This window comes from Streptomyces sp. NPDC055099, from assembly GCF_053607685.1.
On record NZ_JBSGUA010000005.1, the window covers coordinates 451,189 to 507,241 of the forward strand.

Consider the following 56,053-nt stretch of genomic DNA (forward strand, 5'->3'; position numbering starts at 1 on the left):
GGTGCAGGACCGGATCGCCGAGGCCGAGGCGGCGGGCGGTGTGGACGAGGAGTCGAAGGCGCTCAACGACCTGCTCCTGCCGATCGTCAAGGGCTACAGCTCGGAGCGCGCCTGCGAGCAGCTGGGCCACGCCCTGCAGATCTTCGGCGGCGCCGGCTACCTCAAGGACTTCCCGCTGGAGCAGTACATCCGCGACACCAAGATCGACACGCTGTACGAGGGCACCACGGCGATCCAGGGCCTCGACTTCTTCTTCCGCAAGGTGGCCAAGGACCAGGGCGCCGCGCTCGGCGCGCTCCTGACCGAGGTGGAGAAGACCGCCCGCGCCGAGACGGGAACGGAACTCGACTCGGCGCACGCCCAGTTGGCCGAGGCGGTCACGCAACTGCGGGCCATCGCCGACGTCATGGGCGGGCACCTGCTGCGCTCCTTCGAGGAATCCACGGCGATGTACCAGGTGGGACGGAACACGACCAGGCTCCTGATGGCGGCCGGCGACGTGCTCATCGGCTGGCTCCTGCTCCGGCAGGCCACGGTGGCCGAGTCGAAGCTGGCCCAGGCCCCGGATGGCCTGAACGCCCCCGACGCGGCCTTCTGCCGAGGCAAGATCGCAACAGCCAGGTTCTTCGCCCAGGAGGTGCTTCCGCTGCTGACCGCAGAGCGACGTATCGCGGAGCACACGGACACGGTGCTCATGGCCGTACCGGACGAGGCCTGGTGAACCCGAAGCACCCGGCGCGCGCACACCCGTACCGCCCGCCGTTGACCTGTAAGGAGCGACATTCATGACCGAGTCCATCGCCCACTTGCCCTCGGGCCACCAGACGATGCTGCTGGCCCACCGTGCCATGGTGCGCGACCTCGACCGCGTGGCCCGCAGCGCCGAGCAGCTGGCCCGTACACCCGACGCCGCACAGGCCGCCGCCCTCCGCGACTACGTGGACAAGCTGTTCCAGGTGATCGAGCACCACCACGAGGGCGAGGACGACTTCCTCTGGCCGCGCCTGCGTGAACTGGGCGCCGACCAGGAGGCGCTGGCCCTGATGACCGCCGAGCACGAAGAGCTGGCGAAGGTCCTGCACACCTGGCACGAGACGAGCAAACGCCTCGGCACCGAACCCGCGGCCGCGACGGAACTGGCCAAACGCACGGAGGAGGTGCGCGAACAGCTTGCCGGACACGCCGGGGACGAGGAGCGCGAACTGCTCGGCCGCCTCGCCCCGGCCCTCGGCAAGCAGATCTGGAAGGGCTTCGCGACCCATATGCGCAAGACCGCGCCCGGCTGGACGCTGCGCTTCATGCCGGCCTGGCTGCTGTCCGTGGCCGGACCGGGGGAGCAGGGCGGCGTCGCCGCCGCGCCGATCGGCAAGCTGTTCAGCGGCTGGCTGGAGAAGCGGCAGCGCGCCGCCTTCGGCGACAACTACTGAGACCCACCGGACCGCCGCGCGTCACCGGACGAGCACCGCCCTGAGATGAGTTGACGGCCAAGACCCACACCTGCCCGAGCTGAACCGCTGAGTCGCCTCGCGACCTCAACACCCCTCTGCGTCACGCGAGTCCGGGTGGCGGTTCAGTGCGTCCTGAATCACGGAGGGAACCCTCATGAGTCCGTCGGTATCGGCCGTCACTCCCCAGTACGGGAGGGCGGACACACCAGACCGCTCGGCCGCATCGCCCCTGGAACGGGGGCGGCAGTGGATAGAAGAGTTCATCATGCGTCCGCACGAGCGTATCAACCGGGAGGGCGCCGTCTGCCCGTTCGTCGAATCCTCGATGAAGGCGCAGAGCTTCCGCATCGAGGAGTGGCAGGTCGACCCGGGCGTCGACGCCGAAGGCATGGTGGACCTCGTGCGCCGCATGGCCGAGGCCTTCGAGACCACCCGCTGGGAGGGCCGCAACCGCGTCCTGCACACCCTGGTCCTGGTCCTGACAGGGCTGCCCGAGGGCAGCAACCGGCTGCTCGACGAGGCACACACGCTCGCCAAGCCCGAACTGGTGGGCCGCGGCCTGATGCTGGCGCAGTTCCACCCCGACTGTGACGAACGCGCGGCGCGCAACCCGGAGTTCGAGGTCTCGCGCTCGCCCGTGCCCATGCTGGCCATGCGCTGGATGGCCTTCCACGACGTCCTGTTCCTCGACTCGGACCCCGAGTGGTTCGCCGCCTACGAGGAGCGGTACGGGGGCAGGCACGAGCGGGGCTCGGTGGCCGACCCGCTGTTCGCCGAGGCCTTCGCCGAGGCACGGGACAAGTGGGGCACCACGTGAGCCCGGCACTGAGCACGTCCCAGGGGGCACGCTACGCACGGATCATGGGCGTGGGCACGTACCGCCCGCAACGGATCGTCGACAACGAAGAGGCCTGCAGCCTGATCGACTCGTCGGACGAGTGGATCCGCTCCCGCACGGGCATCCGCACCCGGCGCTGGGCGGGGCCCGACGAGACCCTGGGGGTGATGGCCGAGGAGGCCGCCGCAAAGGCCATCGCGGCGGCGGGCATCACGCCGGCCGACATCACCTGCGTCATCGCGGCGACCTTCACCTACCTCAAGCAGACCCCGGCCGTCGCGACGGAGATCGCGCACCGCGTCGGGGCGCGGGGCGCGGCGGCCTTCGACCTGTCGGCGGGCTGCGCCGGGTTCGTGCACGGCGTGGTGCTCGCGGCCGACGCGGTGTGCAGCCGCGGCGGCCATGTCCTGGTCGTCGGCGTGGAGCGGATGACCGACCTGCTGAACCTCAGGGACCGCTCGACCGCGTTCATCTTCGGTGACGGGGCGGGCGCCGTGGTGATCGGTCCGTCCGAGACCCCCGCCATCGGCCCCGCGGTCTGGGGAGCGGACGGCTCACAGGCGGACGCGATCGAGCAGACCGCCCCGTGGGACGTGCTCAGGGACTCGCCGGGCCAGGAGTTCCCCTGGATGCGGCAGGAGGGCCAGCGGGTCTTCCGCTGGGCCGTCTACGAGATGGCCGAGGTCGCGGGACAGGCCCTGGAGGCCGCGGGCATCACACCCGCCGACCTCGACGTCTTCATCCCGCACCAGGCCAACGTCCGCATCATCGACGCGATGGCCAAGCGCATCGGCCTGCCGGAGCGTGTGCGGGTGGCCAAGGACATCGTGACCTCGGGCAACACGTCGGGCGCCTCCATCCCGCTCGCCATGGACGCGGTGCTCGCGTCGGGCGAGGCGAAGCCCGGCGACACGGCCCTGCTGCTCGGCTACGGCGCGGGCCTCTCCTACGCGTCGGTCGTGGCCACCATGCCGTGAGGCGGGGCCGGGCCCGCAAGGACCCGACCCCGCCTCCCTTCGCGCGTGACCGGTACTAGGCGTAGAGCAGACCCGTGACGGGTGCGGCCAGGTCGGTCACCTGGTGGAGCTGCTGCAGCTCGTACAGGTTGTTGAGGCCGCTGAGCTGCTCGGTGACGGTGGGCATCTCGGCGCGCTGCTCCTCGGGGATCTGGGACGAGGCGAGCGAGTTGACCAAGCCGGTGGGGTTGATGGCTTCGGCGCTCGCGGCGGGCGCGGCCAGGGCGGAGGCGCCGGCGGCGAGAGCGAGGACGGCGGCCATGCGTCGTGTTGAGATCATGTGATGCGCAACGGCTCGACGGAGCCCTGGACACGGGCACCCAGCCGATTTCACCAATGATGTACCGATCAGTGCCGTTACCTGCGGTCGATGACGCCGTTGAAGGGACAGTACGGCCGCGTGCATGCGGCCGTACTCGTCAACTCAAAGGAGAACGTGATGTCTCGCATCGCGAAGGCAGCCGCTGTTGCCGTCGGCACCGGCGCCGTGGTGCTCAGTGGCACCGGAATGGCCATGGCCGACGCCGGCGCCCAGGGTGCGGCCGTCGGCTCGCCCGGCGTCCTCTCGGGCAACCTCATCCAGGTCCCGGTCCACGTCCCGGTCAACGTGTGCGGCAACACGGTCGACGTCATCGGGCTGCTGAACCCGGCGTTCGGCAACACCTGCGTCAACAGCGACGGCCACAAGGGCGGCCACGGCGGCTACGGCGGCTGAACCCCCCGTGTATGAGCCCCCGGCGGTCCGAGACCGCCGGGGGCTTTTCCCTGCCCGCCCCTCACGCGGCCCGCCCCTCACGCGTACCGGTAGATGCCCCGGTGGCTGATCAGCTCGTCCGGCTTCACGTCCCACGGCGGCATCCGCTCGAAGCGGGCGCAGATACGGCCGTGCAGCGGGCCTTTGCCGGGCCCCGGCGGCTTCTCGGGCAGGTAGGGCGCGGAGCGGGGGTGCCGGGCCTGCCAGCGGTCCCACAGCAGGTCCACGAAGGCGTGGTTCAGCCAGAAGACGGGGTCGTTGACCGACGCGCCGCCGAGCATGTGTCCGCCGACCCAGCGGTGCACGCGGTTGTGGTTGCGCCACCTGCTGTTGCCGGCGGCGGACGTCCACCCCTCCAGCTTGTTGCGGAAGCCGCCGTCCGACGTGGAGTCCCAGGGCGCGCGGTCGTACACCGGGTCGCGCATGGCCCAGTCCAGCGTCGCCTCGGTGGGCAGTTCGATGGGGTTGTGCGGCCGGCCGAAGTCGCGCATGAGGAAGTCGCCGTCCGTCTCCCCTTCCGTGATGATCCAGGTCCCGTTCGACCGGGCGAACGGCCCGGTCATGACCTGTCGGTCGGAGCGCCGTCCGTTGCCGCCCATGAGCCCGCTGCCCCAGAGCGAGGCGCCCGGTGACCTGTCCGCCGTCCAGTCCCAGTACGGGACGGTCACCGAGGAGTCGAGGCGCTGCAGGGCCCGCTCGAACTCCAGGAGGAACCTGCGGTGCCAGGGCAGGAACGAGGGCGTCATGTGGGCCACCCGCAGGCCGTCCTCACCGTCGGACACGTAGTGCTCGACGTGGATGCGCACGAACTCGTCGTACTCGCCCCGGCGTTTGAGCTCGAGCACCGCGTTGACGAACCGCCGCTTCTCGGCGCTGGTCAGCCGGGCCTGGTTCTTGCGCGTGTGGACCACTTCGGTTCGCTCCTCCGATCCGGGTGTGCGCGGCGGTGATCAGACCGTCCCGCGCAGTTGCCGACCACGGCCGAGTTCGTCCACCGCTCTGCGGGTGGCGATGAGCGGCGTCGGATACGACTGGTAGTGGTCGACCATGCTCAGATAGCCGCCGTCGGCGCGCCGCATGAGGTGGAGCGGACGCCCGTCGACGGTGATGTCCCAATGACCGTCCGGGTGTTGAGCCCCCGCGGCCACGCGCGTCCCGCGGATGTGGCGGCCCTCGTAGACCTCGTCGAACGAGCCGTCACCGAGGTCGTCGGACGGCGGGTCCTGAGCCACCTCCCGCGTCCGCCACTGGAGGGCCGCCTGTCCCGTCACCGCGGCGAGCGCGACTCCGATGAGGCCGCCCGTCGTGGCCCGGCGGCTCAGCCACCCCGCGCCTCGCCCGTCGGCCGCTGGTCCTCTGGCCATGCTGATGCCTCCTTGCGCGTGCCGTGTGCTGCCGAGCGGGGGTCTCAGCTGGTCCAGAAGTCCCACCAGCGCGTGAGGATCAGCATGCCGACGCTGCCGATGTGCAGCACCGGAAGCACCCAGGTGAACTCGCCGAGGAACGTGCGCAGTCCGGCGGGCGCGGGCAGCAGGCCGTTGCGTACGTTGAACGAGGTCACGTACCAGAACATGGTGATCGTGGCGGCCCAGGCGAGGCAGCACCACAGGCACAGCGAGTTGATCTCGTAGAGGGACTGGTACTGCAGCCAGGTGCAGAAGGCGACGCCGAAGAGCGTGCCCGCGTTGAGCGTCAGGTAGTACCAGCGCGGGAACCGCGCGCCGCCCAGCAGGCTCACGCCGACGCAGATCACGACGGCGTAGGCGGCAAGACCCAGCATCGGGTTCGGGAACCCGAATACCGACGCCTGCTCGCTGGTCATGATGTTGCCGCAGGAGACGACCGGGTTGAGGCTGCACCCCGGGGTGTAGTCCGGGTCTTCGAGGAGCTTGAACTTGTCCAGCGTGATGACCCAGGCCGCGAGCAGCCCCGCGGCGCCCGTGATCACCAGGAGCAGCGCGAACGCACGGCTCCCGCCGGTGCCGGGGGACGGCGGCTCCACGTGGCCCGCGGAAGCTTCGGGCCTACGGGCCGCGGGGAGGGGCGTCTTGGTGTGCATCGCGGTGTCCTCACTGGTCCCGGGGGCCGCCGGTCTGTCCCGACCGGCGGACTCCCGTCGTGTACGGGCCCTGGCGGCGGTGCCTAGCCGCGCAGGCTCTTCGCGGTGACCAGGCAGTGCGCGGAGCTGGTCATGGTCTCCTCGGAGCCCGCGAACGCCGCGAGGGCCTCCTCGGTGAGGGGGACGCCCGGCTTGGCCTCGGGCCAGGGACGCGTGGTGAACATGAAGTAGGCGTGGCCGCGCTCGCCCACCGCGGCCAGCCACTCCGGCGGCACCACGCACTGGGCGTTGAGGTGCGGCATGGTCAGCACGGCCTGGCCGGCCTCGACGAGGAGGGTGACCGGCAGGCTCGGGTTGCGGGAGGTCTCGATGACCGGGCCGCCGACGGGGAGTCCGGTGTTCTGCAGAAGGAGCTCGATGGCTTCGGTCGAGCCCTCGGGGCCGCCCTCGCCGTCACCGAGCGAATAGGCGAGCAGGAAAGGCATGTCCTTCTCGTCGTCCGGGTGTTCACCACTCCAGGCGACCACGGTGAGAGTGCCCAGATCGGCGGCTCGGAAAGTGCGGGTTTCGCTCGATGTCGAGGTCATCCGGGAACGGTATCGATGTGTTCCCGAGGTCCGGGACCGTATTTCACTGAACTGGGTGAGTACGGACGAGCGATCACACGATCGGGGCATGCGCCGGTCGAACTCCGGGGCCCCGCAGTCGAACTGGGTCCAGGGGAATGCGGAATGGGCCGGAAAGAGTCCGCAAAACCCGAGGGCCGGTTCCGCGGAATGCGTCCGCTGAACCGGCCCTGGTGGAGAAGCAGAGGAGAGCTCTACTTGGCGACGGGAAGTCCGCCGAGGAGCTTGCCGGCGCCGCCGCCCGCGTGCAGGCTTTCCGCGGCACCTGACACGGCGTTGACGACCGAGTCCTTGTTCTCGGTGTCAAGGGCGTTGGTGGCCAGCGGGGCCGCGTCGAGGGACGACGTCGAGCCGGCGATCGTGTCGACTGCACCATTCAGGCTGGTGGGCGTGAGGTCGGCGGCGAAGGCGGGTGCGGCGGCACCAGCGATGACCAGGGATCCGGCAACGACAGCGGCAGCCTTCAGGGGCTTCATCGTGTTCCTTTCTGCGGCGACGGACGGTCGCCAGAGGGGATTTTCACTTCGCCATGGGTAACGAGCGCTGACTACGCCGGAAACTCTGTGCGGCGGAAATTCACGGAACCCACCCGAACGAAGGCGGTGTCTCATTCTCGTATGAGATGGACGGCCGCATGGACGTGAAAAACCCGTCGCGCCGGTCTTCAGGACCAACGCGACGGGTGCGGCTGACTGTGCCTCAGGAGTCTGCGGGCGTCTGGGGTGCCTGGGCCGCGGGCAGCTCCGGGGCCTTCGGCAGGGACGGGAGCCCCGCCAGGTCGGGAGCGGGGAGGCCGCCGCCGACCAGGGTGGCGGCGACGAGGTTGACGAGTCCGGTCACGACGGTCGGGGCCGCTCCGGCGACCGCCTTGGAGTCACCCCCGGTGGCCGCCTTGACCAGCGCGTCGACCGAGGTCCGCAGCGCCTTGAGGGCGTCGGCCCTCGGGTCGGCGGACGCGGTCTCGTCATCCGGCAGGGCCTTGGAGAGCGCCAGGGGCTGCGGGAGCGTCTGGGCCTCGGGGACCGCCGGGGTCTGGGGGAGTTCCGGGGCCTTGGAGGGCTGGGCCTCGGCCTTCGTGATGGCGTCCTTCACCGGGGCGGCGAGCTTCGTGGCGTCCGCGGCCGGCAGCTGCCCCTTGTCGGCCTTGAGCACGGCGGTGAGCAGATCGGTGACGGGGGTGAGCACACCACCCGCGTCGCCCAGAACCTTGACCTGGGCGAGCAGCTTGTCCGCGTCGGGCACCGGTTCGCGGGCCGTTCCCTGGGTGCTGCCATGCGACGTGTCGCTCTCGGCGGCGATGACGGGGCCTGCCGTCCCGACGAGGAGAGAGGCGCAGAGGACGGTGGTCGCGATACGCCGTACGGGCAGAGCGCGCATGGATGTTCCCTTCGGTGATGCGTCGGATCTTGTGTTCACCGTGAAAGCGGTGCGGACCGACCGCAACCGAGCGACTGCCATTCGGGGGCATGGCGGCCGTGCGGGACAGGGCAGGGAAACGCACGACGGCCGTCCTCCTCGGGGGAGAACGGCCGTCGCTCAGTGCGTCTTGCCGAAGCGTCAGCTGTTGACGCAGGTGTTGCCGAACGCCGGGTTCAGCAGGCCGATCACGTTCACGGTGTTGCCGCAGACGTTGACCGGGATGTGGACCGGGACCTGGGCCATGTTGCCCGAGAGGACGCCGGGCGAGCCGACGGCCGCACCCTCGGCGCCGGCGTCGGCGGCGGCGATGCCGGCGCTGCCGGCCATGGCGGCCACGACAACGGTGGAGAGGGCGAGGGCCTTCGCGGTACGCGACATGCGGGGTTGCTCCTTGGTCAGTTGATGCTCGGCAGGGCGGGGTGCCCGGCCCATGGATCAACGGATGTCGCCCGCAGGAGTTGTGGGCCCAAAAGGGTGATCTGCTGGCGCCGGGTTAACGCGAGGGGCCCTTCGGGCCGTGCTCCCGGCAGGTTCCGGGCGTTACGCACTTCACGTTTCCGACACACTTGTCAGCCTTCCTGGATTAATGCGGAAAGCGGCTAGTGTTGCTCTCCTCCTGAAGCCATTTGTAAGAACAAGTGCGGGAAGTTACGAGTCCGGTGTGACTTTCGCATTTCAATTCTCCCTCCTGGTTCAGACCTTTCCCGGAAGGGCAAAGCCGAGGCGCCGTGCATGCAACTGTCATCAATTGACCACCGGCTGAGCGTCCTTCACGTCGCCCAGCCCGTCGACGGCGGTGTGGCCCGCGTGGTCACCGACCTGGTGAGGTCCCAGCTCGCCGGCGGGATGCGGGTCGACGTGGCGTGTCCGGCAAAGGGCCTTCTGCCGGACGCCGTGCGCGGCCTGGGAAGCGGCACGCACGCGTGGGCGGCGGCCCGCTCCCCGGGGCCCGGACTCCCGGACGAGGTGCGGCGCCTCGCCCGCGTCGTCGACCAGCTGCGGCCCGACGTCGTGCACGCGCACAGCGCCAAGGCCGGGCTCGCCGCCCGGCTCGCCCTGCGCGGCAGGGTGCCCACGGTCTTCCAGCCGCACGCCTGGTCCTTCGAGGCCGTCGGCGGCGTGACCGCGCGGCTCGCCCGGCACTGGGAGCGCTTCGGGGCGCGCTGGGCCACGCACATGGTCTGCGTCAGCGAGGCGGAGCGGCTCACCGGGCAGCGCTCCGGCATCGACGCGCCCTGGTCCGTGATCCCCAACGGGGTGGACGTGGACCGCTTCCGGCCGGTGGCCGCGCAGGCGGCACGCACCGGCCTCGGGCTCTCCCGGCAGGAGCTTCTGGTCGTGTGCGTGGGGCGGCTGTGCCGGCAGAAGGGGCAGGACGTCCTGCTACGGGCCTGGGCTTCGGTCGCCGAGCGGCTGCCGCTCGCCCGGCTCGTGCTCGTCGGGGACGGACCCGACGCGGCCGGTCTGCGCGAGCGGGCGCCCGCCTCCGTGCGGTTCGCCGGAGACGTCCGGGACGCCACCCCCTGGTACCAGGCGGCCGACCTCGTGGTCCTGCCGTCCCGCTGGGAGGGCATGGCACTCGTACCCCTGGAGGCGATGGCCTGCGCGCGGCCCGTGGTGGTCACCGACGTGGACGGCGCGCGCGAGAGCCTGCCGCCCGCGCTGGTGTCCCACGGTCTGGTCCCCGCCGAGGACCCCGAGGCACTGGCACGCGCCCTCCTCCGTCTCCTCGGCGATCCGCCCCTGCGTGAATCCCTCGGCCGGGCGGCGCACCGCCACGTCCTGAACACCCACGACGTGCGGCACACCGCGGACGCTGTCGCGGCCGTGTACCGCGAGCTACTGGGCGTGGGACCCATCAAGTGCAGGGAGTCCAGCAACCCGTGAGTGCGGAACGAACCGTCGCCCCTGCCGCGCAGCCACGGGCGGCCGACCACGCCATCGCCACCGCCTCGGTCATCCCTCCCCGCGGGGCCGGGGGCCGCCGCAGGACGAGCATCGCCTGGGGGGCCTCGGCGCGCCGCTCATCGGCGCTCCCCCTGTTCGCCGTCGACTGCAGCGCCGCCCTCCTGGGCACCCTGCTGCTCACCGATCCGCAGCGCCACCCCCTGCTCATGGTCCTGCTGCTCGCCGCGGTGACCGGCCTGAACGCACGCGCCGGGCTCTACCGCCCGCTCGCCGTGCCCTGTGCCCTCGACGAACTGCCCTCGCTCGCCTGGCAGGCGCTCCTGAGCTGGTGCGCCGTGGGACTCCTCGCCGCGAGCTTCCCCGCCCTGGACCCGCTCTCCCTCACCACCCTGTGCACGGCGGCGGCGCTCCAGAGCGTGCTGTGCTGCGCGGGCCGCGGCGCCCTGTACGGGTGGGCGCGCAGGGCGGCGCTCCGGCAGCCACGCCCGGCCCTGGTGGTCGGCCCGGGAACCGTCGCGCGGCGCGTGGCGGAGGCGGTCCTGCGCCATCCGCGGGCCGGGGTGCGGCCCGTGGGCCTGGTGGGGGACGCGCCCGCCGAGCGCCCGGAGTCGGAGGGCGCCGAACTGCCGGTGCTGTCCACGACCGAGGAGCTGCGCCGCGCGGTCATCCAGAACGACGTACGCACCGTCCTGGTCGTGGGACCGACCCCGGGCCCGGAGCAGATCGGATGGCTGCGGACGCTGAGCGGCTCGGGCTGTGACGTATGGGCCCTCGACGCGACGCAGCCGCCGGGCTATGACGCGCCCGGGCGTCAGGCCAGATCCGGGCGGCTCGCGGGGTTCCCCTGCCGTCAGCTCGTGCCCGTGCGGCGCAGGCACTTCAGCGTCAGCAAGCGCGCCCTCGACCTCGTCACCTCGGGAATCCTGCTGCTGCTCATCAGCCCCGTGCTCCTCACCTGCGCCGCCGTCCTGCGGGCCACCGACGGCCCCGGGGTGATCTTCCGGCAGGAGCGCATCGGCAGGGGCGGGCGGCCGTTCACCCTGCTGAAGTTCCGCACGCACCGGCCCGCCGACCCGCACGAGGCCGCGACCCGCTGGACCGTCGCGGGCGAACAGCAGATGAGCCCGTTCTGCCAGTTCCTGCGCCGTTCGTCGCTCGACGAGCTTCCCCAGCTCTGGAACGTACTGCGGGGCGACATGAGCCTGGTCGGCCCGCGGCCCGAACGCCCCTATTTCGTCGGCAAGTTCAGCCAGACCTACCCCGGATACGCCGAGCGGCACCGGATGCCGACCGGCATCACCGGGCTCGCCCAGATCCAGGGGCTGCGGGGCGACACCTCGATCGAGGACCGGTGCCGGTTCGACAACGCCTACATCGACAGCTGGTCGTTCTGGCAGGACCTCTGCATCCTGCTGCGCACCGCCGTCTCCCTCGTACGCCCGACGGGGAGCTGACCTCGTTGAACGGCGCCCCGATCACGCTCGCCCCGCCCGGCTCACCGGCCGCCGCGATCTCCTCGGCGCTGAGGAGCGCCGGCCCGGTGCTGCCCGTCATGGCCGTGGTCGCCCTGCTCGCGCTGCCCGTCCCGCCGAGCGACGGCGGCACCGGCGGCGGCACGGTCGCCGACGCGGCCTCCGCCCTGGTGGTCCTCTGGTGCGTGGTCCGCACCGTGCGCGGAGCGCGCCGTCCGCTGACCCGCACCGCGGCCGTCGTGCTCGGCATGCCGGTGCTCGGCATCGCGGTCGCGGCGGTCGGCGCGAGCACCGCCACCGCCGGGATGACCGGCCTCGCGCGCTATCTGCAGGTTTTCGTCCTCGTGCCGGCCGCGGTCCTGCTGCTCGTCCGCGACCGCCGCGATTTCCGCCTGGTGGCCTGGTCCCTCATCGGCCTCGCCCTGTTCCAGGGCTCGATCGGTGTCTACCAGTACGTCACGGGCACGGGCGCCAGCTACATGGGTGCGGACGTCCGGGCCGTGGGGACCTTCGGCGCGAGCGACGTCATGGGGATGTCGACGGTGGTGTCGTACGGGGTGGTGTGCGCGGTCGCTCTCGCGCTCGGCCCGTCCTCCCCGAGGCAGCGTCAGCTGGCGCTGGCGTGCGCGCTGCTCCTGACCGTTCCGCTCGCGCTCTCCTTCAGCCGCGGCGCCTGGATCGCCACCGTCGTGGCCTGCGGAGCCCAACTGGGGCTCGCGGGCGTACGGAACGCGCTGCGGGCCCTCGCGGTGCTGGCCGCCGCGGCCGTGGTCCTCGTGGGCGGCCTCGGCATCGGCACACAGATGCTCCAGGAGCGCGTCACCAGCATCACGCAGGTCTCCGACGCCCCCGACCAGTCGGTCACCGACCGGTACACGATGTGGGCCGCCGCGGTGGACATGTGGCGTGCCGAGCCGGTGACGGGCGTGGGGCTCAAGGCCTTCCCCGACCACCGCGACAGCCACGCCTCGCTGGCCCTCTCCTCGGCCAGCGACACCGCGGGCGCGGGCGCCGGGTTCAGCCGCCAGCCGCTGCTCTCCCCGCACAACATGTACTTGCTCGTCCTCGGCGAGCAGGGGCTGCTCGGCCTGTGCGCCCTGGTGGGCAGCTGGGCGGCCTTCCTGCTCCTTGGCCTGCGGCGGCTGGTCCGGGTGCGCGGGGGCGCGGGCGCGGACTGCGCGCTCGTCGCGTGCGGGCTGCTGACGTGGCAGCTCGTGGACTTCTCCTACGCCGACATCGGCGGCCCCTCGACGGTGCTCATGGCCGTGGTCCTCGGACTCGTCGCCTGGTGGGCGCTGTCCGGCCGCGCACTGTCCGCCCCGATGCCGGGGGAGGTGCCGCGATGACCTCCACCACCCACTCCGTGGACGCGGGGCCCGCGGGCAAGGTGCCCGCTCCGGCCACCGAGGCCGGGCCCGCCAAGGGCTCCGACCCCTCCAACGGCTTCCTCGCCAAGGCCGCCCTGATCACCGCGGCCCTCACGGTGGCCGGATCGGTGCTCGGTCTCGTACGCGACCAGGCGCTCGCCCACTTCTTCGGGGCGGGCCCCGAGACCGACGCCTTCCTCGTCGCGTGGACCGTCCCCGAGGTGGCCACCACCCTGCTCATCGAGGACGGTCTGGCCTTCGCCCTCGTCCCCGCCTTCAGCATGGCGCTCGCCCGCCGGGGCCAGGGCGCGCGCCGCGATCCGGTCCGCGCGCTCGTCGCCGCGTCGCTGCCCCGCCTGATGCTGGCCTCCGGGGCGGTCGCGCTGCTCCTGATGGCCGGGGCGCCGGTCCTGGTGGACGTTCTCGCGCCCGGGCTGCCCGATCCGCGCCTCGCCGTGGACTGCACGCTGCTCACCGCCACCTGCGTCTTCACCTTCGGCCTCGCCGGGTACTGCAGCGCGGCCCTGCGCGCCCACCGCCGGTTCGTGGCACCCGCGGGCATCTACGTCTTCTACAACGTCGGCATCATCACGGCCGTGTTCGTCCTGGCTCCCCGCTACGGCGTCCGGGCGGCGGCCATGGGCGTCGCGGCCGGCGGCGTACTCATGGTGCTGGTCCAGGCCCCCTCGCTCTGGCGTCAGCTCACCCGCGACACGGCGGACACGCCCGACGAGAGGGCCGCGGGCCCCTCGGCCCCCGCGCTGATGAGCGGCACGATCGTCGCGACCGTGCTGCTGTTCGCGCTGTGCCGGCAGTCGCAGGTGCTCATCGAACGCTTCCTGGCGTCCTCGCTGCCCTCCGGGGCCATCTCGCACCTCAACTACGCGCAAAAAGTGGCGCAGGTGCCGATGATCCTCTCCCTGATGCTGTGCACGGTCACGCTCCCCGTCGTCGCGCGGGCCCTGGCCGAAGGCGACGTCAAACGCGCGAGAGCACGCGTCGAACGGGACCTGGGCCTGGCCGGCTGCGTGGTGCTCCTCGGCACCGCCGTGGTGATCGCCTGCGCGCCCCAGCTCATCCAACTCCTTTTCCAGCGCGGCGCGTTCACCGCGGGCGACACCGTCGCCACGGCCGCCGTGATGCGCGTGTATGCCCTGGGGCTCCTCGGCCACACGCTGGTGGGAGCGCTCGCCCGCTCCTACTTCTCCGGCGGCCGGGCCACGTGGTTCCCGCTGGGCGCGATGGCGGCCGGGGTCGCCGCGACCGCCGGGGCCGGCGGCTGGGCGGTGGACGTGTGGGGCGTACGCGGCATCGCGCTCGCCAACGCGGCGGGCATCACCGTCGCGGCCTGCGTGCTGCTGTGCGGGATGGGGCCGCGCAATGTGCCGATCCGGGTCCGCGGGGTGCTCGGCGAACTGGCCAAGCCCGTGGCCGCGGCGGTGTGCGCCACCGGGGCGGGCGCCGCCGTCGCGAGCTGCCCCGACTCCCCGTGGGCCGCCTTCGCCGCCGGCGCCTCGGCCGTCGCCGCCGTGTTCGTCCTGGTGCTCTGGGCCCTCAGGACCAAGGCCGTCGAACCCGTCCTCCGCTCCGTCACATCCGCCACACGAAAGCTCACGCATGTCCGTTGACACAGCACTCGGTGAGACCCCCCGTTCACGGCGCAAGCGGCACTGGCGGCCCCGGGCGCCGATGTGGGTGGCGATGTACCATTCCGTGGACACCTGCGCGGACGACCCCTACAAGATCACCGTCTCGCCCGAACGCCTCGCGGCCCAACTGCGCTGGCTGCGGCGCCAGGGCCTGCGCGGGGTGAGCATGTCGCGGCTCCTGACGGCACGCGCCCGCGGCGAGGGACGCGACCTGGTCGGCCTCACCTTCGATGACGGATACACCGACTTCGTAGCGGGCGCCCTGCCACTCCTGCACCACTACGACTTCGACGCCACCGTCTTCGTGCTCCCGGGCCGCCTCGCGGGCGACAACGCGTGGGACCCGCTCGGCCCCCGCAAACCGCTGCTCGACGCGGAAGGCATCCGCGTCGCCGCCGCCGAGGGCATGGAGGTCGCCTCGCACGGCCTGACGCACGTCGACCTCACCCAGGCGGACGACCGGCTGCTGTGGCAGGAGACCAGCGGCAGCCGGGTCGCCCTGTCCGACATCATCGGCCGCGAGGTGGAGGGCTTCTGCTACCCGTACGGCACCGTCGACCAGCGCGTGATCGACACCGTGCGGGCGGCCGGCTACCGCTACGCCTGCGCGATCTCCCCCGGCCCCCTGACCGGGATGCACGCCCTGCCCCGCGTCCACATCGGGCAGGAGGACACCGCCCTGCGGCTCCAGCTGAAGCTGCGGCTGAACCGGCTGCGCCGCCGTACGGTCCGCGAACCGGCGGTGAGCGAATGAGGGCCCTGCACATCATCACCGGCCTGGGAGTCGGCGGCGCCGAGCAGCAACTGCGGCTGCTCCTACGCCACTTGCCCGCCCAGTGCGACGTCGTGACCCTCACCAACCCCGGCCCGGTCGCCGATGGCCTCACGGCCGACGGGGTGCGCGTCGTCCACCTGGGCATGTCCGGCAACCGCGACCTGGGCGCCGTACCGCGCCTGGTGCAACTCATCCGCGGCGGCGGATACGACCTCGTGCACACCCACCTGTTCCGCGCCTGCCTCTACGGGCGGATCGCCGCCCGCCTCGCGGGGACGCGCGCCGTGGTGGCCACCGAGCACTCCCTCGGCGACACGCAGATGGAGGGCAGGCCGCTGACCGCGGGCGTCCGCGCGCTGTACCTGACCGGTGAGCGCCTGGGGAGGGCCACGGTGGCGGTCTCCCCGTCCGTCGCCGAGCGGCTCAGCCGGTGGGGGGTGCCCCGGCAGCGCATCCACGTCGTGCCGAACGGCATCGACGTCGGGCGGTTCCGCTTCGACCCCCGTGCCAGAGTCGCCGTACGCCGCCGACTGGGCCTTCCGGATGAGGCGTTCGTCGTCGGCGGCGTCGGCCGCCTCGCTCCCGGAAAGCGCTTCGACGTCCTGCTGCGTGCCCTGGCCGCGCTGCCCCAGGACGTTCGCGTCCTGCTGGTCGGCGGCGGTCCCGAGGAGGCCGGGCTGCGGGCCATGGCGGCACGACTGGGCGTCGCGGACCGCGTGGTGTTCGCGGGGGAGCAGCCCTACCTGCCTGAGGGGACGACCGGGCTCCCGGCATACCTCGCCGCCATGGACGTCCTCGCCTCACCGTCCCCCGAGGAGGCCTTCGGCCTTGCCGTCGTGGAGGGCCTCGCCGCCGGTCTGCCGGTGGTCTACGTCCGGTGCCCCGCCGTCGAGGATCTCCCGCCGGGCGCCGCGCCCGGCGCCGAGCGCGTGCCGGGCGACGCGGATTCCTTCGCGGGGGCGCTGCTGCGGGCCAGACCGGCGGGGCCACGGCCGCGCCTCGCCCCTCAGGCCGCGCAGCACTACAGCATCACCCGCAGCGCCGCACGGCTGATGCACGTCTACGAGGCAGCCGCCTCCGGCTCGACCCCGAGAGTGAGTTCCTGATGACCGATACCCTCAGCAGGCGGTACCGCCCGGCCGACCCGGCCCTGATGCTGGCCCGCGTGAAGCGACTGCCCGCGTGGTGGATCCTCCCCGCCGGTGCCGCGCTCGGCGCCCTCACCGGCGGCGTGTACGGCGCGGTCGCGACACCCGAGTACACCGCGACCAGCTATGTGATCGCCGTCCCGCAGAAGGACTCCGACCCCACCGCCGCGCTGGGCTTCGCCACCGCCTACGGCCGGGTCGCCACCCAGCTCGCGGTGCTCGGCGACGCCCAGGTGGAGTCGGGCGTCTCGCCCCAGACGCTGCGTGAGAGCGTGCGGGCCGCCACCTCGCCCGACGCCCCGATGATCTCCATCTCGGCGACGGCGGCCAAGCCGGGCAAGGCACGCGACATCGCCAACGCGGTCTCGCGCTCCCTGACCAACAACGCGAACCACACCAAGGACAGCACGCGGGTACGCCTCCTGCAGCTCTCCCGGGCGGTGAAGCCCGAGGCCCCCGCTTCGGCGTCGGCGCCCATGACCGCCCTGGTGGGCGCCTGTGCGGGAGGCCTGCTCGGCGGGCTCACCCTCCTCGTGCGGCCCCGCCGCGGCGAGGACGCCCCGTCCGCCGCGGTACCGGGCCCCGCGCAGTCCGCCGACATCGACCGGGAGAGGTGACGGGGGTGGCGGGCAACGCCCTGACGGCCGAACTCTGCACGGACGAGGCGGAGTTCGGGAGCCTCGCGTCGGCGTGGGCCCGGCTGCACCGCACGTGCCGGACGGCCACGCCGTTCCAGAGCCATGCGTGGCTGCACTCGTGGTGGCTCTCCTACGGCACGCGCGGACGGCTGCGCGTGGTCCTCGTGCGCAAGGACGGCGAGCTCGTCGCCGCGGCGCCGCTGATGCGCGCGTACCTCCCGCTCCCCGCGCTCGTGCCGCTGGGCGGCGCGATCTCCGACTTCACCGACGTGCTGATCGACGACACGTGCGCCGACGAGGCCGCGGACGCGCTGGCCGACGGCCTGGCGAAGCTGGCCCGCGGCGCCCTGATCGACTTCCGCGAGGTCCGCTCCGGAGCCGCGGTGGAGCGCATCTACGAACGCTGGCGCGGGCCCAAGCTCCGCCTCGCGGACTCCCTCTGCCTGGAGCTGCCCGCCACGTCCATGGAGGAGCTGCTCGGGCGGCTGCCCGCTCCGCGGGCCCAGCGGGCGCGCGCCAAGATCCGGAAGCTGGACGCGCTCGGCGTCGAGCGACGGGTCGTACGACACGACGAGGTGGACGCGTCGGTGCGCACGCTCCTGCACCTGCACCAACTCCAGTGGCAGGGCCGCAAGGTGACGTCCGAGCATCTCCAGCCGCGGTTCTCCGAGCACCTCATCAGGTCGGTGGGGCTCATGGTCCGGTCGGGCGACGCGGTGGTCACCGAGTTCCGGCTCGACGACGACGTGGTGGCCGCCGACCTGACCCTCCTCTCGCCCCACCTCGTCGGCGGCTATCTGTACGGGGCGCACCCGCGGCTTCGCGAGCGGAAGGTGGACGTGGCGACGATGCTCCTGAACGCCTGCACGCAGCACGTCGAGGGCGAGCGGAGCCGGGTGCTGAGCCTCCTGCGCGGCAACGAACCGTACAAGCACCACTGGCGCCCCGAGGAAGCCGCCAACCACCGGCTGCTCCTCGCCCGCCGACGCACCGCCCCCGTGCTGCGGGCCGCCGCGTGGGAGGCAGCGGCCCGCAGCTGGGGCAAGGAGTTCCTGCGCGAGCGCAGGGAACGGCGGGAACACCGGGAGCGCCCGGAGAAATCCTGAGCGCTCCCGGGCGGCCTGGCCTACGACCGCTTGTACCAGTCCAGGCGCATGCACAGCTTCCCGCCCAGCCAGTGCTCGACCCAGTCACCCAGGTTCAGCGGGGAACAGTTCGGCGGCTGCGTGGGCTGCGTGGGCTCCGGCGTGGTCGGCCCGGTGTCCGTGCGGCCGAAGAGCAGGGAGCGGTAGGCCTTGGACGACTTGGGATTGTCCTCGCACTGCCACACGCCGTGCGGGCAGTAGTCGGTGACGGTGTTGTACAGCGGTTTGTGCTCGTCCATCCAGGCGAGCATCTTCCGCATGTACTCCTCGTTGTCGCCGTTACGGAAAAGGCCCCACTCCGGGTAGGAGATCTCCTTGCCGTGGGCCTTCGCGAATTCCACATGCTGCTTCAGGCCGTACGGCTCGCTGACCTGCTCGGCGAAATCGGTGCCCGTCGGCTGGTCGTACGAGTCCATTCCGACGATGTCCACGACGTCGTCGCCCGGATAACACTGCGTCCAGGGAATGGCGTCCCGGCCCCTGTTCGGCGTGAAGTCGAACTTGAATTTCTGGCCCGGCACCGACCGCATCGTCGTGACGATGCGCTTCCAGTACTTCTTCCAGGATTCCGGGTCGGGGCCGCACCGATGGGTGTACGTCGTGCCGTTCATCTCCCAGCCGAGCACCACCACGGTGTCCGGCACATCGAGCTTCACCAGCCGCTCGGCGAGGGTGCGGTAGTGCTCGTCGAACTCGCCCGCGGCGCCCCGGCGCAGCAGCGAACGGACCTCCCAGTCGCCGACGCGGTCCTCGTTGCGCTCCATCATCGGGACGTTGAGCACGAAGAGCCGGTCGTCCTTCGCGCGCCGCCACTCGGCCCAGCTCTCCAGGAAGTTCGGCGCCCCCTCGATGTTGCTCCACCGGTCGCCCGGCAGATAGGTGTGCCCGACGCTGAGCTCGGCGCCGCCCAGCCATTCGCTGAGCTCGGCCATGCGCTCCACGCCCTGCGGCCCGTAGGTGAGGTAGGCACCGAACGCGGGCTTCGAGCCCGGCTGGGAGCCCGGTGGCTCGGCGTCCTGGCCCGCGCCCCACGCGTGCCCGGATCCCACGGCGAGCGCTGCCGACACGACGATTCCGGTGGCGGTGAACGCGAGTCGTCTACTGGGGGTGCGGCGTCTTAGCAAGGCCATGGTCGCTCCTCATGCTGCTCCTCATCCACTGACACTCAGTCATATGTATTTCTATTGCGCCAATCGAGCCCCTAATCCTCTGGGCGTGCCCATCGCCCGCATGGGGGACAGAATTGAGAGAATTTGGCCGTGCTAACTCTCGATACCCGGGTACCCGCTGTTCTGCTGCGGATCGACCGGAACCCTTTTCATCACGGCACACTCGGAGCCGTCCGTTCATTGGGCCGGGCAGGAGTGGAGGTGCACGTGGCGGCCGCGGATTCCGCGGAAAGCCCGGTGCGCAGATCCCGCTATCTGCACCAGACGCACCCTCCGCCGCCCCCGGGCGCGTCACTCCGGGACATCGCCGTCGTACTGCGCCGCATCTCCCACCGGGTCGCCAGACCGTCCGTGCTGATCCCGATGGACGACGCGGGCGCCCTCGCGATCGGGCGACTGCAGAGAGAACTGGCCGAGACCTACCTGCTGCCCGACCAGGCCCGCGGACTCGCGGAACGGGTGGCCGACAAGGCGACGCTGATCGAGGTGTGTGCCGCGGCGGGCATCCCGCACCCGGTGACCCTCCTGCCGGAGTCCCCGGCCCAGGCAGCCGCCGCCGTACGGCAGTTGGGGCTGCCCTTGGTGGCGAAGTGGAGCCGCCCGTGGCTGGTCCCCACCGGGACGGACCTGCGCAGCACGGTCCTGGTGCGGTCCGCGGGGCAGGCCCAGGAGCTCTACGGGCGCAGCGAGGAGGCGGGCAGCAGCCTGCTGCTCCAGGCCTTCCTGCCGGACGCCCCCGGCCGCGACTGGTTCGTCCACGGATACGTCGACCGCGCGGGGGCCGTGCGCGGCGGCGGCTCCGGCCGCAAGCACCGCTCCTGGCCGCGCGGTGCGGGGCTGACGGCGATGGGCGAGTGGACGCCCGACCCGGGCCTGCGGACCGACGTGGAGAGACTGGTCGCCACCCTGGGCTACCGGGGCATCTTCGACCTCGACTTCCGGGTGGACCCCGCGACCGGCGAGCACTGCCTGCTCGACTTCAACCCGCGGCCCGGCGCCCAGTTCCGGCTCTTCGCCGACGGCACCGACCTGGACGTGGTGCGCGCCCAGCACCTGGACATGACCCACCGGCCGCTGCCTGCCGCCGCCGCCCTCCCCGGCCGCTCCTTCGTCGTGGAGAACTACTCCCCGCTGGCCGCCCTGCGCCTGATGACGGCGGCGGGCCCCGCCGCCACCGCGGCACACCGCCGCGAGTTCGCCTGGCACGCCCAGGACGACATGGCCCCCGCCCGCGCCATGTGGGTGCTGTGGAGCCGGCACGTGACGCGACGGGTCCTGGGCCGCGTGCGACGGACGGTGCGCCCGACGGCCCCGGCCGCGCCACCTACGCCCCTGCCGACGACGAGAGAGCGAGCAGTCGCTGATGCATGACCTGTTGGTTGTCGGAGCCGGCCCCTACGGCCTCTCCATCGCGTCACACGCCGCCGACGCCGGACTCGACGTACGCGTCTTCGGCAGACCCATGGCGTCCTGGCGCGACCACATGCCGCGGGGCATGTTCCTGAAGTCGGAGCCCTGGGCGTCCAACCTGTCCGACCCGCGGCGCCGCTACGGCCTGGCCGCGTACTGCGAGCGCAACGGGACGCCGGCCCGGCACGGCGAACCCCTCTCCGTGGAGACGTTCGCCTCGTACGGCCTGTGGTTCGCCCAGCACGCCGTGCCAGACGTCGACGAACGCATGGTGGCGAGGGTCGGCGCCTGCCCCGGGGGCTTTGAGGTGGTCACCGACGACGGCCAGACCATCCGGAGCCGCACGGTGGCCCTCGCCGTCGGCGTGATCCCCTTCGTCGAGATCCCCGCCGCGCTGCACGGGCTCGGCGCGCGGCACGTCTCGCACAGCAGCCACCACCGGGACCTGGACCGCTTCCGCGACCAGGACGTCACCGTGATCGGCGGCGGCCAGGCCGCCCTGGAGACCGCGGCGCTCCTCGCCGAGCAGGGCACACGCGTACGGGTGCTGGCCAGGTCGCACCAGGTGAACTGGAACACCGTGCCCCCTGCCTGGAAGCGCCCGTGGCGGGAGTCCGCCCGCGCCCCGCACAGCGGCCTTGGCTGCGGATGGCGCAACTGGTTCTACGCCGAGGTGCCGGGCGGCTTCCGGCGGCTCCCCGAGGCCACCCGCGCCCGCGTCTCGGCGTCGGCGCTCGGCCCGGCGGGGGCCTGGTGGGTGCGCGACCGGGTGGAGTCACGCGTCGAGGTGCGGCTCGGCCACGAGGTCGCCACGGCAGCGGTCGCGTCGGGCCGGGTGCGCCTGACGACCGTCGTGAGCCATGGCGGAGGCCCGGACCTCGACACGGACCACGTCATCGCGGCCACCGGCTTCAGGGCGACCAGTGCTCGCCTGGGCCTGCTGGACCCCGGCCTGCGCGCGGGCCTGGCAGTGAACGCCGCCGAAGAGCCGTACGCCTCCGTGGAGTTCGAGTCCTCGTACCCCGGTCTGTTCCTGGCGGGTCTGGTCACGGCGTCCAGCTTCGGCCCGGCCATGCGCTTCGTGCACGGCGCCTCTTTCACGGCGGGACGACTTGTGCGAGGCGTTCAACGCAGCCTGCGCCGCGCTCCGTTGAGCCCCACCGTCCCGGCGCCGGGCGGCGGCCGGGGCCGCCGTGCGCTCCTGGGTGCCGTCAAGCGCTGAGCAGGAACCACGGCTCCTGGGGACCCGATCAGGTGATGCCCTCGGCGAACGGGTGAATCGGTTCTTCGTCCCGGGCGATCAGGTGGTGGACTCTGTCGTATGGGACGGGCCTGGTTGCCCTCCGCCAGCCGTCGGCTCCATGCCGTGGGTAGGCAACACCCCCTTCGCGGGCCGGCCCCCCTCCCGTTCTGGCGGGGAAGAGACCCTCGGGTGTCTCTTCCCCGCCAGCGGCTTGTCCGGGCCGGCTAGCGGCGCGTCGAGGCGAATCCACGGCGGTACAGAATCCCTCCGCCGACCAGCAGCGCGGCGCTCGCGGCGGCTGCGGCGAGCAGGTCCTCGTCACTTCCGGTCTCGGCGAGCCGGGCGACGGCGTGCGGCGCCTCCTGCGCGGCCGACTGCGACTGCCGGGCGGTCGAGGACGCGACATGCTGCGGCGGCCGGCCTGTCTCCGTGGGCGGCAGGGCGCGGTCGACGGGCGGCTCGGCGGCCCGGGGAGGCGTCTCGGGGGAGGACGGCGACTCGGGCGACTCGGGCGAGGTGGGCGTCTCGTGGCCCGGGGACGTCGGCGCGGGCGCTCCGTTGGCGCAGCCGTTGCCGGCGGCCGGGTTGAGCAGGCCCACCACGTCGACGGTGTTGCCGCAGGCGTTGACCGGCACGTCCGCGGGCGTCTGCACGTTGTTGCCCGCCAGGACGCCGGGCGAGTGGCTGGCGTTGCCCTGGGCCGTCGACTGGGTGCCCGCGTGCGTACCCGAGTGCGTTCCCGAGTGGGACCCGCCGTCCGAGTCGTCGCCGTACCCGTACCCGTGCCCGCTTCCGTGCCCGCCGTCCGTCCTGGTGTCCGCGCGCTCCTGCGACGGTGCTCGGTGCGGGGCGTCGGCGTGATGCTGCGGGGCGCCGGTGTTCGCGCAGCTGTTGCCCATGGCGGGGTTGCCCACGCCGACCGCGTTCGCGCTGTTGCCGCAGGCGTTCACCGGTACTTCCACGGGGGCCTGCACGCTGTTGCCGGACAAGATCCCGGGCGAACCCGTCGCGCCACCGTCCGCGCCCGCGGCGTACGCGTTCGAGCCGGACAGGGAGAGGATGCTGGTCGCGGCCGCGGTCGCGAGCATTCCTTTACCAATGACCTGTCGCATCTAGTTGTCTTCCTCTGAGCAAGTGGAAAGCCGGCCTTGGAGTCGTAGCGACGTCCAAGGCCGGCCATGAGATTCACAGCCAGGTGGCTGGGTGCTACCTCAGGTGTTGGCGCAGGTGTTGCCGAACGTCGGGTTCAGCAGAGCGATGATGTCGACGGTGTTGCCGCACAGGTTGACCGGGACGTGGACCGGGACCTGGATGAGGTTGCCGGAGAGGACGCCCGGGGAACCGACGGCCGCACCCTCGGCGCCGGCGTCGGCGAACGCGGGAGCCGCCATGCTCATGGCCATCACGACACCAGCGATGATCGTTGCGCTCTTCTTGTGCTTCACAGATGTTCCCTTCTCTGTGGTCATGCCGATCTGGCAGTCGAAACCGAGCGAGAACCACGTTGTGTCCCGCTCCATGACCCGCAGTCTGCAAACGAGTTGACGGTCCGGAGGAAACCGGCGGTTTTCGACCCATCAGGAAATTCACCCGAATTAACGCACGCAAAAATGAGGAAGCCCGGGCTGCCAGGCCTTGGAGCAGGCAGGCAGCCCGGGCGTTCTCACGCCGGCAGATCAGCCGTTGAGCTCTCCGTTCCCGGACAGGACCGGGATGTCGTTCAGGATGTGCGACAGCGGCTCGTCGCCCTTGGCCTGCGTGGAGTTCTCGGTGCACTGCTGGTTCTGCGGCGCCGACAGGATCGGGATGTCCTGGACTCCGACGTTCACGAGCGCGACGAGCGACTGGAGGTTCGCCTTGACCGGGAGGCCGACACAGGGCTTGTTCAGCGAACCCTGGACGAGGGAGAGCTGGGGGCTCATGTCGCCGTGCGTCGCGGAGTTGCCGTACGCCTGCTTGGCACCGTTGCCGCTCAGGGAGGTGGTGCCGTGGTCGTCACCGATGGCCAGTGCCGAAGGAGCCGCGGCAGCGGACATGCCGACGACGGAAACGGCAACTGCCGCCGTGGCCATAGCCTTCTTCATCATTTTTTGTGTTCCTTTTCTGGCAGAAGCTCGAGTCACTGCACGCTGACCAACAGGGCCGCACGAGTTTGAGTTTCGGGGCTTCACTCGGTTGGGTTCCCCGGCGGCCCCCCGTTGGGCCATCAGAGTGAAACGGAGCAACTATGCGCAGGCCGCGGAGTTAATCAGAGCGCTCCGGCGAACGGGGTTTCTCCAGAAGGGAATTACTTGTGATTAAGAAGGGTATGGCTGCAGCCGCGGTTGCTGTCTCCGTCGTCGGCATGTCGGCTGCCGCAGCTCCGTCGGCCATGGCGATCGGTGACGACCACGGCACCACGTCGCTCAGCGGCAACGGCGCACAGCAGGCGTACGGCAACTCCGCCACGTACGGCAACATGAGCCCGCAGATGGCGCTGATCCAGGGTTCGCTGAACAAGCCCTGCATCGGTCTCCCGGTCAAGGCGAACCTCCAGTCGCTCGTCGCGCTCGTGAACGTCGGAGTCCAGGACATCCCGATCCTGTCGGCGCCGCAGAACCAGCAGTGCACCGAGAACTCCACGCAGGCCAAGGGCGACGAGCCGCTGTCGCACATCCTGTCCGACATCCCGGTGCTCTCGGGCAACGGCAAGGGCAACAGCTGATCCCCCACGCATCGCACAGCGGGCCGCCGTTCACCGGCGGCCCGCTGCCGCGTTCCGTTCTCTCCGCGGCCTCTGCCGCCGTCAGCCCCTGGGCCAGTGATCGCGTGACATCAGGGCTTGCCATTCCTGGTCCGGGCGGCCCGGAACGGTCTTGCCCTTCCGTTCCCAGGAAGCCTGCAACGACTTGAAGATCGGATCATCGACGCGGCTTTCCGGAGAATTCCTGCTCACCGGGATGAGGCCCTGCCGCTTCCATTGACGCTTGAAGTCAGCCATGTTCCCTCGCCATCGACGGGCGTGTGTCGGACCATCTGTTCCAGGTGTGGAATCCAGGGAAACCGAACAGCTTAGGGCGAACGAGTTGTTGTTCCTGCGTGCCGGGAACTCTCCTGCTCCGCAGTGGCGTAGAGCGGTTTACCGTTTCGTCGTCCCGGTTCCCCCGCAGCGGAGTCCAGCTTGCGCACTCACTTGCACTCACCGACCGGATCCCGGCGCGCGCGAAAACTGCGGGTCGCCGTTCCTGGGGCTCTTCTGATCGGCGTCACCATTGCGATGGGGAATGCCACGGCGCTGCCGCTCCCTGTTCAACGCGTCGATGTCTTCGGCGACATGAAGAATCGACCGAACGAGGGAAGCGGTACGAATATCCTCCTGATGGGGACGGACGGCCGCGACACCATCACGCGCAAGGAGAAGCGGGATTACCGCGCGGGCGGTGTCGCCTGCGACTGCACGGACACGCTCATGCTGGTCCACGTCTCCGAGGCGGGGGACCGCGTCAGCGTCGTCAGCCTCCCCAGGGACTCCTACGCGGACATCCCGGCGCACCGCGACAAGACCACCGGGCGGATGCGCCCGGCGCACCCGGGGAAGATCAACGGCGCCTACGCGCAGGGCGGCCCCGCGCTGTCGGTGCGGACGGTCGAGGGGATGACCGGCGTCCGCGTCGACCGGTATCTGCAGCTCGACTTCCGGCGCTTCATGGACAGCGTCGACACGGTGGGCGGCGTACGGGTCTGCACGCCCCGCCCTCTCAAGGACAAGACGACGAAGCTCGACCTCGCACCCGGCAGCCATCTGCTCAACGGTGGCCGGTCCCTGCAGTACGTCCGCTCCCGGCACCTGGACAACAGCGCCGACTTCGGGCGGATCCAGCGCCAGCAGCGCTTCCTGATCGCCGCGATGCGCGCCGTACGCACGGGCAACGTCCTGGCCGACCCGGTCAGGGCGGCGCGGCTCGGCCGGTCCCTGGCCGGTGCGGCCCGGGTCGACCGGGGGTTCAGCACCGAGCAGATCCTGCAGCTCGCGACGGAGCTGGGCAGTCTCCCGGCGTCGTCCATGGAGTTCACCACGGTGCCGGTGAAGGGCTTCAGCCAGACGCTGAACGGTGCGCTGCGGTGGGACCGGGCCAAGGCCGACAAGGTCTTCACGGCCCTCAACCGGGACCAGCCCCTGACACCCCCCGACTCCGAGGCCAGGCTGAGCGATCCACCGCGCTTCGGGAGCCCGGCGACCGTCCGCGGCGACACCCTGGAATGCCGTTGACGGTGCTCCGATTACTACGCCAACCGGGTCGAACGTCGCAACCATCGTCGTGTCAGACAGTTGATCATCACGCGGCTCTGCCAAGGGAGCCCGCTCTTGAAGGGAATCAAAATGAACAAGCTGTGGGCATCCGCGGCCGTCGCCGCCTCTGTCGCCGGAATCTCGGCAGGGATGGCCCCCCAGGCCCTGGCGATCGGTGACGACCGAGGCACCACGTCGCTCAGCGGCAACGGCGCCGAGACGGCGTTCGGCAACTCCGCGACCAAGGGCAACCAGAGCCCCCAGCTCACGCTCGTCCAGGGCACGCTGAACAAGCCCTGCCTCGGCATCCCGGTCAAGGCGAACGTCCAGTCGATCGTGGCGCTCGTGAACGTCGGAGTCCAGGACATCCCGATCCTGTCGGCGCCGCAGAACCAGCAGTGCACCGAGAACTCCACGCAGGCCAAGGGCGACGAGCCGCTGTCGCACATCCTGTCCGACATCCCGGTCCTGTCGGGCAACGGCACCGGCAACGGCTGATCTCGCCCCAGGGGCCGGCCGTCGTCGTGCCGGCCGGCCCCTTCGGCTCTCGCCGTGTCGCCTCCACGGTGTGGGGGCGACACGCCGGGGGTAGAGGCCCGGCGTGATTGAACTCGCCGAGATGATCGCGCAGTTACGTGGGGAACTCGCCGCCGCCATGGCCGCGGCGCAGGACGCCGAGGACGACACGCTGCGCTTCGAGCTGGGTCCCGTACAGCTGGAGGCGGAGTTCGCCGTACAGCGGTCCGCCGGTGCGGACGGCAGGATCCGCTTCTGGGTCGTCGAGGCAGGTGCCTCCGGCCAGCAGGCGCACAGCACCACCCATCGCGTCACCCTCAGCCTGGAGCCCCGCGTCCGCGACACCGATCAGCGGCCCTGGGTCAGCGGTGACCGGACCGCGCGCGAACGCTGAGCCCGGCCACCATGCCGGCGGCAGCGGGTCTTGAGGCGGCGCGGGTCGCCGAGGTGCTGGTGGAGAGGCCGGGCAGATCGCCCGGACGGCGCGGCTCCGGATATCGCGTGGGGGACAGGTCCGTGCTGACGGCCGCGCATGTGGTCGCGGGGCCGGTGACGTCGTTGCGGGTGCGCTTCGACGCCGATCTGCCGGGGGAGTGGAGCGCCGACGTACGCGTCGTACTGCTCGCCGAGACGGTGGATCTGGCACTCCTGGAGATCACGACCGAGCCGCCCGCGCGGTGCCCGACCGTCGAGAGCCCCCGCTACGGAGCCGTGCCCGAGGCCGACGTGGTGCTCACCGTCAGCGCGATGGGCTTTCCCCGTTTCAAGCTGCGGGAGGACCGGATGCGCCTCCTGGACGACGGCGCCCCCAGCCAGTACCGCGACTCCTGCCACGTCTCGGGGACCGTCTCCGCCCTGTCCAACCGCCGCGAGGGCACACTCGAACTGGCCGTTCTCGCGCCGCGCGCGGACCCCGAGCCGGAGCGCTCGCCCTGGGAGGGGATGTCCGGCGCGGCGGTCTGGTCCGGCGGTGCCGTCGTCGGGGTGATCAGCGCCCACCACCGCTCGGACGGTCTCGGGCGGCTCGCGGCGCACAGGGTGGAGCACTGGTACGGCGCACTGACCGCCGCCGAGTTGGAACGCCTGCACGGCGACGCGGGTCTGCCGCTGCCCGGAGGGCTCGCCTCCGCGACGGAACCGAACGGGCAGACGGCGCCCCCCAGCCTGGCGAATCTCCCCCCTGACCTGCCCTTGCGTGAACTCATGCCGCTGGTCGACGCGTTGATGGCGCTCACGTCCCTGAAGGACCCGGGCAGCCTGGCCCTGGTGCTCGCCAGCATCGACGGGGAGATCGCCGCGAACCGGCCGAGGGACCCCAGACTCAGGATGGACATTTACGGCATCGTCCACACCTGCCTCCGCTATCGGGGCACACTCGATCAGCTCCTGGAGACCGTCCGGCTCCTGGAGGGCCAGTCCACGGAAGTGGCGGCCGTCGACCGTGAAGCAGCTCAACTGGCCAAGCGATACTGCTGACTTGATGTCGGGCACGGCTCGGATGCGGGGTTTCGCAGCGTGCCGTGCTGGGTCATCATGAGGGGGAAAGGGATGGCGCATGCACGGAATCACGGAGGGGGACTTGGCAGCCGTGGAGCAATCGATGCCTGCCGTCGAGTCCGATCTCGTAGATCTCTCGGGGGTTTCTCTTGAAGCGCTGCTCTCCATGGACGGCAGTGCCATCGCGGGGGCGCTGGAACCCCTGCTGCGCCACATCGACGACGCCCGCGCCGTCACCATGTCCTACAGCCCCTCCCGCTTCGACTGACACGGCCGCGGCCGTCGCCGCGCCGTGGAGCGCCCATGTCGGATAGGCGTGCGGCGGCCATGTCGGACAGGCGCGCGGCGACGACAGGCCTGGCGTTCCACCGGCTCTCGGCGCCGAGCGTTCTCGCTCTCGCGCGGGGCGAGGGCGACGGCGCGGCGGTGGAGGAACTCCTCACCGCCGAGCGCAGCCGCCGTCTGCTGCTGGTGCGGGCCCTCGCCGACAGCCTGGGCGAGGGCGACCCGCCGCAGCCCGCGGGGACGGCACCCATGTCGCACCGGGCGGCGTGGACGCTGCTCGCGCGCACCCAACAGCACGCGCCCCGGGCGTTCGAGGACACCTTGATGTGCCCGAACACCGGCATGTGGCTCTCACTCGCCCTGCGCAGACTGCGCGGCGCCACGGCCTACGAGGACGCGCCCCTGTGGGTGGTCGCCGGACACCTGTCGGCACTGGCCGCAGCCGCTGCCACCCGGGCGGGCCTCGACTTCTCCCTCACCGTCCCGGTACGCCACGGCCGGGTGCCGCTGCCCACCCTGGGGTGCGCGGTGTTCGCGGACGTCGCCGAGCCGTGGGGCACGGCCCGGGTCGACGCGCGGGAGGGACGGCTGCGGATCACCGCGGGCCGGGAGACGGTGACGGCGGGGCCCGAGTGGTCTCGCGCGGCACCGGGCTGGCACGCGGTGCGCCGCCTGGAGCTGGAGCCGGCCGGGCCCGGGAAGCTCCTGCTGCTCGACGAGTTGGACCCGTATCGCACGTTCCCGCACCCGAGCCCGCCCCGCCTCCTGTCCGCCGAGGAGGCGCGGACCTGGCAGGACCTGCTCGTCGACGCGTGGGAGATCCTGAGGCGCGACGAGCCGCAGAGCGCGGACGCGATGCGCGTCGGCCTGATGTCGCTCGCGCCCACGCCGGCCAGGGAGAGATACCGGCCGCACAGCGTCACGGCCGGGGACGCGTTCGGCGGTGTCATGGCGTCGCGGCCGGACGACGCGGCGCAGCTCGCCGCGACACTGGTGCACGAGTTCCAGCACACCAAGCTGGGCGGCCTGATCCACCTGGGGCCGCTGAGCGAGCCGTCGGCCCCGCCGGGGGCGCCGGAACAGCTCTTCTACGCCCCCTGGCGGGACGATCCGCGGCCCCTGGGCGGACTGCTCCAGGGGATCTACGCCTTCGCCGGAGTGGCCCGGTTCTGGTCCGTCCACCGGCATACGGCCGATGCCGCGTACGCCCCGATGGCCCACTTCGAGTTCGCCCTCTGGCGCGCCCAGGTGGCGTCGACCGTGGATCTCGTCCACCGCCACGACCGTCTGACCGCGCTGGGGCGACGGCTGCTCGGCACCCTGCGCGAGAGGTGCGAGGAGTGGATGGCCGAGCCGGTGCCGTCCGCCGAACTGGCGCTGGCGCACGAGGTGGCGGCCGACCACCGTGCCCGCTGGCGGGCCCACCACCTACGGCCGCCCGCCGCGGCCGTTCAGGACACCGTGCGGGCCTGGCGGCGCGGGGACGCGCGGCCTCCCGCCGCGCTCGCGGCGCCTCCCGAACTCGCTCCGGTCGCCGACACCCGCTACCTGGACACCGCCGCCGTCCTGGCCCGCTACCGCCTCGGCGCCCCGGCGGCCGATCCGAGCGACATCGAGGGTGTACGCGTCGCCGACCTGCTGCTCGCGCGGGGTGACCTGAGCGGGGCGCGGGACGCCTTCGTCACCGAACTCGCGGGCAAGGAGACGGCGTCCGCCGCCTGGGCAGGGCTCGGCAGGGCCCTGGCCGGGGCCGCCGAGCACCGGGACGCTTCTCGCCTGCTGCGGCACCACCCGGAACGGGCCCGTGCCGTACAGAGCGCGCTGGAGCACGCCACCGGGCGGGGCGCCGACCCGGTGGAGCTGGCCGCGTGGCTGGGGCGGGGCGGAGAAACGGACCTGGACTAGCGCGGCGGGGGCGCGAACCCCCGCCGCGGCCGGTTACAGCGGAACCGGGTCGATGTCGCAGTTGGCCCGCTGTCCTGCCTTGGCCTGGACCGTGGCCGGGTGCGCGGCGGCGTTCTCCGAGCGGAGCCGGGGCTCGTCGAGCACACGCTCCATCCGCGCGATCGTGTCGGCCCGCATGGTGTTTCCGTCCGCCTCCTCGCCCACCGCCACGAGGTCCATCGCCAGGTTCAGGGCGCAGGCCAGCGTGGTGGGGTGGTCCTCGCCGAGCGTGGCACGGCAGCGCTCGAGGGTCGCCTCACCGAGCACGCGCGCCGCGTCGTGGTCGCCGAGCGCGGCCATGTCGCTGGCCAGGTTGATGGCGCAGGCCAGCGCGATGGGGTGGGCCGGGCCGAGCCGTTCGGTGAGGGAGGAGAGGGCCGCCTCGTCGAGCCGGCGTGCCTCGTCGGGCTGGCCGAGCAGACGCAAGGTCACCGCGAGGTCGATGTCGGCGGACAGCACGTGCGGGTGGCTCGGGTCGAAGATCTCGCGGTACCCCTGGCAGGCCTTGACGCCCCGCTCACGCGCCGCCTGGAGGTCGCCGTTCTCGCGCAGGGCGATGGACAGCGTCAGGGCGGCGGAAAGCGACTGGGGGTGGGTTTCGCCGTACCGGCGGGTGAAGCGGGAGCTGGCGTCGAGGGCCATCTCCAGGGACTTGGCGTGGTCCCCCTCCTTGCGGCAGGCCTCGCTGAGCTGGCGCACCGTCTCGATGGTGGCGGGGTTGCCGCGGCCGAAGGCCTCGCGGTAGGCGACCATGACGGCTTCCTGGCGGGCCCGCGCGCCGACGTAGTCCCCTGTCTCGCGCATGTTGATGGCGACGTTGTTCTCGGTGTGCAGCGTCTGCTGATGGTCCTGGCCAAGGACACGCAGCTTCAAGGCCAGTGTCTGCTGGTCGAGTTCGAAGGCCTGGCGGTAGTCACCGATCAGACGCAGGCTCACCGCGAGGTTGTGGGCGGTGTTGAGGGTGGTCGGGTCCTCTTCGCCGAAGGCCCTGCGCGCCCGTTCGTACACCGTGCGGTCCAGTTCGGCGCCGAGAGCGAAGTCGCCTTCGACGCGGCGCACGGCCGCCTCGAAGTTCATCGCGTCCAGGGCGTCCTCGCGGGAGTCCTCGTGGTCGGTCGGGGCAGTGCGTTCGTAGACTTCCCTGATCCGGGTCACCAGATCCGCGGCCTCGCGGTGGCGGCCGACGCTCCAGTAGAAGAAGCCCAGCTTCCGCCCCATGATGAGCGTCATCTGGTCTTCCTCGCCGAAGACCTCCCGCCACGCCTCCCAGGCCCGCTCGGAGAAGTCGATCGCCACATCGTGGTCGCCCCAGCGGTAGAGGTACTCGGCGACGTTCAGGACGAGCTGACGCACCCAGGGCTGGTCCGACTTGACCGCGTCGGAGGCGATGACGTGGCTGTAGAGCTCCGCGTACTTGGGCCAGTTGGCCGGGGTGACGGGCGACTTGGGGTCGGCGGCGGCCAGCAGGGTGTGCGCCCCGTGCCGCATCCTGGCCTGTTCCTCGGGGGACATGCGGTTGTTCAGGACGAGCTGCACGAGGCGGTGCATCTCGATGGAGTTCGTGCGGTGGTCGATGCGGGCGAGGGAGTAGCGGTTCACTTCCCTTATGGCGCGCGCGAGCCGCATCGGGTCGTTCAGCGTCGCGTCGAGCTCGGGGAAGATGCTGCTGTTGCCCAGGCCGGAGAAGATCGACCGGGAGATCGGGTCCGGGGCGAAGTACGAGCAGAGCTGCAGCAGACGCAGGGCCGAGGGGCTGCGGGTCTCCAGGTGGTCGAGGGAGACGTTCCACGCGGCCGCGACCGGCAGTTGGTAGTCCGGGGGAGGGGACGTCTCCAGGAGTTCGGTCCGCTTGTTCTCGAAGAGGCGCAGATACTCCGAAGCGGGCATGCCGGTCTCCGCACGCCACGCGGCGGCCTGCTCCAGGGCCAGCGGCAGGTCTCCGAGCGCCTCGGCCAGTCGGTCCGCCTCTTCCTCCTGGAGGGGCGGTCCGGAGTGGCGCAGGAGTTCCTTGCTCTCCTCGCGGGTGAAGACGTCCACTTCGAGTGAGCCGCCGACCAGGCCCCACCGCCGGTTGCGGGAGGTGACCAGGATCGTGCCGTTGCCCCCGGTGGGGAAGTAGTGGCGTACCTGCTCGGGGTTGTCGGCGTTGTCGAAGATCAGCAGCCAGCGCGAGTACGGCCGGCCCTCGCGCAGCGCCTCACGCACCGCGGGGCCCGCGATGTTCGCCTCGGTGCTGGTCTCCAGGCCCAGGCGTCCGGCCAGCTCGACGAGCGCCTGACCGATCTGGCCGGGCCGCTCGGAGGGAATCCACCAGACGATGTCGTACTCACCCTGATGGCGATACGCGTACTCGATGGCGAGCTGGGTCTTGCCCACGCCGCCCATGCCGTGGATCGCCTCGGGCAGGACCGTGGTCGTGCCTTCGCGCAGACGCTCGCCGAGCAGTTCGAGCAGCTCCGCGCGCCCGGTGAAGTTCGGGTTGCGGGGCGGCAGGTTTCCCCAAACGCGCGGCAGTGATGTGCGGTCCCCCTCGATCGTTTGCTGGGGCGTAGTCGACATCACCAATGCTCCTTCAGGATGGGGCCGAGAGACGGGGGTTTGACCGCTTTTCACCAGGCTGACTGCGTATCGACGATCGTGCCAGCCAAGTACCCCTGCCAGCAGGGCGGCGCGCTGCATGAAACGTCCGGAGAGTGCCCTCAGCGCGGCGAGTTCCACGCGCAGGAAGTCGATGTTCCGGCTGTTCACCCGCGGCATGGCCAGGGTGTCGAGCGGTTCGGCGGGGGAGGGGAGCAGCGAGGGGGTTTCCGTCCCGTCGGCTGCCAGTAACGCGCGTACGTCGTGCAGGATTCTTGCCGTGTCGCTGCGGCGGCCGAGGGCAAGGAGCTCCTCACGGATGTCGGGGGCGAAGGAGAACGTCACGTCCGTGATGTCGTCGCCCTGTTCCCCGCTGGGCCGGACGAGGCCGCTCATGAGCAGTTCGGAGGCGTGCGCCGGGCCCGCTCCCGGCGTGGTCTCCAGGACCTTCTGGATGAGGGGGAGGCTGAGGGGTACGGCCGCTAAGCGTGTCGCCAGCGTGAAGGCCGTGGGAGAGGCGCCCGCGCGGAAGTCCGACACGCGCTCCGACGCGGGCACCGTGCTGCGCGGGTCGGGCACGTCGTTCGTCCAGGGCAGGGCGCGCGCGGCGTCGGGCCTGCGCTTCCACTCCCGCGCCCGGACGGCGGACATCTCGAGCCACTGCGGCTCGGGGCCCATGAGGAGCTGGGTCCAGGCCTCGGCCCAGCGGTTGGTCAGGGCGAGGACCGGCACGAGGACCGTGTCCCCCTCGACCTCCGGCTCGTCCGGGTCGCGCGCCTCGACCGGGGCCTCGCGCAGCTCCCAGTCCAGCTCGCTGTTGGCCGCCCAGGCGTGAGCGGCGCGCAGCCGCACCCGGCAGACGTCCAGGCCGGTGCGGAACCAGAGCTGCTGGGGGAGCACGTGCACCACCGCGACCGGGCAGGTGCGGCCCCAGGCGCGCAGCAGGGGCATGACGGCGCCCGAGCGCCAGCCGGCCGCGAGGCCGTCGGTCAGGACGAGGATCACGCGGCGCGTGTCCGTGATGCCGCCGAGCGGTTCCTCGGGGCTGATCCGGGCAGGGTCGGTCTCGTCGGTGCCGCGCAGGCGCAGGACGCGTACGCGCGCGAAGTCCCCGCCATGCTTCAGCTCGCCGACCAGGTCCTCGACATCCTGGTCCCAGACCTTCATGGTCAGGTGGCCGTCGAGGACGAGGACCGCTTCGGCGCGCTCCTGTCCGCCGGACCGGCCGGACCTGGCGCGGCCGAGTCGGCCGAGTACGGACGCGGCCTCACGACGTGCCCGCGATGCCGGTCCCTGCCGCTGTCCTCCGTCGTCATGCATATGCGCCCTCAAGGCGTCGAGGCGGCCTGGACAGTTGTGCGGAGTCCCGCAGAGCGCGGGCATGCGTGACATCCACAAGCGCAGCGTGACAGTGCGCCCGCACTGCAAGCAAGGGGGTACGGCGGCATGGGCCGGGGCGCACGGAAATCGTGCTAGAAGTCACGGCTTCGGCGGGGAAGGCCGTGCCTGCCGTGGAATGCGTGGTGCCCCCGGGACGCGGCCGCATGCGCCAGGACGGGGGGCGCGTGCCCCCCGCTCGCACATGCGTGCGCCCGGCCCATAACTGCGTGCGCCCGACGGGAAGGGGCCGCTCGGTGGGTACACGGACCTGGGACTCCGACCGGCGCCGCCCGTTCAACTCGTCACCGGCGCACGGTCGGGGCCAGGTGGCCCGGGTCTGCGTTCCGGGTCGTCGAGCAGGATCGCGAGATGGCGTCCCACGTGGTTGTCCCAGCCCTCGGGTCCCAGCGCCAGAGCCTCCTTGCGCCAATTTCCGGCGCGCGTCACCAGACTGGAAAGGCCCCTGTCCTGGACCATCTCGGCGACCGCTTCCTTGAACGCGGGGTCGCCGCAGTCGCCGCGGTGCCAGATCATCGCGGGTACCCCCGCCCGCAGGCCGGCCATGAACTCCTGTTGGCTGGCCGCGCAGTCGGTGCCGGGCGGCTGGCTCAGGACCAGGCAGACCGCGTGGTCGTCCTCCTTCAGTTCGCGCTCCAGGTGGAAGTGCGACTGGCCGGGAGGGTTGAAGTACGAGTGGCTGTCGGCGGGCTGTTCCTTGAGCTGGCGCCACTTCTTGTGCCAGGGGCGGTGCCAGGCGGCCTTCCGGAGGCGTTCGAAGGACCGGATGAGCACGGCGTAGTCCATCACCAGGGGAGTCGGTGACGAGGAGGAGGACTCCTTGTGCCACCACTCCACGGGCTCCCCGAGCAATTCCCACGGGAGAATGAATTCCAGGACGACAGGTTGCCTCAGGTCCGCCCAGCGCTCCTCGGTCTGCTCGATGAGGACCTCGACCTCCGCGGGCAGGTCGTCGCGGTGCAGATGCAGGGTCTCGCCCGGCACGGGATGCCAGCCCTCGGCGTCCGACTGGCGCCAGTGGGAGAGGAAATAGCGGTCGGGATCGACTCCGTCGGGCTCGAACTGGATCATCAGGTACGCGGGCACCATGGGCGGCGGGGCCTGCTGGGCCATGCCGCTGCGCTGCCAGTCGGCGATCTGCTCCTCAAGACCCCATGCCCTGGCCTGCTGACGGTTCCAGCGACGCAGGTCCTCCGCAGCCTCCATCTGTCCGTCCTCCACGAGCCGTTCGGCGGCCAGGGCCAGGAACGCCATGCTGACGGGGAGTTCCTTCGCGGCGGTGTTGTCGCCGGCCAGTCGTAGGAAGACTGCCCATCCCGTGTCGCACCACGCGGGCAATTCCTGGGTGCGTGACCGGCTGGCACGCCGGGCGAGCGTGGCGAGCCCGGCGGACGAGCGCATGTCGCGCAGGATCGGCTGCAGGGGATGCAGGTCGGCGCCGTCGAAGAACTCCACGGCCTCCCACTCGTCCACGAGGCGCCGCAGCGAGAGAATCGCGGAAGACTGCTGCTCCAGATACTGCAGGCAGCGCACCAGACTCGTGAGGCCGTCAGGTATCTGTGAGCAGTGCTCCACCAACTGCAGCAGCCAGGGCCGCAGCGCCGCGTTGCGCAGGGGGGCGACGGGGGACGCCAGCTCGTCGCTCAGCATGCGCACCCAGATGTCGGCGCTGTTCTCCTGTCGTACCGTGCTCGAATCCTGCAGTACGTCGACGATGTCGGCGACCAATTCGTTGCGAACCCTCGCCGGGCTGCGCCCTTCCACCCCCGTGACCTCCCGATCGCCACCAGCAGCCAGCAGTCAGCACTCATGTGAATCGATGGTGCGGCACCGTCAAATCGATGGTGGCGACAAGCGTACGGCCACAGCCCAGCTCAGGGCAGGCCTCCGGACATTCGCGGGCAGAGCTGTGACCAACGGGCGTTCCATTGGGTGTGCCAGCAAGTGTGTTCGGTCAACTGCCTTTTCTACGCGTCCAGTTCACCGTTTGCTCAACCGTCCGCCAGGCCCGACTTCAGGCCCGCCCCGCACAGCGGCACCACGGCACTCCGCTCGCCCAGTGCGCCGCCCCGTACGGCCGCCCAGCACGCCACCCCGGTCGCCTCCACGAACAACCCCCGGCCGGCCAGGTCGCGTTGGGCGTGGCGGATCTGGTCCTCCGTGACCGTCAGGAAGCCGCCGCCGAAACCGCGTACGGCCCGCAGGATCTGTCGTGCCCGTGGCGGGCGCGGGATCGCGATGCCCTCCGCGAGCGTGGGCGCCGCCGGGGTGTTTCCCAGGGGCTCGTCGGCTCCCGCGCGCCAGGCCTCTGCCAGCGGGGCGACCGCGGCGGCCTGTACGGCGTACAGCGTGGGGGCCTTCGCGATCAGGCCCGCCGCGTGCAGTTCCCGCACCGCGAGGGCCGCGCCGAGGAGCAGGGTGCCGTTGCCCACGGGCAGGACGAGGGCGTCCGGCAGCCGCCCGCCCAGGTCCTCCCAGATCTCGTGGACGTAGGTCTTGGTGCCGTGCAGGAAGTAGGGGTTGTGGACGTGCGAGGCGTAGAAGGTGCCCGGTTCGTCGGCGGCGGCCCGGGCCGTCCATGCCGTCTTCTCGCGGTCTCCGGGGACGACTTCGAGCCGCGCGCCGTGCGCTCCGATCTGCTCCAGCTTCTTCGGTGACGTGCCCTCGGGGACGTACACCGTGCAGGGCAGTCCGGCCCGCGCGCAGTACGCGGCGACCGCCGTGCCCGCGTTGCCGCTGCTGTCGGCGATCACCCGCTCGGGGGCGAGCCGCTGCGCGAGCGCGGCGAGCATGACCGCGCCGCGGTCCTTGAAGGAGAGCGTCGGCATCAGGAAGTCGAGCTTGGCCGAGATCGCGCCATCCAGCGGTACGAGGGGTGTGCGGCCCTCGCCGAGCGAGAAAGCGGGGGCGGCCAGCGGCAGGGACTCCGCGTACCGCCACAGGGAATTGACCCTTCCGTTCAACGACTTCAGCGGCGCGGGATTGGGGGAGAAGTCCAGGTCGAGCGGGCCTCGGCAGACGGGGCAGCACCAGGCGAGCGTGCCCGCGGGGACGCGGGTTCCGTCGGCGGGGCAGAAACAATCCGGCAATGCTGTCATGTACGCAGGCTAGTTGGGGCAGTTGGGGCGGATGTGTCATGACGGGTGCGTGGCGGTCATGTTACGTCCGGTACTGACCCTTGTGGGATTCCTATGGGTCCGCCAATCTTTCGTCCCGACGGAGGCAAGAGCGGGTGGATGACTTGTCAATTGACATGCCCCTGTCGTCTCTCCCCTTGCCCTCGTGCATGTGAGCACCACCGGCACCACCCCCCACCAGCGCACCACCTATTGAGGAGGACCCCTCAGATGGCAGTGATGCGTCATACCCGCCGAAGACTGGCCGGGATCAGCGCGACAGCGGTCGCGGCACTCACCCTCGGCCTCGTCTCCGCCCTCCCGGCGACCGCTCGGCCGGGTCAGGCCGAAGGCGTCGTCGAGAACGCCGGAGTCCCGGGCGCGATACCGGGCAGCTACATAGTCAGCCTCGACGAGGACGCCGCGAAGGCCGGCTCCAAGGCGGGCAAGGCGCTGGCCAAGGAGTACGGCGCCGAGATCAAGCGCACGTACCAGAAGGCGCTCAACGGTTACGCGGTCGAGCTCTCCGCGGCCGAGGCCAAGAAATTCGCCGCGGACCCGGCCGTCGAGTCCGTCGTGCAGAACCGGACGTACACGGTCGACGCCACCCAGCCGAACCCGCCGTCCTGGGGCCTGGACCGCATCGACCAGAAGACGCTCCCGCTGAACAACTCGTACACCTATCCGGACTCCGCCGGTGAGGGCGTCACGGCGTACGTCATCGACACCGGGGTCCGCATCAGCCACAGCGACTTCGGTGGCCGGGCCTCCTACGGTTACGACGCCATCGACAACGACAACACCGCGCAGGACGGCCACGGCCACGGCACGCATGTCGCGGGCACGGTCGGCGGAACCCTGCACGGAGTGGCCAAGAAGGCGAAGATCGTCGGCGTGCGCGTCCTGAACAACCAGGGCTCCGGCACCACCGCACAGGTCGTCGCCGGCATCGACTGGGTCGCCCGGAACGCGGTGAAGCCCGCCGTCGCGAACATGTCGCTCGGCGGCGGCGCCGACAGCGCCCTGGACACGGCCGTACGCAACGCCGTCGCCTCCGGCATCACCTTCGCGGTCGCGGCGGGCAACGAATCCGTCAACGCCTCCACGCGCTCTCCCGCGCGCGTGACCGAGGCCATCACGGTCGGCGCCACCACGAGCACCGACGCCAAGGCGAGCTACTCCAACTTCGGCAGCGTCCTCGACCTGTTCGCGCCGGGCTCGTCCATCACCTCGACCTGGAACAGCAGCGACACCGCGACGAACACGATCTCCGGCACGTCGATGGCGTCGCCGCACACCGCGGGCGCCGCGGCGCTCTACCTCGCGGACAACCGCACGGCGACCCCGGCGCAGGTGTCCGCGGCCCTGGTCGCGGCGGCCTCCACGGGCGTCGTCACCAGCCCCGGCTCGGGCTCGCCCAACCGCCTCCTGAACGTGGGTCCCGGCTCGACCAACCCCCCGGGCCCCAAGTTCGAGAACACGACCGACTACGCGATCAACGACAACGCCACGGTCGAATCACCGGTCACCGTGAGCGGCGTCCCGGGCTCCGCCCCCGCCGCCCTGAGCGTGCCGGTCGCCATCAAGCACACCTATGTGGGTGACCTCCAGGTGCAGCTCATCGCGCCCGACGGCACCGCGTACACGTTGAAGGGCTATGGGACCGGCGGCAGTTCGGACGACATCAACACCACGTACTCGGTGAACGCGTCGTCCGAGACGGCCAACGGCACGTGGAAGCTGCGGGTGAGCGACAACGCGGCGCAGGACATCGGGAAGATCGACTCCTGGGGGCTGCAGTTCTGAGTACTCCCTCTTCGTGACTCCCTGAACGACTTCTTCCAGCTCTCCTCCTCGTCCTCGCGGCACGGCTCCGGGTCAGCGACCCAGCCCGCCGCGAGGACGAGGCACGAGGTGCGGTGAACGGCGAGGAAGCCGAGTGCTCCGAAGGTGGCTCGACCACTCACCTTAAGGGCCTTTTGTCCGCTTCTGTGATAGTTCTTCGGCGTGACGACCGTCGTGACGCCGACCGTCGCCGGTGGGTGTGGTGCGAGGCCCGCGGCGTTGGATTCTCCCCGGAGGGGTAGCCGCAACGACCGGAATGGGGCCAGGGGTTCGTGTGTCGCGCATCTCTCCCGCGGGCTTCTCCTCGTCGTCGCTCTCCTGAACGCCGCTCTTGTCGTGCTCGTCGCGGCTCCGCTGCCCCGCGTCTCCCTCCTGGTGCTCGTCGCGGGGGCGATCACCTCCTGGGGGCTCGTGCTCGTGCCGCCCGCGGTCGTCGGCCTGGTCGCCGGGGCGGCCGCGGGGAGGCGGTATCCCTGGTGTGCCGGAATGGCCGTACTGACCGCGTTCGTCGCGCTGGTGTACGGCGTCATGCCCTATGCCGCCGCGTACCGCACCGCCGAGGAGCACGGGCAATCCCTGGCCCCCGGCGCCTACTTCGAGGGCGTCAACTACGCCAAGGCGCCCGACGGCGAGCGCACCCGGCGGTACGCGCGCATCGGCGAGCGGCGCGGAAAGCTGGACCTCTGGACCCTGCCGAAGCGGGACGGCGTGCGGCATCCCGCCGTGGTCTGGGTGCACGGTGGGGGCTGGAACAAGGGGCACAGGGGTCAGAGTCCCGCTTGGAACCGCTGGTTCAACGCGCGGGGCTGGTCGGTCTTCGACATCGACTACCGGCTCGCGCCCCACGTGACCCAGCTCGACCAGATCGGCGACGTGAAGTGTGCCGTGGGCTGGGTGCGGCGGCACGCGCGCGTGTTCGGCATCGATCCCGAGCGCCTGGTCCTCGCGGGGAGTTCGGCGGGCGGCAACCTCGCGCTCGCGGCCGCCTACACGGAGGGTGATGACCGGGTGCCGCCCTCCTGTGCGGTGCGTGACAGCTCGGTCGCCGGGGTGATCTCCCTGTACGGGCCGACCGATATGGGGCGCCTCATCGCGGGGACCGCGCTGCGCGGCGACCCCATGATCCCGCGCCTGATGGGCGGTTCGGCGAAGGCCGTCCCCGCCCGCTACCTGCTGGGTTCGCCCGCGAAGCTCGTACGGACGGATGTGCCGCCCACGCTCCTGCTGCACGGCAGCGCGGACCGGGCGGTGCCGGTGGGGCAGGCGCGTGAACTCGCGCGGCGCCTCGACGCGGTGGGGGCGCCGGCGACGTACGTCGAACTGCCCTGGGCGGACCACTGTTTTGACGTGAACTGGGGCGGGTGGGGCAGCCAGATCGCGCGCTCGGCGGTCTCCCGCTTCCTCGCCATTCGGGGCGAGAACGCTTGACAGCCGTCTCCCGGGGCATCCCGGGAAAGTGATCGCCATAGCTGCGGAAAGCCCCTGCGTAAAGACCTGCGCACCTCAAAATCATCACTTCGGGTGATTCCTTGGCCTTGGCTTGCGGCCAACAACCCACGGTTGCCAGGCTGTTGCTGTCTGTCAACCTGATGGGAGTGGCCAGTGACTTTCGGTGAACAGCCGGCGTATCTGCGTGTCGCGGGTGATCTCCGCAAGAAGATCGTCGACGGTTCGCTGCCGCCGCACACCCGGCTCCCGTCGCAGGCCAAGATCCGCGAGGAGTACGGGGTGTCGGACACGGTCGCCCTGGAGGCCCGGAAGGTCCTGATGGCCGAGGGTCTGGTCGAAGGCCGTTCCGGATCGGGCACGTACGTGCGCGAGCGACCCGTGCCGCGGCGCGTGGCGCGCACGGGGTACCGGGCCTCCGGCGGCTCGACGCCGTTCCGTCAGGAGCAGGCGGAGGACGGCGCGCGCGGCACCTGGGAGTCCCGCAGCGAGCAGGTGGAGGCGGGCAGCGCGATCGCCGAGCGGCTCGGCATCCGCGCGGGCGACCGCGTGATGTGCACCAAGTACGTCTACCGCGACGCGGGCGAGGTGATGATGCTCTCCACCTCCTGGGAGCCCCTCGCCGTCACCGGACGCACTCCGGTGATGCTCCCCGAGGAGGGGCCGCTGGGCGGCTGCGGAGTCGTCGAGCGCATGGCGGCCATCGACGTGGTCGTGGACAACGTCGCGGAGGAGGTCGGCGCGCGTCCGGGGCTTGCGGAGGAGCTCATGGCGCTCGGCGGCGTCCCCGGCCATGTGGTGATCGTCGTCCAGCGGACGTACTACGCGTCGGGCAAACCGGTCGAGACGGCCGACGTCGTGGTCCCCGCGGACCGGTATCGCATCGCATACCACCTGCCGGTGAAATGACCGGACGCTCCGGCGTACGCCCGCATGCCGGACGGACGCGTCCGCCCGCCGTGATCGCGAGTTAACGCCCGCCCCGCTTCCGTAACGCCGGAGCAATCAGGCCCCGTGACGACTTGTCATGTACGGCTCCTAACTTCGTCGCCCGTACCCGCAATCCGGTCGGACGACAGGAACCCTCATGACGGATACGGCCACCCGCGACACCAGCGCAGCCGCAGGACCACCGCCCAAGCGCAGTTACGCGAAGATGGCGGCCGACGAGAGCCGCGAGGACTACTCCCTGCGGTACGCGCCGCACTCCTTCCGGCGCTGGTCGCCGACGATGGTGGCGTCGACCGCACTCGGCGGCATCGCCTATCTCGCGGACTTCGCGATCGGCGCGTCCATCGTCTTCACCTACGGCTTCACCAGCGGACTCGCCTCGATCCTGTGCGCCGCGACGATCATCTTCGTCACCGGCATCCCGATCGCGCGGGCCTGCGCCAAGTACGGCCTGGACATGGACCTGGTGACCCGGGGCGCGGGCTTCGGCTACTTCGGATCGACGCTGACGTCGCTGATCTACGCCTCCTTCACGTTCATCTTCTTCGCGCTCGAAGGCTCGATCATGGCCCAGGCCATGCACCAGGCCGTCGGACTCCCGGTGGAGATCGGCTACTTGATCACCACGCTCATCGTGATCCCGATCGTCTTCCGCGGCATGGGCGCCCTGGCCAAGGTGCAGGCCTGGACGCAGCCGATCTGGCTCATCGGCATGGTGCTGCCCTTCGTGGTGCTCGCCTTCGAGGCGCCGGACGCCTGGGGCGCCTTCGGCTCCTTCGGGGGCACCGAGGGGGCGGGCAGCGGCTTCTCCTGGCTGGCCTTCGGGCTCGGCACGGGCGTCGCGCTCTCGCTCATCGCCCAGATCGGCGAGCAGGCGGACTATCTGCGCTTCATGCCGGCCAAGACCGAGCAGAACAAGAGGCGTTGGAATCTGGCCGTTCTCGCCGCGGGCCCCGGCTGGGTCGTCATCGGCGCGGCCAAGCAGCTGGGCGGCGCCCTTCTGGCGTTCGCGGCGCTCGAAGCCGTGGGCAGGACGCACGCGCTGGAGCCGATCGCCCCGCAGATCGAGGCCCTGAAACCCTGGCTCGGTTCCTTCGCGCTGCCCGCGGCGGCCCTCTTTGTGATCGTCTCGCAGATCAAGATCAACGTGACCAACGCCTACAGCGGCTCGCTGTCCTGGTCGAACTTCTTCTCCCGCATCACGCACCGGCACCCGGGCCGCGTCTGGTACATCTTCCTCAATCTCGCCATCGCGCTGACGCTGATGGAGATGAACATGTTCGCGGCCCTCAACAAGCTGCTCGGCTTCTACTCGAACGTCGGCATCGCGTGGATCGTGGCCGTCGCCGCCGACCTCGTCATCAACAAGAGGATGGGCTGGAGCCCCCCGTACATCGAGTTCAAGAGGGCTTATCTGTACGCGGTGAACCCGGCGGGCTTCGGTTCGATGGTGATCGCGTCGGTGGTGTCGATCCTGGCCTTCTTCGGCCTCTTCGGGCAGTACGCGGAAGCCTTCTCGACGTTCATCGCGGCCGGCCTTGCCGTGGTCCTGTGCCCGCTGATCGCCTGGGCGACCAAGGGCAGGTACTACCTGGCGCGTCCGAACCCGGTGAACGGCCCGCACGTCGACGTCCCCGACGTGACGGCCACCTACGCGTGCGGTGTCTGCGAGACGGCGTACGAGCTTCCCGACATCGCGGACTGCCCCGTGCAGTCGGGCCCGATCTGCTCGCTTTGCTGTTCGCTGGACGCGGAGTGCGGCGACGTCTGCCGTACGGCGCCGTCGAGTACGCCGGTGCTCATGCCGATGCCGACGGCGCGGGCCGACTGACGCGGGGGCGTAGGCCGGCTCGCACGGTCGGCCCGTTGTCATCAGGGGGCGCACTCGGCAGAGTGCGCCCCCTCGTCGTTGGCCAATTGCGTACCTCTTTGTGCAAAGTCGTATCCGCTGAGTAAAGGTCGGGCGTAGGCTCGGGCATATGCGGATTGCGGTTTCCTTACTGATCGAGGCGTGGCGCGCGCCGAGGGCGGCGAGCGGAGGGGCGCGATGAATGACGGAACGGTCGTACTGCCCTGGTTCGTGATACGTCAGGACGACAACGGCAACCGCTACCGGGTGGGCAGGTACGCGACGAAGGCCGAGGCCGAGAAGATCGCGCACAGCCTCGACGACCACGGCCACCAGCAGCTGTACTGGGTGGAGAAGCTGAGCCAGAACGGCAGCGCGCACTGACCGCATAGGCTCCGCCGCATGACGGAACGGATCGTGGTCGGCGCAGCCCTGTACGACGAAGGGCGCCTGCTCGCGGCGCGGCGCAGCGCGCCCCCCGAGCTCGCGGGCCGGTGGGAACTGCCCGGCGGGAAGGTCGAGCCCGGTGAGCGCCCCGAGGAAGCCCTGGTGCGGGAGCTGCGCGAAGAACTGGGCGTCGACGCCGAGCCGGTCGCGAGAGTGCCGGGCGAATGGCCGCTCAAGCCGGGGTACGTCATGTGGGTGTGGACGGCGAAGCTCCGCTCCGGAGCCCCCGAGCCCCTTCAGGACCACGACGCACTGCGCTGGCTCTCGCCGGACGAGATCTGGTCGGTCCCATGGCTGGACGCGGACATCCCGGCGGTTGCGGCCGTGACCGGCTGCCCCCAGGGCTCGTCCGGGGAGCGCGCGAGGTGATTTCTCCCCGCACTTGAGCCCCACCTACGCCGTTCGTGCCACAGTGCGCCCAGGTAAGCGGTAATTCCGCCGGGATATCGGGTATGTGCCCATTAACCCCATGAAACCGGACAAGGGTCCGCTGTTGCTGGTCTGGAAGTGATCGGCGTGATCGACACCGAAGGCGACTGCGCCGAGTGGGATTTTCCCGCGGACCCGGGCGCCGTGCGCATGGCCCGTGCCGTCGTCCGCAAGCAGCTGGGAGCCTGGGGCCTCGCCGTCCTCGGTGACGTCACCGTCCTCCTCGTGAGCGAACTGGTGACCAATTCCCTGCGGCATGCCTCGGGCCCCATCGGAGTACGGCTCGTACGCCAGGCCGGGCCCCTGGGCACCCTTCTCGTGGAGGTCTCCGATCCGCTCCCCGACCCGCCCCGGGAGCGCGACGCCGCGCCTGATGACGAGGGGGGCAGGGGTATCCAGTTGGTGGCCCGCGCGTCGCGGCGCTGGGGGACACGACAGGGCAGGACGGGGAAGACGGGGAAGACGGTGTGGTTCGAGCTGGTGCTGCCGGGTTAGAAGACTGGCAGCGTGAGACGGACACAAGATGGTCACGGGCCAAAAAGGGTTGAGTCCGTGCTGTGATCGTGAACGCCGTGTGGCGTGGCTCCGTAGTGCTGGATACTGCGGGCAGCCGCATCCGGTGACCGGTGCCGGACGTGGTGAGCTGGAGGGGACGGTTCGCGTGAGCGAGATACCAGCGAAGGCGACGGAGCAGGACGGGCCGTCGGGTGACGCTAGGGGCGAAGCTGCGGATGACGTGATGTGGCAGAGCAGTCCACCCGGTTCGATCTATGACTACATCAAGGTGGCCTCGTTCTCGATCGGCCCCGACGGTCTCATCGACCAGTGGAGCCTGCGTGCCGAGCGGCTGTTCGGAGTGGCCGCCGACGACGCCGTGGGCAGGGACCCCATCGAGGCCTTCGTCCCGGCCGAGCTGCGCAGCAGCGGGCACCGCAAGATGGCGGAGATCCTGGACGGCAGGGAGTGGACCGGGTCCGTTCCCTTCCGGACGCCCGCGAGGGCCGACGGACCCGACGGGCCCGACGCGGGCTCCGAAGGCATCGCCGAGGTCTATGTGATGCCGACCGAGACCGAGGAGGGCGAGCGGGCCGCCGTCTGCATCGTCGTCGACGTACGGGCGCTCCGGCAGATCGAGACCGACCTCGCCGCCTCGCAGGCCATTTTCGGCCAATCTCCCTTCGGCTTCCTGTTGTTCGGCACCGACCTGAAGGTGCAGCGGGCCAACCGCCGCTTCGCCGCCGTCTTCGGAGGCGGCGTCGAGGACCACCGGGGCCGCACGGTCCACGACTACCTGCCACGGCACGAGGCCGACCGCATGGCCGCCGCCCTCAAGCGGGTCCTGGAGACCGGCGACTCCGTCACGGACATGCAGATCGTCGGCCCCGCCCCCGGCAGCAACGACCGGCGCCACTGGTCGATCAACCTCTACCGCGTGCACAGCGGTTCGGGCCGCCCCATAGGCATCGCCGGCCTCGGCACCGACGTCACCCGGCGGCACGCCGCCGCCCGCGAGGCCGCCCACGCCCGCCGCAACCTCGCCCTGCTCAACGAAGCGGGCGCCCGGATAGGCAACTCCCTCGACCTGGAGACGACCGCGCGCGAGCTGCTCGACGTCACCGTCCCCGGCTTCTGCGACCTGGCCTCCGTAGACCTCTACCAAGGGCTGCTCGACGGCGACGAGACACCTCCCGGCCTCGCCGACGGGAGCGCCGAGCTGCGCCGCGTGGCCTTCGCGAGCGCCGTCGCCGACGCGCCCTTCCCGGACGGCGGCCACCCCGTCGACGTGGGCTCCGTGCACCGCTTCGGCTTCACGTCGCCCTGCGCCGACGCCCTGCGCACGGCGCGGCCGAGGCTCGTCTCGGCGGCCGACGACGGCTCCGCGAGCAGGCTCACCGGCGGGCTCATCCAGTCGACGCTCGCCGTGCCGATGGTCGCCCACGACACCGTCGTGGGCCTCGCCCAGTTCTCCCGCACGAAGGGGAGCGAGCCCTTCGGAGAGCGCGATAGGGCCCTCGCCGTCGAACTCGCCGCGCGCGCCGCCGTCTGCATCGACAACGCCCGGCTCTACCGCCGCGAACACGAACGCGCGCTGATACTGCAACGGTCCCTGCTCCCGCCCGACGACCCCGAGGCGTCGGGACTGGACATCGCCTGCCGCTATCTGCCGGGCAACGCGGCCACCGAGGTGGGCGGCGACTGGTTCGACGTCATCGAACTGCCGGGCCACCGCACCGCGCTGGTCGTCGGCGACGTCATGGGGCGCGGCCTGCGCGCCGCCGTCGCCATGGGCGAACTGCGCACCGCCGTACGCACCTTGGCGCTCCTGGACCTGGAGCCCGCCGAGGTCCTCTCCGCGCTCGACGAGATCGCCCGCGGCCTCGGCGACCCCTCAGGCACCCAGCAGGCCACGCGAGCGGCCCGTCAGACGCGCTCCGCGAGCGAGACGGACCTCTCCGAGGTCTACCTCGCCACGTGCGTCTACGCGGTCTACGACGCCGTCACGCGCCGCTGCACCTTCGCCAACGCGGGGCATCTGCCGCCCGTGCTCGTCGAGCCCGGCGAATCGCCGCTGATGCTCGACGTGCCGCCCGGCATGCCCCTTGGCGTCGGCGGCGAGCCCTTCGAGGAGGTCGAGGTCGAACTGCCCGAGGGCGCCCTGCTCGCGCTCTACACGGACGGGCTCGTCGAATCCCGCGACCATCCCCTCGACGAGGGCCTGAACGCCTTCGTACGGGCCCTCGACGACCCCGCGCCCGCCCTCGAGGACGTCTGCGACCACGTCCTGAACACCCTCGACACCCACCACGGAGAGGACGACATCGCGCTCCTCATGGCCCGCATCCAGGGTCTGCCCGCCGAAGCCGTCGGTGACTGGACGCTGGAGCGCGACCCGAAGTCGGTGGGCCGGGCCCGCGAACTGGCCTGCGAGCAGCTGCGCTCCTGGGATCTGGAACCCCTCTGCGACACGACCGAACTGCTGGTCAGCGAACTGGTCACCAACGCCCTGCGGTACGGCGAGGGCGACATCCGGGTGCGGCTCCTGCTCGACCGCACCCTGGTGTGCGAGGTGTGGGACGCGGGGCTCGTCCAGCCGCGCCGCCGCCGGGCGCGTGACACGGACGAGGGCGGCCGCGGGCTGCAGCTCGTCGGCCTGCTGAGCGCCGCGTGGGGCTCGCGCAGGACGCCGCGCGGCAAGACGGTGTGGTTCGAGATGCCGTTGCCGGATAGCGGGGTGGAGCCGATGGACGCGGCTGAGGCGCTGCTCAGCCTGTTCTGACGTTCCCGTGGTGCCGCGGGGCCGCGGGGCCGCTACGTGGTCGCCTTGAGGGCGGCGAGGCGGGCTTCGACCTCCGCCGTGTCGCCCAGGCTGTCCAGCTGCTCGAACTGCGCGTCGAGGGAGGACGCGGCGAGTTCCTGCTTGCCCAGCGCCCTGGCCTCCTCGCGGCGCACCTTGTCCTCGAAGCGGCTCAACTCGCTCGCCGGGTCCAGGACATCGATGCTCTGGGCGGCGTCCAGCATCTGGTTCTGCGCCTGCGCGGTCTTGGCACGGGCGACCAGCTGATCGCGCTTCGACCGGAGCTCGGTCAGCTTGATCTTCATCTGGTCGAGACCCGACTTCAGCTTGTCGACGACCTCGGTCTGGGAGGCGATCGTCGGCTCGGCGTCCTTGGCCTCGCGCTCGGACTGGAGCTGCCGCTGCAGGGCGACCTTGGCGAGGCCGTCGAACTTGTCGGCCTCCACGGCGCTTCCACCGGAGCGCAGTTCGTCCGCCTTCTTGCTGGCGGCGAGCGCCTTGGTGCCCCACTCGGCCGCCGCGTCCTGGTCCTCCTTGTGGTCCAGTTCCAGCATCCGCAGATTGCCGATCGTGGTCGCGACCGCCTCCTCCGCCTCCCGGATGTTGTTCGTGTAGTCGCGGATCAACTGGTCGAGCATCTTCTGCGGGTCCTCGGCCTGATCGAGGAGAGCGTTGATGTTGGCCTTGGCGAGCTGCGCCACGCGGCCGAGGATCGTCTGCTTCGTCATGCCGGGCTCCTTCATATGAGGGGGGTGGGAGAGGTGGCGGGAGAGCGCGGAAGGGGCGGGGGAGAAGCGCGGTAGAGGTGTGGGAGGGGCGGGGGAGGGGCGTGGGAGGGGCGGGGCTCAGAACCTCCCGCCCCCGCCCATCCGCCCCCGTGTCCCCCCGCCGCCGAAGCTCCCGGGGCCGCCTCCGCCGAAGCCGCCCCCTCCGAAGCCGCCGCCCCCGCCGCCCGCTCCCCGGCCCATGCCTCCGAAGAGCTCGCCGAGGATGATGCCGCCGAGGACCGCGCCGCCCATGCCGCCGCCGCGCCCGCCACCGCCTCCGTACGGGTTGCCGTAGCCGCGTACGTCGCGTTCGGCGAGCTGCAGGGCCTGGCGGGCCTGGGCGTCGGCCTGCTGGGCCTCGGCGAGCGCGGCGGGGACATCGGTGTCCTGGGTGGCCTCCGCGCCCGAGAGGTGCCGCTGCGCCTCGGCCAGACGGGTCCTCGCCTCGCTGCCGACGCCGCCCCGGTGCGTGCCGATGAAGTCCGCCGCCGTTCCCACGGCGCTGCGCGCGGTGAGCAGGGCCTGGCCGAGGAGGGCAGCGGCGCGGCGGCCGGTGACCTCGCGTTCGCGGGCGCCCTTGAGGGACTCGTCCAGGACCGTGTCGGCCTCCTCCACCCGGCGCAGGGCGTCGATCGGGTCGTGCGGGCCCGCCGCCATCGCCTTGCGGACCTCGGAGACCACCGTCTGGGCACGGGCGATACGGCCGTGCAGATCGGCCGTGGACGCTCCCGCCGCGGTGCCTTCGAGAAGGCCGCGCGCCTCGGCGAGGTCCGTCTCCGTCTCGGTGAGCGCGGCGGGCAGCTTCTCCGCGGCCAGGGCCAGCTCGGCGGCGAGGCGGTCGACCGCGTCCACGAAGGTGCCCGCCTGGTCGACGGCGCCCTCGGCGGCACGCAGGTGGACGGCGGCCTTGCCGTTGTCGCCCGCGTCGATGGCCTGGCGGGCTTCGTTCAGGTGGGTCGTGGCGAACACGAGCCGGTCCTTGGCCTGCTCGACGTGGCCGAGTACGGGCGCCGACGCGGACGGCGCGTACTGGTCGCGGATCTTGCCGAGGGTGGTCTCGGCCGCGGTGGTGCGGCCCGTGACGTCCCGGAAGATCTGCTCGGCGTGGTTCAAGGCCCCCGACACGTCGCGTTCGAGGGCGCGCAACTGGTCGAAGCCGGCGGCTTCCGCGTCGAGGCGGTGGCCGGCCTCGGTGCAGCGCGCGACGATCTCGTCCAGCATCGTGCGCCGGGTCGCGTCGTCCTCCGGATAGGCGTCGTCCAACTGCTGGCGCAGCTTGAAGGCCGTCGTCAGCTCGGCACGCGCGTACGCCAGCGCGTCCGTGAACGGCCGCACCGCCTCGTCGCCGAACTGGGCGGTGGCGAAACCCAGTTCCTCCGCGCTGGTGCGGATCGCGTCATCGGTCTCCACCAGGAGCCGCTTGCTCCGCTTGTCGAGTTCGGGAAGCGTCGTCTGCTGCCCGCCCTGTCCACCCTGCCCGTCCGCCGCCCCCTTGCCCCAGCCGCCGCCCCCGGGCGTCGTACGCGTATGGGTCCGCTTCTTCCGTCGCCCGTACGCCACCGCCGCGAGGGCGCCCGCGCCGCCGACGACCACGATGGGCAGCACGAGGTCACCCGCGGCCGTCTGGTCACCGCTGCCGCCGCCTCCCGGGTCGGCGGCTCCCGGGGTGATGGCCGGGGTGGGGACGGGCCGGCCTGCGAGCACCGCGCTGTAGCCGTCCGCGGCGCCGATGGCGGCTCCGGCCCAGTCGTTCTGCCGCAGCGCGGGCTTGATCGCGGTGGTCGCGACGTCCCGGAGCTGCTCCTCGGTGAGCCGTCCGCCGACGTCGGCGGAGTAGGCGTACTGCCGGTCGTGCGTGGCGACCGCGAGCAGGAGGTCGTCCAGGCCGAGCCCGTTGCGTTCGGCCGTGGCGTCCGCCCAGTCCTGCGCGCCGCGACCGGAGAAGTCCCGGACATAGACGACGAAGAGCTGGAGGCCGCGATCGTCGTAGAGCTGGTCGAGTGCCCGCTCGGTGGCACCCTTGCGGTCGCCGAGGGCGCCCACCTTGTCGGTGATCTGGCCGTCACGGGAGAGCGTGACCGGATCATCGGCCGGGGCGGCGAGTGCCGCGGGGGCGGACAGGAGCAGCAGGCACCACGCGAGCAGTGCGGTGGCTGCCGCTGTCGCCCGCACGGCCAGGTGCGAGGGCGGCGTCACATTTGGGAGCGTATGACCGTCTTCGGGGCCGCGCGACCGGGAGAACGACCGGTGCCTCCCGCACCCTCGGCGGCCACACCACCGCCCAGCTCCACGCGCCTCACCCCGCGAACTCCACCTCCGGGTACTTCCCCGAAGGCCCGTCCAGCAGGTGATCGTCCTCATCTCGCAGCCAGCGGTCGAAGAACGAGGTCGTGTACGCCCGTTGTGCTGCCACCGCGCGGCCCGGGTCGACCGTGCCTATGTGCTTCTCGACGACCGTCTTGCCCACCCCGGCCTGGGGGAGCAGCGCGGCGAGGTCCGTGTACGTCTGGTGCAGGGAGCCGCGCAAGGTCAGGTTCCGCTTCCAGCCGGTCGAGTGGGACCAGAACGCGCGCCAGGATGGTTCCGTCGTACGGTCACTGCCCTGCCGGCCCATGAGGAGGAAGGGGCCGCTCAGGCCGTGCCGGGCCACCGGGGTCAGATTCGTGCCGTTCGGCTCGGGGTTGTTCTCCAGGGTGCCGTCCATGTTGATGCCTGCCTTGACCCGGTCGTCCTCGTACATGGTCTCGGCTGCCGCGATGCCGCCCGCCGACTGGCCGAACATGCCGATCCGCTCACGGTCCACCACCTTGGAGAGACCGTTCGGCAGCGAGCCGAGGCGATCGATGACGAACTTCGAGTCCGCCACCCTGACGTCAAGGACCTTCCTGAGGAGCGCGGGCAGTGCTTCGTTCCGTTCCGCTTCCGCCAGTGCCGCACGGAGCGGGGCGTCGTCCTTGACCGAGCCGTCGGGGAACTGCACGCCCGGCGCCTCGTAGGTGTGGTCGATCGTCACCACCACATAGCCGTGGCTCGCCAGTTCCTCGACCGCTGAAGTGCCCCAGGTGCGTGGGTCGTTGGCGCCCGCCGCGTACAGCAGGACCGGGCGCCTGCCCCCGCGCGTGTCAGCCGGCGCCCCCTCCCGGGCGTGTGTGCGCATGGCGGCGAAGTCGATCGCGTCCTTCGGTATGCCGTGGGGAGACGCGGCGTTCCAGCGTTCCGCCGCTCCCGGCGTCATGTACGGAGCGAGGTGGTGTCCCGCCGCGCCGCCCGCCTTTCCCGCCGCCGGATACCAGACGCTGATCATCAGCTCCCGATACGGCACGGACTTCACCCAGGGATCGGGCCGTGAGGTGTCGACGACGCGGGTCGACACCGTGCCGATCCGGTGCGGTCCCGTGGGCGCGGGAAGCTTCGCCTCGCTGCCTGTGGGTCGCGCCTGTGCGGGGGTCGGGGCGGAGGCCAGCGTCGCCGCCGCCAGACCCGCCGCCGCGAGGCCGAGCACCGAGCGCCGCGTCAGAGCCGAGGAAGTGTTCATGCCTCAATGCTGATCTGGCCCCGCCCTCGTGACCATGGGGGAAATCACGAGTCTTGGGTGTGGGGGATTACCCCCACAACCCCTACAGCCCTACTGCTCCCCGCGCCGCCGGATCTTGTTCCCGAGCCAGACCAGCGGATCGTACTTCCGGTCGACCGCGCGTTCCTTCAAGGGAATCAACGCGTTGTCCGTGATCTTGATGCCTTCCGGGCACACCTCCGTACAGCACTTGGTGATGTTGCAGTAGCCGAGCCCGTGCTCGTCCTGGGCGGTCCGCTTGCGGTCGAGGCCGCTCTCCGCGGCCGCGTCCAGCGGGTGCATGTCCAGCTCCGCGACCCGCATCAGGAAGCGCGGCCCGGCGAAGGCCGCCTTGTTCTCCTCGTGGTCACGCACCACATGGCAGGTGTCCTGGCACAGGAAGCACTCGATGCACTTGCGGAACTCCTGGGAGCGGTCCACGTCCGCCTGCTGCATGCGGTACTCGCCCGGACCGAGGCCCTCCGGCGGCACGAAGGCGGGCACCTCCCGTGCCTTCGTGTAGTTGAAGCCGACGTCCGTCACCAGGTCCCGCACCACGGGGAAGGCCCGCAGCGGAGTCACCGTGATGACGTCCTCGCGGCCGAACACCGACATCCGCGTCATGCACATCAGCCGTGGCCGGCCGTTGATCTCCGCCGAGCACGAACCGCACTTGCCCGCCTTGCAGTTCCAGCGCACCGCCAGGTCCGGGGCCTGGGTCGCCTGGAGGCGGTGGATGATGTCGAGGACGACCTCGCCTTCGTTGACCTCGACCTCGAAGTCCTCCAGGTCGCCGCCCTCGACGTCCCCGCGCCAGACCCGGAAACGCGCGTCGTACGACGTACTGGAAGCACCGGGCGAACTCGGCGTAGTGGTACTCACTCGAAAAGCTCCTCTTCGGCCAGGTACTTGACCAGCTCTTCCTTCTCGAAGAGAGCAAGCAGGTCGTCTCGGATGGGCTCGGTGGTGACCCGCACCAGATCGATCTGGCCGCGTACGGGATCGGTCGCCGCCAACCCGCCCGAAGGGTCCGTGAGTTGGCAGAGAAGGTTCACTCGGCGCCATTCGCGGTTCATGCCCGGATGGTCCTCACGGGTGTGCCCGCCGCGGCTCTCTGTGCGCTCCAGGGCGGCCCGTGCCACGCACTCGCTGACAAGGAGCATGTTGCGCAGGTCGAGCGCGAGGTGCCAGCCGGGGTTGAACTGGCGGTGCCCCTCGACGCCGGCCCGCCGTGCCCGTACCCGCAGTTCCGCCAGCTTCTCCAGGGCCTGTTCCATCTCGGCCTCGCGGCGGATGATGCCGACCAGGTCGTTCATCGTCTGCTGGAGTTCCTGGTGGAGGGTGTACGGGTTCTCGGGCGTCGCCCCGGTCTCGGGGCCCTCCGCGCTGAACGGCCGCAGTGCCTCGGCCGCCGCCGTGTCCACCTGGACGTCGTCGATCACCGGCCTGGCGCCCGCCCCGGTGAGCCCGGAGGCGTACCGCGCCGCGTGCAGCCCCGCCCGCCGCCCGAAGACGAGCAGGTCGGAGAGCGAGTTGCCGCCGAGCCGGTTGGAGCCGTGCATGCCGCCCGCGACCTCTCCGGCCGCGAACAGACCCGGTACGCGTTGTGCGGCGGCGGTGTCCGACTCGACCGCGATGCCGCCCATCACGTAGTGGCAGGTCGGCCCGACCTCCATCGCCTCGGCGGTGATGTCGACGTCCGCGAGCTCCTTGAACTGGTGGTACATGGACGGCAGTCGGCGCCGGATGACCTCGGCGGGCATGCGCGTGGAGACGTCCAGGAAGACTCCGCCGTGCGGTGAGCCGCGGCCCGCCTTCACCTCGGAGTTGATGGCGCGTGCCACCTCGTCGCGGGGCAGCAGCTCAGGGGGGCGGCGGTTGTGGTCGGGGTCCTCGTACCAGCGGTCGCCCTCCTCCTCGGACTGGGCGTACTTCTCCTTGAAGACGTCCGGTACGTAGTCGAACATGAACCGCTTGCCTTCGGAGTTGCGCAGTACCCCGCCGTCGCCGCGCACCGACTCGGTGACCAGGATGCCCTTCACCGAGGGCGGCCAGACCATGCCCGTCGGGTGGAACTGCACGAACTCCATGTTCAGGAGCGGCGCACCGGCGAGCAGCGCGAGCGCGTGCCCGTCGCCCGTGTACTCCCACGAGTTGGACGTCACCTTGAAGGACTTGCCGATGCCTCCGGTGGCCAGGACCACGCTCGGCGCGTCGAGGACGAAGAAGCGGCCGGACTCACGGTCGTAACAGAACGTTCCGCTGACCCGCTCACCCTCCTTGAGCACGCGGGTGACCGTGCACTCCTGGAAGACCTTCAGGCGTGCTTCGTAGTCGCCGAATTCGCGCTCGTCCTCCTGCTGGAGGGAGACGATCTTCTGCTGGAGCGTACGGATCAGTTCGAGGCCCGTCCGGTCGCCGACGTGCGCGAGGCGGGGGTATTCGTGCCCCCCGAAGTTGCGCTGGGAGATCCGCCCGTCCGCCGTACGGTCGAACAGGGCGCCCCAGGTCTCCAACTCCCATACGCGATCGGGAGCTTCGCGCGCGTGCAGCTCGGCCATCCGCCACTGGTTGAGGAACTTGCCGCCGCGCAGGGTGTCGCGGAAGTGGACCTGCCAGTTGTCGCCGGAGTTCACGTTGCCCATGGAGGCGGCGATGCCGCCCTCGGCCATCACCGTATGGGCCTTGCCGAACAAGGACTTGCAGATCACGGCCGTACGGGCGCCCTGCTCACGTGCCTCGATCGCGGCCCGCAGGCCCGCTCCTCCGGCTCCCACCACGACAACATCCCACTGCTGCCGCTCCACTTGAGACATCAGAACAACCTCGGATCGTCGAAGACGCCGGACGCGATCAGATACACGTAGAAGTCGGCGAGCGCCACACTCACCAGGGAGGCCCAGGCGAGCTGCATGTGACGGGCGTTCAGCTTCCCGACCCACTGCCACATGCGATAGCGCACCGGGTGCTTGGAGAAGTGCTTGAGCTTGCCGCCGACGATGTGCCGGCAGGAGTGGCAGGAGAGGGTGTACGCCCAGATCAGCTTGATGTTGACCAGGAAGATGAGTGTGCCGAGACCCATATGGCCCCACTCGTAGTGCTCATCGCGGAACGCAAGCACCGTGTCGTACGTGAGGATGCCCGCCACCGGAACCGCCGCGTAGAAGAAGTAGCGGTGGATGTTCTGCAGGAGGAGCGGGAAGCGGGTCTCTCCGGAGTACTTCTTGTGCGGCTCCGCGACCGCGCAGGCGGGCGGTGAGGCCCAGAAGCCGCGGTAGTAGGCCTTGCGGTAGTAGTAGCAGGTCAGGCGGAAGCCGAGCGGGAAGATCAGGATGAGCAGGGCGGGGGAGAGGCCCCACCAGCTGCCGAAGATCTCCCAGTTGGGACCCGACCGCATCGGCTCGCAGTTCTCGGCGAGACACGGCGAGTAGAACGGTGAGACGTAGGGCGCCGCGTAGTAGTCCGCGTTCGCGAAGGCCCGCCACGTCGAGTAGACGATGAAGGCGAAGAGGCCGGCGGCGGTCGCCGCGGGCGCGAGCCACCAGCGGTCGGTCCGCAGATGGGCAGCGCTGATCGCGGCGCGCGTCGCCGCTCGTACGCCGCCGCGATCCTGACCGCTTTTCAGATGGGGTTCCGTGCCAGTGGCCAACGAGGCTCCACTCCTTTGTCCTCAGATCGGCGGTCCTCAGCAAGGCGGTGCGCAGAAAGGCGCTGCTCAGAAAGGCGCTGCCCGGAGAGGCGGTGCTCGGGGCGGGTGCGGCGGCTCAAGGGGCGCGCCGGTCGC

The 56,053-nt window shown here is 71.1% G+C and carries 53 protein-coding genes (2 of these 53 running past the window's edge); 30 read left to right on the top strand and 23 right to left on the bottom strand.

From position 1 onward, the window contains the following. From ACWFRU_RS16495 to ACWFRU_RS16510, 4 genes are all read left to right on the top strand, one after another. Positions 1 to 721 carry the final stretch of an acyl-CoA dehydrogenase gene (locus ACWFRU_RS16495; RefSeq protein ID WP_453687460.1) on the top strand. It extends 1,118 nt beyond the left edge of the window, so the window shows 721 of its 1,839 coding nt (coding positions 1,119–1,839); the start codon falls outside the window, past its left edge; the stop codon is at positions 719 to 721. A 64-nt stretch (positions 722 to 785) separates the two neighbouring features. Then, positions 786 to 1,427: a hemerythrin domain-containing protein gene (locus ACWFRU_RS16500; protein ID WP_453687462.1), complete on the top strand. Its 642-nt coding sequence runs from the start codon at positions 786 to 788 to the stop codon at positions 1,425 to 1,427. A 175-nt stretch (positions 1,428 to 1,602) separates the two neighbouring features. Then, entirely contained in the window at positions 1,603 to 2,265 is a 663-nt protein-coding gene (locus ACWFRU_RS16505) for a DUF6875 domain-containing protein (protein ID WP_453687464.1), read from the top strand. Beyond that, on the top strand, positions 2,262 to 3,263 hold the full coding sequence (locus ACWFRU_RS16510; protein ID WP_453687466.1) for a beta-ketoacyl-ACP synthase III: 1,002 nt from the start codon (positions 2,262 to 2,264) through the stop codon (positions 3,261 to 3,263). The genes ACWFRU_RS16505 and ACWFRU_RS16510 overlap by 4 nt, the downstream gene beginning before the upstream one ends. A gap of 55 nt (positions 3,264 to 3,318) precedes the next feature. On the opposite strand, the gene ACWFRU_RS16515 is transcribed toward ACWFRU_RS16510, so the two are convergent. Continuing rightward, positions 3,319 to 3,564 carry a hypothetical protein gene (locus tag ACWFRU_RS16515; protein WP_453687468.1) on the bottom strand — a complete coding sequence of 82 codons (246 nt, stop codon included), beginning with the start codon at positions 3,562 to 3,564 and terminating at the stop codon, positions 3,319 to 3,321. A gap of 177 nt (positions 3,565 to 3,741) precedes the next feature. On the opposite strand from ACWFRU_RS16515, the gene ACWFRU_RS16520 reads away from it, so the two are divergent. Further along, a complete protein-coding gene (locus ACWFRU_RS16520) occupies positions 3,742 to 4,017 on the top strand; it encodes a chaplin (protein ID WP_453687470.1) in 276 nt (91 codons plus the stop codon). 77 nt (positions 4,018 to 4,094) lie between these two features. Here ACWFRU_RS16520 and ACWFRU_RS16525 read toward each other — a convergent pair whose 3' ends face one another. The 7 genes from ACWFRU_RS16525 to ACWFRU_RS16555 form a co-directional block, all read right to left on the bottom strand. After that, positions 4,095 to 4,967: a tyrosinase family protein gene (locus ACWFRU_RS16525; protein WP_453687472.1), complete on the bottom strand. Its 873-nt coding sequence runs from the start codon at positions 4,965 to 4,967 to the stop codon at positions 4,095 to 4,097. A gap of 39 nt (positions 4,968 to 5,006) precedes the next feature. Beyond that, positions 5,007 to 5,420 carry a tyrosinase family oxidase copper chaperone gene (locus ACWFRU_RS16530; protein WP_453687474.1) on the bottom strand — a complete coding sequence of 138 codons (414 nt, stop codon included), beginning with the start codon at positions 5,418 to 5,420 and terminating at the stop codon, positions 5,007 to 5,009. Positions 5,421 to 5,464: 44 nt separating this feature from the next. Further along, the gene (locus ACWFRU_RS16535) at positions 5,465 to 6,115 is read right to left on the bottom strand and encodes a vitamin K epoxide reductase family protein (protein WP_453687476.1); all 651 of its coding nucleotides are present in this window, start codon (positions 6,113 to 6,115) and stop codon (positions 5,465 to 5,467) included. Between the two features lie 83 nt (positions 6,116 to 6,198). After that, a complete protein-coding gene (locus ACWFRU_RS16540; protein WP_453687478.1) occupies positions 6,199 to 6,702 on the bottom strand; it encodes a DUF5949 family protein in 504 nt (167 codons plus the stop codon). A gap of 233 nt (positions 6,703 to 6,935) precedes the next feature. Continuing rightward, positions 6,936 to 7,217, bottom strand: a complete 282-nt coding sequence (locus ACWFRU_RS16545) for a hypothetical protein (protein WP_365820102.1) — start codon at positions 7,215 to 7,217, stop codon at positions 6,936 to 6,938. A 223-nt stretch (positions 7,218 to 7,440) separates the two neighbouring features. Continuing rightward, positions 7,441 to 8,118, bottom strand: coding sequence for a hypothetical protein (locus ACWFRU_RS16550; RefSeq protein ID WP_453687480.1), 678 nt, complete (start codon positions 8,116 to 8,118; stop codon positions 7,441 to 7,443). 180 nt (positions 8,119 to 8,298) lie between these two features. Beyond that, positions 8,299 to 8,538, bottom strand: coding sequence for a chaplin (locus ACWFRU_RS16555; protein WP_451206762.1), 240 nt, complete (start codon positions 8,536 to 8,538; stop codon positions 8,299 to 8,301). 354 nt (positions 8,539 to 8,892) lie between these two features. Between ACWFRU_RS16555 and ACWFRU_RS16560 the strand changes: the two genes are divergently transcribed. The 8 genes from ACWFRU_RS16560 (at position 8,893) to ACWFRU_RS16595 (ending at position 18,223) form a co-directional block, all read left to right on the top strand. Next, on the top strand, positions 8,893 to 10,047 hold the full coding sequence (locus ACWFRU_RS16560; RefSeq protein WP_453687482.1) for a glycosyltransferase: 1,155 nt from the start codon (positions 8,893 to 8,895) through the stop codon (positions 10,045 to 10,047). Then, a complete protein-coding gene (locus tag ACWFRU_RS16565; protein ID WP_453687484.1) occupies positions 10,044 to 11,522 on the top strand; it encodes a sugar transferase in 1,479 nt (492 codons plus the stop codon). The genes ACWFRU_RS16560 and ACWFRU_RS16565 overlap by 4 nt, the downstream gene beginning before the upstream one ends. Beyond that, positions 11,519 to 12,886 (top strand): O-antigen ligase family protein, encoded by a 1,368-nt coding sequence (locus tag ACWFRU_RS16570; RefSeq protein ID WP_453687618.1) that lies wholly within the window; start codon positions 11,519 to 11,521, stop codon positions 12,884 to 12,886. Before ACWFRU_RS16565 ends, ACWFRU_RS16570 begins: the two co-directional genes overlap by 4 nt. Next, positions 12,883 to 14,535, top strand: a complete 1,653-nt coding sequence (gene murJ / locus ACWFRU_RS16575) for a murein biosynthesis integral membrane protein MurJ (RefSeq protein ID WP_453687486.1) — start codon at positions 12,883 to 12,885, stop codon at positions 14,533 to 14,535. Before ACWFRU_RS16570 ends, murJ begins: the two co-directional genes overlap by 4 nt. Positions 14,536 to 14,608: 73 nt before the next feature. Beyond that, positions 14,609 to 15,310: a polysaccharide deacetylase family protein gene (locus tag ACWFRU_RS16580; protein WP_453687488.1), complete on the top strand. Its 702-nt coding sequence runs from the start codon at positions 14,609 to 14,611 to the stop codon at positions 15,308 to 15,310. Further along, entirely contained in the window at positions 15,307 to 16,437 is a 1,131-nt protein-coding gene (locus ACWFRU_RS16585) for a glycosyltransferase (protein WP_453687490.1), read from the top strand. The genes ACWFRU_RS16580 and ACWFRU_RS16585 overlap by 4 nt, the downstream gene beginning before the upstream one ends. Continuing rightward, positions 16,437 to 17,096, top strand: a complete 660-nt coding sequence (locus tag ACWFRU_RS16590; protein WP_453687492.1) for a lipopolysaccharide biosynthesis protein — start codon at positions 16,437 to 16,439, stop codon at positions 17,094 to 17,096. The genes ACWFRU_RS16585 and ACWFRU_RS16590 overlap by 1 nt, the downstream gene beginning before the upstream one ends. A 5-nt stretch (positions 17,097 to 17,101) precedes the next feature. Next, positions 17,102 to 18,223, top strand: coding sequence for a GNAT family N-acetyltransferase (locus ACWFRU_RS16595; RefSeq protein ID WP_453687494.1), 1,122 nt, complete (start codon positions 17,102 to 17,104; stop codon positions 18,221 to 18,223). A 20-nt stretch (positions 18,224 to 18,243) separates the two neighbouring features. Here ACWFRU_RS16595 and ACWFRU_RS16600 read toward each other — a convergent pair whose 3' ends face one another. After that, complete coding sequence (locus ACWFRU_RS16600) at positions 18,244 to 19,392, bottom strand: glycoside hydrolase family 26 protein (protein ID WP_453687495.1); 1,149 nt, start codon at positions 19,390 to 19,392, stop codon at positions 18,244 to 18,246. A 129-nt stretch (positions 19,393 to 19,521) separates the two neighbouring features. Between ACWFRU_RS16600 and ACWFRU_RS16605 the strand changes: the two genes are divergently transcribed. Beyond that, positions 19,522 to 20,802, top strand: coding sequence for a carboxylate--amine ligase (locus tag ACWFRU_RS16605; protein ID WP_453687497.1), 1,281 nt, complete (start codon positions 19,522 to 19,524; stop codon positions 20,800 to 20,802). Continuing rightward, the gene (locus ACWFRU_RS16610) at positions 20,795 to 22,063 is read left to right on the top strand and encodes an NAD(P)-binding domain-containing protein (protein WP_453687499.1); all 1,269 of its coding nucleotides are present in this window, start codon (positions 20,795 to 20,797) and stop codon (positions 22,061 to 22,063) included. Before ACWFRU_RS16605 ends, ACWFRU_RS16610 begins: the two co-directional genes overlap by 8 nt. 245 nt (positions 22,064 to 22,308) lie before the next feature. Here the strand turns inward: ACWFRU_RS16610 and ACWFRU_RS16615 are convergent, their stop codons facing one another. From ACWFRU_RS16615 to ACWFRU_RS16625, 3 genes are all read right to left on the bottom strand, one after another. Continuing rightward, positions 22,309 to 23,196, bottom strand: a complete 888-nt coding sequence (locus tag ACWFRU_RS16615) for a chaplin (protein WP_453687501.1) — start codon at positions 23,194 to 23,196, stop codon at positions 22,309 to 22,311. A 99-nt stretch (positions 23,197 to 23,295) separates the two neighbouring features. Further along, positions 23,296 to 23,553, bottom strand: coding sequence for a chaplin (locus ACWFRU_RS16620; protein WP_453687620.1), 258 nt, complete (start codon positions 23,551 to 23,553; stop codon positions 23,296 to 23,298). A gap of 207 nt (positions 23,554 to 23,760) precedes the next feature. Next, entirely contained in the window at positions 23,761 to 24,171 is a 411-nt protein-coding gene (locus tag ACWFRU_RS16625) for a rodlin (RefSeq protein ID WP_365820131.1), read from the bottom strand. Positions 24,172 to 24,377: 206 nt separating this feature from the next. On the opposite strand from ACWFRU_RS16625, the gene ACWFRU_RS16630 reads away from it, so the two are divergent. After that, entirely contained in the window at positions 24,378 to 24,788 is a 411-nt protein-coding gene (locus ACWFRU_RS16630) for a rodlin (RefSeq protein ID WP_344521470.1), read from the top strand. A gap of 81 nt (positions 24,789 to 24,869) precedes the next feature. Here ACWFRU_RS16630 and ACWFRU_RS16635 read toward each other — a convergent pair whose 3' ends face one another. Further along, positions 24,870 to 25,064, bottom strand: a complete 195-nt coding sequence (locus ACWFRU_RS16635) for a hypothetical protein (RefSeq protein WP_453687503.1) — start codon at positions 25,062 to 25,064, stop codon at positions 24,870 to 24,872. A 333-nt stretch (positions 25,065 to 25,397) separates the two neighbouring features. Between ACWFRU_RS16635 and ACWFRU_RS16640 the strand changes: the two genes are divergently transcribed. The 6 genes from ACWFRU_RS16640 (at position 25,398) to ACWFRU_RS16665 (ending at position 30,557) form a co-directional block, all read left to right on the top strand. Then, positions 25,398 to 26,333 carry an LCP family protein gene (locus ACWFRU_RS16640; protein ID WP_453687505.1) on the top strand — a complete coding sequence of 312 codons (936 nt, stop codon included), beginning with the start codon at positions 25,398 to 25,400 and terminating at the stop codon, positions 26,331 to 26,333. A gap of 111 nt (positions 26,334 to 26,444) precedes the next feature. Then, entirely contained in the window at positions 26,445 to 26,852 is a 408-nt protein-coding gene (locus ACWFRU_RS16645) for a rodlin (RefSeq protein ID WP_453687507.1), read from the top strand. A 103-nt stretch (positions 26,853 to 26,955) separates the two neighbouring features. Then, complete coding sequence (locus ACWFRU_RS16650; protein ID WP_453687509.1) at positions 26,956 to 27,264, top strand: trypco2 family protein; 309 nt, start codon at positions 26,956 to 26,958, stop codon at positions 27,262 to 27,264. A gap of 11 nt (positions 27,265 to 27,275) precedes the next feature. Next, positions 27,276 to 28,346 (top strand): effector-associated domain 2-containing protein, encoded by a 1,071-nt coding sequence (locus ACWFRU_RS16655; protein WP_453687511.1) that lies wholly within the window; start codon positions 27,276 to 27,278, stop codon positions 28,344 to 28,346. Positions 28,347 to 28,425: 79 nt separating this feature from the next. Beyond that, the gene (locus tag ACWFRU_RS16660) at positions 28,426 to 28,635 is read left to right on the top strand and encodes a hypothetical protein (protein ID WP_453687513.1); all 210 of its coding nucleotides are present in this window, start codon (positions 28,426 to 28,428) and stop codon (positions 28,633 to 28,635) included. 35 nt (positions 28,636 to 28,670) lie between these two features. Then, positions 28,671 to 30,557, top strand: coding sequence for an HEXXH motif domain-containing protein (locus ACWFRU_RS16665; RefSeq protein WP_453687515.1), 1,887 nt, complete (start codon positions 28,671 to 28,673; stop codon positions 30,555 to 30,557). A gap of 33 nt (positions 30,558 to 30,590) precedes the next feature. On the opposite strand, the gene fxsT is transcribed toward ACWFRU_RS16665, so the two are convergent. The 3 genes from fxsT to ACWFRU_RS16680 all read right to left on the bottom strand — a co-directional run bounded on the left by fxsT (position 30,591) and on the right by ACWFRU_RS16680 (position 37,669). Continuing rightward, complete coding sequence (fxsT, locus tag ACWFRU_RS16670; RefSeq protein ID WP_453687517.1) at positions 30,591 to 34,493, bottom strand: FxSxx-COOH system tetratricopeptide repeat protein; 3,903 nt, start codon at positions 34,491 to 34,493, stop codon at positions 30,591 to 30,593. Between the two features lie 354 nt (positions 34,494 to 34,847). Continuing rightward, complete coding sequence (locus tag ACWFRU_RS16675) at positions 34,848 to 36,335, bottom strand: VMAP-C domain-containing protein (protein ID WP_453687519.1); 1,488 nt, start codon at positions 36,333 to 36,335, stop codon at positions 34,848 to 34,850. Between the two features lie 227 nt (positions 36,336 to 36,562). Continuing rightward, positions 36,563 to 37,669 carry a threonine synthase gene (locus ACWFRU_RS16680; protein WP_453687521.1) on the bottom strand — a complete coding sequence of 369 codons (1,107 nt, stop codon included), beginning with the start codon at positions 37,667 to 37,669 and terminating at the stop codon, positions 36,563 to 36,565. A gap of 249 nt (positions 37,670 to 37,918) precedes the next feature. Between ACWFRU_RS16680 and ACWFRU_RS16685 the strand changes: the two genes are divergently transcribed. The 8 genes from ACWFRU_RS16685 (at position 37,919) to ACWFRU_RS16720 (ending at position 47,931) form a co-directional block, all read left to right on the top strand. Then, on the top strand, positions 37,919 to 39,493 hold the full coding sequence (locus ACWFRU_RS16685) for a S8 family peptidase (RefSeq protein ID WP_453687523.1): 1,575 nt from the start codon (positions 37,919 to 37,921) through the stop codon (positions 39,491 to 39,493). 375 nt (positions 39,494 to 39,868) lie between these two features. Then, the gene (locus ACWFRU_RS16690; RefSeq protein WP_453687524.1) at positions 39,869 to 40,960 is read left to right on the top strand and encodes an alpha/beta hydrolase fold domain-containing protein; all 1,092 of its coding nucleotides are present in this window, start codon (positions 39,869 to 39,871) and stop codon (positions 40,958 to 40,960) included. Positions 40,961 to 41,134: 174 nt separating this feature from the next. Next, a complete protein-coding gene (locus ACWFRU_RS16695; RefSeq protein WP_453687526.1) occupies positions 41,135 to 41,887 on the top strand; it encodes a GntR family transcriptional regulator in 753 nt (250 codons plus the stop codon). A 178-nt stretch (positions 41,888 to 42,065) separates the two neighbouring features. Next, positions 42,066 to 43,760 (top strand): purine-cytosine permease family protein, encoded by a 1,695-nt coding sequence (locus tag ACWFRU_RS16700; protein ID WP_453687528.1) that lies wholly within the window; start codon positions 42,066 to 42,068, stop codon positions 43,758 to 43,760. A gap of 216 nt (positions 43,761 to 43,976) precedes the next feature. Beyond that, on the top strand, positions 43,977 to 44,162 hold the full coding sequence (locus ACWFRU_RS16705) for an SPOR domain-containing protein (RefSeq protein ID WP_453687530.1): 186 nt from the start codon (positions 43,977 to 43,979) through the stop codon (positions 44,160 to 44,162). Positions 44,163 to 44,180: 18 nt separating this feature from the next. Next, a complete protein-coding gene (locus ACWFRU_RS16710; RefSeq protein ID WP_453687532.1) occupies positions 44,181 to 44,594 on the top strand; it encodes a (deoxy)nucleoside triphosphate pyrophosphohydrolase in 414 nt (137 codons plus the stop codon). Positions 44,595 to 44,732: 138 nt separating this feature from the next. Further along, positions 44,733 to 45,149: an ATP-binding protein gene (locus ACWFRU_RS16715; RefSeq protein WP_453687533.1), complete on the top strand. Its 417-nt coding sequence runs from the start codon at positions 44,733 to 44,735 to the stop codon at positions 45,147 to 45,149. Positions 45,150 to 45,315: 166 nt separating this feature from the next. Continuing rightward, positions 45,316 to 47,931, top strand: coding sequence for a SpoIIE family protein phosphatase (locus ACWFRU_RS16720; protein WP_453687535.1), 2,616 nt, complete (start codon positions 45,316 to 45,318; stop codon positions 47,929 to 47,931). A 32-nt stretch (positions 47,932 to 47,963) separates the two neighbouring features. Here ACWFRU_RS16720 and ACWFRU_RS16725 read toward each other — a convergent pair whose 3' ends face one another. The 7 genes from ACWFRU_RS16725 to ACWFRU_RS16755 all read right to left on the bottom strand — a co-directional run. After that, the gene (locus ACWFRU_RS16725) at positions 47,964 to 48,677 is read right to left on the bottom strand and encodes a PspA/IM30 family protein (RefSeq protein WP_453687537.1); all 714 of its coding nucleotides are present in this window, start codon (positions 48,675 to 48,677) and stop codon (positions 47,964 to 47,966) included. A 117-nt stretch (positions 48,678 to 48,794) separates the two neighbouring features. Next, positions 48,795 to 50,912 (bottom strand): TPM domain-containing protein, encoded by a 2,118-nt coding sequence (locus tag ACWFRU_RS16730; protein ID WP_453687539.1) that lies wholly within the window; start codon positions 50,910 to 50,912, stop codon positions 48,795 to 48,797. A 100-nt stretch (positions 50,913 to 51,012) separates the two neighbouring features. Continuing rightward, entirely contained in the window at positions 51,013 to 52,251 is a 1,239-nt protein-coding gene (locus ACWFRU_RS16735) for an alpha/beta hydrolase (protein ID WP_453687541.1), read from the bottom strand. Positions 52,252 to 52,341: 90 nt separating this feature from the next. Further along, positions 52,342 to 53,151, bottom strand: coding sequence for a succinate dehydrogenase/fumarate reductase iron-sulfur subunit (locus ACWFRU_RS16740; protein ID WP_453687543.1), 810 nt, complete (start codon positions 53,149 to 53,151; stop codon positions 52,342 to 52,344). After that, the gene (locus ACWFRU_RS16745) at positions 53,148 to 55,085 is read right to left on the bottom strand and encodes a fumarate reductase/succinate dehydrogenase flavoprotein subunit (RefSeq protein ID WP_453687545.1); all 1,938 of its coding nucleotides are present in this window, start codon (positions 55,083 to 55,085) and stop codon (positions 53,148 to 53,150) included. Before ACWFRU_RS16745 ends, ACWFRU_RS16740 begins: the two co-directional genes overlap by 4 nt. Further along, positions 55,085 to 55,918 (bottom strand): hypothetical protein, encoded by an 834-nt coding sequence (locus ACWFRU_RS16750; protein ID WP_453687547.1) that lies wholly within the window; start codon positions 55,916 to 55,918, stop codon positions 55,085 to 55,087. The genes ACWFRU_RS16745 and ACWFRU_RS16750 overlap by 1 nt, the downstream gene beginning before the upstream one ends. A gap of 115 nt (positions 55,919 to 56,033) precedes the next feature. Then, a protein-coding gene (locus ACWFRU_RS16755; RefSeq protein ID WP_453687549.1) for a hypothetical protein crosses the window boundary here: on the bottom strand, positions 56,034 to 56,053 show its end. It continues 295 nt past the right edge of the window; 20 of the gene's 315 nt are visible here — the last part of the coding sequence; its start codon lies off the right edge, out of view — the gene reads right to left on this strand; the stop codon is at positions 56,034 to 56,036.

Excerpts from the sequence above, each read along its gene's own strand:
- ACWFRU_RS16500 (WP_453687462.1), top strand. The coding sequence starts at position 786 with ATGACCGAGTCCATCGCCCACTTGCCCTCGGGCCACCAGACGATGCTG.
- ACWFRU_RS16505 (WP_453687464.1), top strand. The coding sequence starts at position 1,603 with ATGAGTCCGTCGGTATCGGCCGTCACTCCCCAGTACGGGAGGGCGGAC.
- ACWFRU_RS16515 (WP_453687468.1), bottom strand. The coding sequence starts at position 3,564 with ATGGCCGCCGTCCTCGCTCTCGCCGCCGGCGCCTCCGCCCTGGCCGCG.
- ACWFRU_RS16520 (WP_453687470.1), top strand. The coding sequence starts at position 3,742 with ATGTCTCGCATCGCGAAGGCAGCCGCTGTTGCCGTCGGCACCGGCGCC.
- ACWFRU_RS16530 (WP_453687474.1), bottom strand. The coding sequence starts at position 5,420 with ATGGCCAGAGGACCAGCGGCCGACGGGCGAGGCGCGGGGTGGCTGAGC.
- ACWFRU_RS16535 (WP_453687476.1), bottom strand. The coding sequence starts at position 6,115 with ATGCACACCAAGACGCCCCTCCCCGCGGCCCGTAGGCCCGAAGCTTCC.
- ACWFRU_RS16540 (WP_453687478.1), bottom strand. The coding sequence starts at position 6,702 with ATGACCTCGACATCGAGCGAAACCCGCACTTTCCGAGCCGCCGATCTG.
- ACWFRU_RS16545 (WP_365820102.1), bottom strand. The coding sequence starts at position 7,217 with ATGAAGCCCCTGAAGGCTGCCGCTGTCGTTGCCGGATCCCTGGTCATC.
- ACWFRU_RS16550 (WP_453687480.1), bottom strand. The coding sequence starts at position 8,118 with ATGCGCGCTCTGCCCGTACGGCGTATCGCGACCACCGTCCTCTGCGCC.
- ACWFRU_RS16555 (WP_451206762.1), bottom strand. The coding sequence starts at position 8,538 with ATGTCGCGTACCGCGAAGGCCCTCGCCCTCTCCACCGTTGTCGTGGCC.
- ACWFRU_RS16560 (WP_453687482.1), top strand. The coding sequence starts at position 8,893 with ATGCAACTGTCATCAATTGACCACCGGCTGAGCGTCCTTCACGTCGCC.
- murJ (WP_453687486.1), top strand. The coding sequence starts at position 12,883 with ATGACCTCCACCACCCACTCCGTGGACGCGGGGCCCGCGGGCAAGGTG.
- ACWFRU_RS16580 (WP_453687488.1), top strand. The coding sequence starts at position 14,609 with ATGTACCATTCCGTGGACACCTGCGCGGACGACCCCTACAAGATCACC.
- ACWFRU_RS16585 (WP_453687490.1), top strand. The coding sequence starts at position 15,307 with ATGAGGGCCCTGCACATCATCACCGGCCTGGGAGTCGGCGGCGCCGAG.
- ACWFRU_RS16590 (WP_453687492.1), top strand. The coding sequence starts at position 16,437 with ATGACCGATACCCTCAGCAGGCGGTACCGCCCGGCCGACCCGGCCCTG.
- ACWFRU_RS16600 (WP_453687495.1), bottom strand. The coding sequence starts at position 19,392 with ATGGCCTTGCTAAGACGCCGCACCCCCAGTAGACGACTCGCGTTCACC.
- ACWFRU_RS16610 (WP_453687499.1), top strand. The coding sequence starts at position 20,795 with ATGCATGACCTGTTGGTTGTCGGAGCCGGCCCCTACGGCCTCTCCATC.
- ACWFRU_RS16615 (WP_453687501.1), bottom strand. The coding sequence starts at position 23,196 with ATGCGACAGGTCATTGGTAAAGGAATGCTCGCGACCGCGGCCGCGACC.
- ACWFRU_RS16620 (WP_453687620.1), bottom strand. The coding sequence starts at position 23,553 with ATGACCACAGAGAAGGGAACATCTGTGAAGCACAAGAAGAGCGCAACG.
- ACWFRU_RS16625 (WP_365820131.1), bottom strand. The coding sequence starts at position 24,171 with ATGATGAAGAAGGCTATGGCCACGGCGGCAGTTGCCGTTTCCGTCGTC.
- ACWFRU_RS16635 (WP_453687503.1), bottom strand. The coding sequence starts at position 25,064 with ATGGCTGACTTCAAGCGTCAATGGAAGCGGCAGGGCCTCATCCCGGTG.
- ACWFRU_RS16640 (WP_453687505.1), top strand. The coding sequence starts at position 25,398 with ATGAAGAATCGACCGAACGAGGGAAGCGGTACGAATATCCTCCTGATG.
- ACWFRU_RS16645 (WP_453687507.1), top strand. The coding sequence starts at position 26,445 with ATGAACAAGCTGTGGGCATCCGCGGCCGTCGCCGCCTCTGTCGCCGGA.
- ACWFRU_RS16655 (WP_453687511.1), top strand. The coding sequence starts at position 27,276 with ATGCCGGCGGCAGCGGGTCTTGAGGCGGCGCGGGTCGCCGAGGTGCTG.
- ACWFRU_RS16660 (WP_453687513.1), top strand. The coding sequence starts at position 28,426 with ATGCACGGAATCACGGAGGGGGACTTGGCAGCCGTGGAGCAATCGATG.
- ACWFRU_RS16665 (WP_453687515.1), top strand. The coding sequence starts at position 28,671 with ATGTCGGATAGGCGTGCGGCGGCCATGTCGGACAGGCGCGCGGCGACG.
- fxsT (WP_453687517.1), bottom strand. The coding sequence starts at position 34,493 with ATGCATGACGACGGAGGACAGCGGCAGGGACCGGCATCGCGGGCACGT.
- ACWFRU_RS16680 (WP_453687521.1), bottom strand. The coding sequence starts at position 37,669 with ATGACAGCATTGCCGGATTGTTTCTGCCCCGCCGACGGAACCCGCGTC.
- ACWFRU_RS16685 (WP_453687523.1), top strand. The coding sequence starts at position 37,919 with ATGGCAGTGATGCGTCATACCCGCCGAAGACTGGCCGGGATCAGCGCG.
- ACWFRU_RS16700 (WP_453687528.1), top strand. The coding sequence starts at position 42,066 with ATGACGGATACGGCCACCCGCGACACCAGCGCAGCCGCAGGACCACCG.
- ACWFRU_RS16705 (WP_453687530.1), top strand. The coding sequence starts at position 43,977 with ATGAATGACGGAACGGTCGTACTGCCCTGGTTCGTGATACGTCAGGAC.
- ACWFRU_RS16710 (WP_453687532.1), top strand. The coding sequence starts at position 44,181 with ATGACGGAACGGATCGTGGTCGGCGCAGCCCTGTACGACGAAGGGCGC.
- ACWFRU_RS16725 (WP_453687537.1), bottom strand. The coding sequence starts at position 48,677 with ATGACGAAGCAGACGATCCTCGGCCGCGTGGCGCAGCTCGCCAAGGCC.
- ACWFRU_RS16735 (WP_453687541.1), bottom strand. The coding sequence starts at position 52,251 with ATGAACACTTCCTCGGCTCTGACGCGGCGCTCGGTGCTCGGCCTCGCG.
- ACWFRU_RS16745 (WP_453687545.1), bottom strand. The coding sequence starts at position 55,085 with ATGTCTCAAGTGGAGCGGCAGCAGTGGGATGTTGTCGTGGTGGGAGCC.